The sequence below is a fragment of the Methanothermobacter sp. KEPCO-1 genome (assembly GCF_008033705.1).
Lineage (GTDB): Archaea > Methanobacteriota > Methanobacteria > Methanobacteriales > Methanothermobacteraceae > Methanothermobacter > Methanothermobacter marburgensis.
Genome location: NZ_CP042937.1, coordinates 830,088 through 886,906, shown reverse-complemented (window position 1 = coordinate 886,906; position 56,819 = coordinate 830,088). Strand labels below are relative to the sequence as shown.

Here is a 56,819-nt window from a genome sequence, read left to right as displayed (position 1 = left end):
ACCCTTGTTACAAGGCCCATCACAGTTGCGCTCTCCATCTCATGGAGGTCCCCTATCTTAACCACCTTCTCACTGTAATCGGGAACATCATATTCCCCTGGCACAATCCTTGTGAGGCTGGTGTGTGTGAGTGTTACACTGTCAGCCCTTCTCCTTGTCTGGGCCCCCAGTATTTTAACCGCGTCTCCCTCCTTAAGACCAAGCTCCTCCACAAGGCTGACGTCGTTGTTCCAGATTGTGTATGTGGTTGAACCTGTTTCATCCATTATGTCAAGGGAAATGAACCTTCCCTCACGGCCATCCCTCTCAAAGGTCCTTACCCGTGATATGCCTGTTATTCTTGCAATGACGTTGACCTCCTGGTCCTCGGAAAGGTCAGCGATGGGGGTTATATCCTCCCTGTATTCTGGAAAGTCCGGGAAATCCGCAGGGTCAAGGACCTCAACCCTTGACCTTGGCATGAGATGTGCCTCTTTTCTGCCCCCGAATCCGCCCCTTATTCTAACATCCCTTATCCTGATCACATCGCCCTCATTGAATTTCTTGAGGAGCTTCATGTTCTCTGTCCAGAAAACGGTTCGAAGTTCCCCTGTATTATCTGCGATGATAACATTGGCGAGTTTTCCCTCTCTTCCCTTCCTTGTTGTGAAGGTCCTGGGACTTGATATTTTCATGACCCTGCCTGCCACCGGGGCCTCTGCACCCTCCTCAAGTTTGGATATGGTGTCCATCCTGTGCTCCTCCTTCTCTGACAGCATAGTATTTTCATTTTCAAGGATCTCATCAACCACCGTAGTTGCAATTGCAAGGTCATCCAGAAATCCAACGTCCCCATATTCCTCTTTCCTTTTCTCTATTAGCTCCTGAAATTCCTCAAGGGACATTCTGTCCTTAATCCTTTCATATTCCCTCTTAAGTTCTTCCTTCATTTGGGTCCCTCACTTGATTAATAATATTATGCACCGTCTATAAAAGACTTGGTGAGGTCCTGGAAACTAATATTCCTGGAACTGTTACTACCTTGTATTACTGAATATTTAAATTTTATTATCAAAGTATTTATTAATGGTGGGTGAAAATATAACTGTAAAATTCAGCCGAGTTTTTCAGTATGAAGGTGAAATGCAGATATCCAGTGAACATATGGGGACATCTGAACTTTAAGGATGCTCTAATTTTCACAGCCAGCCCCATGGACCCATTGCTGGAAATTTTATGATACCTTCAGTATATTCTGCTAAAGGAGGATAGAAGATGTCTATGACTGTTTCTGAGAAAATACTTGCCAGGACTTCAGGTAAAGACCGTGTGGAGGCCGGTGAAATAGTTATGGCCAGTATAGATGTCGCCATGACCCATGACCTCACAGGACCCCTGTCGGTTGAATCCTTTGAGAGGATCGGAAGGGACAGAGTCTGGGACCCTGAAAAAATCGTTGTGATATTCGACCACCAGGTACCTGCAGATTCCCTTGATGCGGCCCAGAACCACATGATAATGAGGGACTTTGTGAGGGAACAGGGCATAAAGAACTTCTATGATGTCAGGGAGGGTGTATGCCACCAGGTGCTACCTGAAAAGGGACACGTGGTGCCTGGAGAGGTTATTGTGGGGACAGACTCCCACACCTGCACCCACGGCGCCCTGGGGGCCTTTGCCACCGGTATAGGGTCAACTGACATGGCAATGGTCTTTGCCACCGGAAAACTGTGGTTCAGGGTACCTGAAACGATACGCTTCGAAATAAGCGGCTCACTCAGGAAACATGTGTATGCAAAGGACGTCATACTGAACATTATAGGAAAGGTGGGAGCAGACGGTGCCACCTACATGGCCTGTGAATTTGCAGGCGAAACCGTCGCAGATATGAGTGTGTCAGACCGTATGGTGCTCTCCAACATGGCAATAGAGATGGGGGGTAAAACCGGAATAGTGGAACCCGATGAAAAAACCATAAGGTACGTGGAAAGGAGATCAGATAAACCCTACAGGGTCTTCAGGGCAGACCCCGATGCCCCCTCCCTCAATGTCATGGAGGTTGATGTCTCTGACCTTGAACCTCAGGTGGCATGTCCCCACAACGTTGACAATGTGAAGCCCGTCAGTGAGGTGGATGTTGAGATAGACCAGGTTTTCCTTGGTTCATGTACAAACGGCCGCCTCAGTGACCTCCGGGATGCCGCTGCAATACTGAAAAACAGGGATGTTGCAGACAGCGTCAGGATGCTGGTGATACCCGCCTCAAGGGAGGTCTACCGCAGGGCCCTCTCAGAGGGTCTCATGGAGATATTCGTGGACGCAGGCGCCCTGGTATGCAACCCCTGCTGCGGACCATGTCTCGGTGGTCATGTGGGACTTGTGGGCCCAGGAGAGGTCAGCCTTTCAACATCAAACAGAAACTTCAGGGGTCGGCAGGGAAGCCCGGAGGCAGAGGTATACCTATCATCCGCAGCGGTTGCAGCCGCATCCGCAGTTACAGGCAGAATCACCCATCCTGCTGAACTTGAATAGTGGAGGTGCTTAGATATGAAAGGAAGAGTCTGGAAATTCCCCGACGACGTGGACACCGACATAATCATACCCGGAAGGTACCTTGTGATGCGTGACCCTGAAAAACTCAGGGAACACGTCATGGAGGGTCTCGACCCTGAATTCCCCTCAAAGGTCAGGCCAGGGGATTTCATAGTTGCCGGGAAGAACTTTGGATGTGGATCATCAAGGGAACACGCCCCCCTTGCCCTCAAGGGTGCTGGAATAGCCGCTGTTATTGCAGAGTCCTTTGCCAGGATATTCTACAGAAACGCCATAAATGTGGGCATACCCCTCCTTGAGGCGCCAGGAATAACAGGTAAACTCAATGAGGGTGATGAGATAGAGGTGGACCTGGAAATGGGCGTTATAATACGGGGAGACGAGGAATTCCCCTTCAAGAGACTCCCTGATTTCATGGTGGAGATACTTGAAAGTGGTGGTCTCATACCCTACCTCAGGAAAAAGGGAGAATTTGAAGGGTGAATACCATGAAGATAGCCGTTATACCCGGGGATGGTATCGGTAAGGAGGTCATGGAGGCCGCCCTCCACGTTCTCAAAGGACTGGACCTCGACCCTGAATTTTTATATGCAGAGGCAGGGGATGAGTGCCTTGAGAGGACAGGGACAGCCCTTCCAGATGAAACAATTGAAATCATCGGTGAGGCGGACTCCACCCTCTTTGGTGCCGCGGGTGAAAGTGCAGCGGATGTTATAGTTAAATTAAGGCGTGAATTTGATCTTTTTGCGAATTTGAGGCCTGTGAAGTCCCTTCCGGGTGTCCCGTGCCTCTACCCGGACCTTGACTTTGTCATAGTGAGGGAGAACACTGAGGACCTCTATGTGGGTGATGAGGAGTTCACCGCTGATGGTGCGGTTGCAAGGAGGGTCATAACACGCTCTGCTTCCAGGAGGATAAGTCGATTTGCCTTTGATTATGCTAAGAGGGAGGGCTGGAGTCGTGTGACCGCGGTGCACAAGGCCAATGTCCTTAAAAAGACCGATGGAGTGTTCAGGGAGGAATTCTACCGGGTGGCATCAGACTACCCTGAGATGGAGGCAGAGGACTACTACGTGGACGCCACAGCCATGTACCTCATAACACAGCCCCAGGAATTCCAGGTCCTGGTCACAACCAACCTCTTCGGGGACATACTCTCAGACGAAGCAGCAGGACTCATAGGAGGACTCGGACTCGCGCCATCAGCAAATATAGGAGAAAAAAACGCAATATTCGAACCAGTCCACGGATCAGCACCCCAGATAGCCGGAAAAAACATAGCAAACCCCACAGCCATGATACTAACAACAACACTCATGCTAAAACACCTAAACAAAACACAGGAAGCACAGAAAATACAGAAAGCACTGGAAAAAACCCTTGAAGAGGGTCTGGTTACACCGGACCTGGGTGGAAGCCTCGGTACAATGGAAATGGCTGCTGAGATAGCAAAAAGAATTGAGGGGTGATGCTGTGCGTACAGAGGACGTGAGGGCCGACATACCACTCCTCAGGGAGAATGTGTACCTTGATGCCGCGAGCACAACCCCAACCCCCCTCCCCATTGTGAGGGCAATGACAGAGTACTTTGAAGGATACAACGCCAATACAGGACGAGGGGCGTATTCACTTGCAGTTGAAGCAACCATGAAACTTCAGGAAGCCCGGAGAAAGGTTGCAGGATTCATAAATGCCTCTGAGGACGAAATAGTATTCACAAAGAACACCTCCGAGGCCATAAACATTGTGGCGAGTGGCCTCAAATTCAGGAAGGGGGACTCGGTGGTTGTACCCAACATCGAGCACCACTCCAACTTCCTGCCCTGGCTCAGGCTCCGTGAAAGGGGTGTTGATGTAAGGATAGTGATGGCAGATGAAAATGGCGTTGTGGGCCCTGCAATGGTTGAAGAGGCGGTCGATGAGACCACACGGCTTGTAACCATAACCCACATCTCCAATGCCCTTGGTACGGTGCAGGATGTGAAGGAGATTGAAAGGATCGCCCATGAAAACGGTGCCCTCTACATGATTGACGGGGCCCAGTCCATTGGACATATGAAGGTCGATGTTAGGGAGCTGGGGGCAGATTTTGCAGCCTTCCCTGGTCACAAGGGGACCCTGGGTCCTGTGGGGACGGGTTTCCTCTACTGCAGGAGTGAGTGCCAGGATGAACTTGAACCATTCATGCTGGGTGGGGGTACCGTCATTGATGTCTCAGAGGATGACTACGTCCTGGAAGAGTTTCCCTCAAGGTTCGAGGCAGGGACCCTCAACATAGCAGGCTTCATAGGTCTGGGGGCATCCATAGATTACATCAACAGGATAGGAATCCATAAAATCAGAAAGCATGGCCTGAAAATGACAGAAAAACTCTGCAGTGAGGTTTCATCCATTGATAAAATTCGGTGCTATGGTGACCCCCAAAATATTTATGGTATTCTTTCCTTCAACATAGATAATATGGACCCCCATGATGTTGCAAAGCTGCTGGATGAAACCGCCGGTGTGTGTGTTAGAAGCGGCCACCACTGCGCGATACCAGCCATGAGGCACCTTGGAGTTCATGAATCCGGTGGCACCGTGAGGGCATCCATACACTACTACAATACAGATGAGGACATTGAGGTCCTTGCAGAAACCCTGAGGGAAATAGCAATGATGGGGTGATGGGATGAATAAGGCACAGATAATAGCACTGCTCATAGTAATCATAATGGTCTTAAGTACCATTGCAGGCGCACTTGTACTCTAAAGGAGGTATTAAATGGCAGATGTCAGAATAGGGGCTGTGGTAGCCGAATTCAACTATGACATAACACATATGATGCTTGAACTTGCAAAAGAACATGCCAAATTTCTTGAATCCGAAATAACAAGGGTTATAGCTGTTCCAGGGGTATTCGATATGCCGCTCGCGGTTAAGAAGCTTCTCCTGGATGATGAAATCGACGCTGTTATCACACTGGGGGCTGTTATTGAGGGGGCAACGGACCATGACCAGATAGTGGTCCAGCACGCTTCACGTAAGATAGCGGACCTTTCACTTGAATACGATAAGCCCGTGGCCCTTGGAATATCCGGCCCCGGTATGACAAGGTTGGAAGCCCACCAGCGTGTTGACTATGCAAAGAGGGCCGTTGAGGCAGCCGTTAAAATGTACAGAAGACTCAACGAAATTTGATATTTCTGGAGAACCTCCATGGAAATACTCAGACCATCAGACTTGAAGGAAAGGTTCAGGGACCCCTGGATATCACCCTACACCAAGGTCCTCACCATGGTGGACGGGGACCTCGTTGAGATCCTGGAATACCACCCCTGCATCTCAGGGTCAGAGTGGATGATATACCAGTACAGCAGGTCAAGCAAGCTGATAGAGAGGGCCCGGAGGGATGGTAACCGGCACACCTACCTTGCACATACCGGTAAGGTCCCAATAGAACTCAGGGCGAGTCTCAACGCCGCTGGAATAGAGGAGGTGGCTGTTGAGGGTGACGAGGTCCGCGTTGTGCATGCCGGCCTTGCAGGTGCCGGGGTCGGTGCTGCCATGTGCCGGGGCATGGCAGAGGGTGTGAAGAGAATCGAACTCTATGAGGTGGGAGGGGGCTCAAAGCCCGGGAGGGCAGCCGTGATAACACCCCGCCTCGAAAAGGTTGTCCTGGGTATAGATGACACAGACACCCCTGAAAGCGGCGCGACCTGGACCCTTGCCAACAATATGGGTATGGAGATTTCCAGGAGGGGATTTGAGTACATTGACCATGTGACGGTTCAGCTCTACCCGCACAACCCCCACAAAACACAGAACTGTGTTTCAGTTGCCCTTGCCTTCGCGGTGCAGCCCGGTAAGAGCACTGAACTTGTCGATCTTGCTGCAGATTTTCTTGAAGAGAACACCCTTTCCGATAAAACTTCAATTGCAGTTTTCAGGGGAATAAAGGTTCCAGAAGAGCTTAAAGAGTATTCAATGATGGCCAAAAAGAGTTTTATGGAAGTTGAGGATGCCGAAGAAGTTGCAGAGTCCCTTGGAATAGACCTCATCGAGGTAACAGGTTCACAGGGTAAGATAGGGGCCCTTGCAGCCATCGGCCTCTATGATGATCCAGAAGAAGCTGCAAGGGTATACTACTGACCTGAGAACCATATGTTAAGGAATTTCCCCTCAGATGCAGATGCAAACCTCATGTCAGATGAACCCCCTTCTCTGATATCAATTTTTATTATATGGCTTCCATGATAAATTCTGTAGCTGGAGTCCTCTCCCCTGAACCTTATATTTCTTATAACCTCTCCATTAACGGATACGGTGTATGAACCATTCTTCATGACCCCGCTGGCCTCTGCAACCAGCCGATTGTCAACGAAAACCATGACCTCCGACGCCTGGGACTCATCGTACTGAATTATGATACCGTTATATACCGTCATGTTTGAGCTGGATATGTTCCTAATTGCATAGACGTTGCTGAATATCTTTCGAAGATTTCCATCCTGGATCACGTCCCCCACGTTAACCCCGAGGGCCTCCCTTGCACTGGTTGGGATCCTCATTATGTTACCCTCACCGTCACGGGTCCTGTTGAGGGTATAGGCCTCACCATCCAGAAATACCATGTCACCATAACCAAGTCCAAGGGTATTTATCGCCTCCTCGGGAATTCTTATGGAGTTATTCTCATTTTCAAGTGCACTATCAACCCTGTATGGTCCCCTGACATCGAATGTTCTGTTTTCATTGCTCTTCTTCCATATTATCAGGTTACCCGATGTTGGTTCAATTGATATTTTACCATCGTCCACCTTGACGGCGCCCAGCAGTGTCGAGATCATGGCAAGAAGGATAAGACCAGAAACCAGGATGGGAAAGTGCATGTATATGAATGATCTGGCCGTCTGAAGCTTGCCCTGGGAGCGCCTGAAAACGTATATTGATCTTCTTATTAAGCTTATGAAGTAGTAGAGAGCAACTATGAATCCTGAAACCGCAATTATGATCCCGGCTGTTGCTGGTATTGTCCTTATAAAGAATATGCTGAATATGCCAAGGGTTGTGAGTGAGAGACCCAGTATGCACATTCTTATGGACTTTCCCATGGTGTCCATCATGGTTATTCTGCCGTACTCAAGTGCCCTGTCAACTATGGTCCTTACAACCTCGTTGGCCACCAGGTTAAGGTCCTTGAGGCTTGCCATGTCATGGTGTATTGTCCCTATATCCACCTCCTTAACCGTAAGGCCAAGGACATCCGCATCAAGTACAATGCCAACGTCGACCCCATAATCCTCCTCAAATTTCATCTTCTCAAGGGCAGATCTCCTTGCCGCAAACTGCCCGCTTAGTGGCTGCTCAAATTTTATCTCAGGGAAGAAGAAATTCAGGAGTGGCTTTGCAGTTAACTCAGTAACCCTTCCTGCCTTTCTCCTGAAGCGTGTTTTTGTGAGGTCCGCCCTCCCCCTGAGGATGGGCCTTATCATCCTCTCAATTTTCTCTGTTGTCATATTCTCAAGGTCAGCATCAATAAAAACCACTATGTCTCCACTGGAATGCTTGAATCCCGTCCTCAGTGCAGCGCCCTTGCCGCGGTTGCTGGCATGCCTTATGACCCTTGCACCTGCAGTCTCTGCCACCCCGGCAGTGTTGTCTGTGGACCCATCATCCACCACTATGACCTCACTAACTAGTTTAGAACCTTTAGCCGCCTCTACAACCAGTGCGACGGTCTTTTCCTCATTGAACGCTGGTATAACCACTGAAACTGTCTGGTCATCTTCCCTCACTGTCCTGAGGGCACATAAAAGGAAGACCAGAATCAGAATAAGCCATGACATCCCTACACCTTCTCCTACCTATGAAGTTCTATTGGTTGAAAACCCTTAAATATTAAGCTATTAAGACGCGTCGGGAGATTCTATTAAATATGAATTGGAATAAATATCTATCCATAAATGATATCTATCCATAAATGTAAAGGTGAATCTCTAAATGAAGCCCAGAGTGATGATACTCCTTGGAAGTGCATCAGACTTCAGGATAGCTGAAAAGGCCATGGAGATCCTTGAAGAACTCAGGATACCCTATGACCTCAGGGTTGCCTCGGCCCACAGGACCCATGAAAAGGTGAAGGCTATAGTTGCAGAGTCCATAAAGGAGGGTGTTGAGGTCTTCATAGGTATAGCAGGACTCTCTGCCCACCTTCCCGGGATGATATCGGCTAACACCCACCGCCCGGTGATAGGTGTCCCGGTTGATGTTAAACTAGGAGGACTTGACGCCCTTTTCGCATGCTCACAGATGCCCTTCCCTGCCCCGGTTGCAACGGTTGGTGTTGACAGGGGAGAAAACGCCGCAATACTGGCTGCCCAGATAATAGGTATAGGTGACCCGGAGGTGAGGGACCGGGTCTCTGAACTCAGAAGGGGTTTCTATGAGAAGGTCCGAAGGGATGAGTGCCAGGTGCTCAACAGCATAGAGGGGTCATACTACGCCCCCCTCGATGTTGAACTGGCAGAAATACAGGAAAAGGAAAAATCTGGTGAAGAAGACGCCCCAATGGTATCTGTGATCCCCGGCAGCTACTCGGACATGAAAATCGCCAAAAAGACAACAATGTTCCTTGAGCGGATGGGTATAAGCTATGACCTCAACGTCATATCACCCATAAGGTACCCCGACAGGTTCGAGAGGTACCTTGAGCGGATGGAGAATGTTAAGCTCTTCATAGCGATAAGCGGACTCTCTGCCCATGTTACAGGTGCCGTGGTCGCCCTCAGTGACAGGCCTGTGATCGGTGTTCCATGTCCACTCAAAATGAACGGCTGGGATTCCCTCCTTTCAATGGTTAACATGCCGCCAGGTGTCCCTGTTGGGACCGTTGGAATTGGTAACGGTGGTAACGCCGCAATACTGGCGGCTGAAATGCTTGGAATATATGACGGTAAAATCGAGTCCCGGATAAAGAGGATAAAAAGCCGTTCAGTCAAGTTCTGATGGTGATTCAATGAGAGAGTTCCTTGATAGGCTCGAAGAAGAACCCGTGATAATTGAGGATGAGGTTTCGACACGATTTGAGGCTGCAGGTATACTGAGGAGGCACCCAAGGGATGTTGTGATACTGAGGAATATACGGGAATCAGATATCCCTGTCATATCCGGGCTCTGCAATACCAGGGAAAAGATCGCCCTCTCCCTGAACTGCCAGGTCAATGAGATAACCCAGCGCATTGTCCATGCAATGGAAAACCCGACACCCATCAGAACTGTGAGGGACCTTGAGGGTTACAGTTCAGAGGATGCCGACCTCTCAAGGCTCCCGGTTCTAACCCACTACCAGAGGGATGGAGGCCCCTACATAACAGCAGGGGTCATATTTGCCAGAGACCCTGAAACCGGAATCAGGAACGCCTCCATCCACAGAATGATGGTCATATCTGGTAATAGAATGGCGGTCCGTATAGTTCCAAGGCACCTTTACACCTACCACCAGCGGGCCGAGGAGATGGGTGAGGACCTTGAGATAGCAGTGGCCATAGGTATGGACCCCGCCACCCTCCTTGCGACAACCACATCCATACCGATAGATGCCGATGAAATGGAGGTTGCAAACACCTTCCACGACGGAAAACTGGAACTTGTGAGGTGCAGTAAAGTTGACCTGGAGGTCCCCCCTGCGGAGATAATACTTGAGGGCAGGATACTCTGCGGTGAAAGGGAAAGTGAGGGCCCCTTTGTTGACCTCACAGACACCTATGACGTTGTAAGGGAGGAACCTGTCATAGCCCTTGATAAAATGCATGTAAAGGAAGACGCCATGTACCATGCAATTCTGCCAGCAGGATTTGAACACAGGCTGCTTCAGGGGCTGCCCCAGGAGCCAAGGATATACAGGGCAGTTAAGAATACGGTGCCCACCGTCAGGAATGTTGTTCTAACCGAGGGGGGGTGCTGCTGGCTCCATGCAGCCATCTCAATCAAAAAGCAGAGTCAGGGGGACGGCAAGAATGTGATAATGGCGGCCCTTGCAGCCCATCCATCCCTCAAACATGTGGTGGTTGTGGACGACGACATAGACGTTTTTGACCCTGAGGAAATCGAATATGCCGTGGCAACAAGGGTGAAGGGCGACGATGACATATTGATAGTCCCGGGGGCAAGGGGCTCATCCCTGGACCCTGCAGCACTTCCCGATGGTACAACAACCAAGGTTGGTGTTGATGCAACGGTGCCCCTCGCTGGCGCAGAAAAATTCCAGAGGGTCAGCCGGTCCGAGTGAAAGGGCACCATAAAAATTTATTTTGATAATGGTTCATTTCTCTGCTTTTAGGTCACAGAAATCTCAGAGCCCCAAAACACACTTACAGAAATAAAATAGAATCAACTTTCATTCCCCAAGAATCTCCAGACCCTGAGGCTCAGTTAACTAATCTATTACAATGTCAACATCGGCTCTGCAGGAGCTGCACTTACCATCCCTGATCCCCACTGTTCTTGTGAGGTAGCCATCCCTTTTTATAAGTAGCTCACCACAAACCGGACAGTAGGTGTTCTCAGCATCGGTCCCTGGAAGGTTCCCCACGTACACATACTTCATGCCCGCCTCAAGGGCAAGCTCCCTGGCCCTCATCAGTCTCTCAACCCCGGTTGGGGGCACATCCTGCATCCTGTAATGTGGAAAGAACCTCGTGAAGTGGAGTGGAACCTCAACCCCGACCTCAGATACCATGAAGTTCACAAGGGCCACTATATCATCATCAGAGTCATTGTAACCGGGTATGAGGAGGTTGGTGACCTCTATATGGATACCCATCTCATGCATCCTTATGATGTTCTCGAGTACGGGTTCTGGCTTTGCATCACATAGCTCACGATAGAATCGCCCAGACATTCCCTTGAGGTCAACATTTGCAGCGTCCAGTAGGGGTCCAAGCAGGTTGAGGGCCTCCTCACTCATGTAGCCATTTGTAACATAAACCGTTTTGAGGCCCTCTGCCCTTGCACGTTCTGCAGAGTCCAGGGTGTACTCAAGCCACATGGTGGGCTCATTGTAGGTCCAGGCTATGGAGGTGCAGTTACTTCTGAGGGCATTTTCAACCGCCTCCTCCGGTGAGATGTACTTTGTGGGAAAGCCATCTATGCGTGCCTGTGATATGCTCCAGTTCTGGCAGTACCTGCACCTGAAGTTACATCCAACACTGCCAAGGGAGTAGACAAGGCTGCCAGGATAAAAGTGGAAGAGGGGCTTCTTCTCTATCGGGTCAACCGCCTCTGAGGATACCTCCCCATAGGTGAGAGAATAGATTTTACCGTCGCTATTTTCACGCGTGAGACAGTACCCCCTTCCTCCTTCAGGTATAAGGCATTTCCTGCTGCACACCAGGCACCTCAACCTATCATCGGCCTTCTCATAGAGTATGGATTCCTTCCTCATGGTATCCCCCACTGCAGTCAGGGGCGCAGATGTTCATAGCCCCTCACATGAAGTTTATATGTATCTCCATGCTTATCAACCATTTCAATGGAGGGTGACTCTATGACCTCACCTATGATATGCACTTTCATTATTCTGGAGAGTTCCTCCATTGCATCAGGTGGTGCAGTGAAAACAAGTTCAAAATCCTCCCCATAGTACAGGGCAAGTTCCAGTGGATCCACTCCAAGGACGGATGCCGCCTCTGATACCTGGGGAGGTACAGGTAACTTCACCTCGTGGATCCTCATCCCCACACCGCTGGCATCCCTCAGCTCACCAAGTTCACTTATGAGGCCATCGGTTATGTCTGTGGCCGAAGACACAAGCCCAGACTTCGCCATTCTGGATGCCTCCTTAACCCTTGCAATGGGTTTCAGGGATTTTTCAACCGCGACCTCAAATCCGGCAGTATCTGTTCCCGATAGAAGAAGCTCTGTGCCCGCAGCTCCAAGTCCAAGGGGCCCAGTAACTGCAATGAGGTCCCCTGGCCTGGCACCGGACTTCATCATCACAAGGTCCTTCCTGATCCTCCCAATGGCTGTGCCTGCCATTATTATCTCATCCCCCTCATTGGTATCCCCCCCAATGAGGGGTGCGCCGTAGTAACTGCAGGCCTCCATGACGCCACTTATGAGGGAGTCAAAGGATTCCAGGTCAAGGTCAGGGAGGGCCATGGAGAGTATGAAACCCTCCGGTGCAGCCCCCATTGCAGCCAGGTCACTCATGTTCACTGTAACCGTTTTCCATCCCATATCGTGATGGCTCATTTTGGGGGGGAAGTGCCTGCTTTCAATTAGAAGGTCTGAGGTCAGTGCAAGGTACTCATTCCCCATGTCAAGAAGTGCAGCATCATCTCCAAGACCTAGAAGCTCTGAGGGTCTGAAAAATGAGGCTGATCTTGATATTATCCTTGAGATGAGTTTCTTCTCGCCAAGGGATGATATTCTATCAGGGGGCATTTCTATCAAAATAAATTGGGGGTTACCCTTAAATTGCTGATTTAACCCTGTCCCGGATTATCTCAGCAATTCGCGGATCTGCCCCTAGGGGCTCGGTGTAGACTATCTCACCGTCGAATTCAAATTCCTCATGCTCATGTTCATGGTGATGGTGATGTTCAGTGCCATTATCAAGACCCAGAATGTGTGGTATGTCGTGTTTGGTGTGGACTCCATGGGCCAGGAAGACCGGTGTAACAATGATCTTTTCAACGCCCATTGCTGCGAGTTCATTTATTGCCTCTGGTATTGATGGCCTGGATATGTTCATGAACCCCACTGCAACAGGATGGTCAACCTCCTTCCTGTAGATATCTGCTATGCCATTTATGACCTCCTCACCGTAGGGCAAGCGGCTTCCATGCCCCACAAGAAGAACACCTATCTTAGTTTTTTGGCCTGAATTTGAATCCATATGATATCACTCCATCTTCACCCTCTTCTCTCACCTTGCGGAATACCATTTCGACCTCGTCGCCTATCTCTATTGAATCAGGGTCGCAGTCAACAATCTGGCTTGTTATCTTAGCACCTTCCTCCAGTTCAACTATGGCCACCACGTAGGGAGCTATATCCTTGAACTCGTCGGTTGGGGTGTTTATCACGGAGTAACTGTGTATCTTTCCCCTCCCGCTGAACTTTAGGTCCTCAAGCTTACCTTTACGTCTGCATTCAGGGCATATTATTCTGCTTGGGAAGAAAACGTTCCCGCACTGGAGACATTTTGAACCTGTAAGATTGTAGCGCTGGGGTATATGGCGCCATGTCCTAACGGTTTCTGTCATGATGTGACCTCCATAAATGTAATCAGTTTTCATTATCTATCTTGATTCATTATAATTAAATCATATGGTCAGAGGATATTTAAATCCCTTGTGCTTCCAAGGGAGTAATAAAGATTCTTATTACCCCCTGAGTTGATCCATGGGATAATCTGGCCTTTTTTCTATTTCTAATGGTTTAGATCGCCATTGAAGCCCCAGAACGTTTAATATTAACTTAATATCATTTCAGTAATATTTTTATGTTGGTAATACTTAATTTTAATCGGGTGATACGATGGATGATGGAGGCTATGTGATGGCAGGTTTCAGTCTTCTTCTCATGGTGCCGGCCATGATACTCGCCCTGATGATACTCAGCATCGATGATTCATCAGTGGAAAGAAGTGCTGATAGGTCCCTATCTGAGAGTATGACAGGGGCCCTGTGGGATATCAGGGACAGCATCCCGGTGATAACAAGGGAAGTACTAAATGGAACTGCACAGGAGGCCATAAACGGTACACTTCCTCCAGACCTGGATGCCAGGGCCCGTGTAAGAGCAGGGGTACAGGGGCGTATTGACAGGTTATGCGCTGTCCACAGAAACATGAATCTAAGCTGCAGGGTGAATTCAGTTGAGGGGGCAACCGACGACCCCTTCTGTATTGAGGTTAACTCCACTGTTGATATTAGGGCAGGAAAAATCCACCACACTGAGAACATTTCGGTAAGGGTACCTGTTGAGGATCTGCCTGATCCCCTGCCCTTCAGGGTTCTGGGAAGGTTGCAGCACAATGAAACGTCAATAGAGTATGGCAGGAGCCTCATGGACCACCTTTCTTCAGGGAACAGGGAAGCCTATGATGGGGCTTCCGGTCCTTTCCTGATAAGAAGGTGTCCCTATGAACCCTACACCATCCATGGATCCAGCGGAGTCCTCTACACCTGCCTCCTAAATGGATACTACCATGAGAGTCACGATGGGTCCTGCTACCTCTGTAGACTGGAGGGAAAAACCTCCTGTCCGCACCTGGGTCTTGAAACCTTCATAATACCCTCAGGAAATTTTGAGGAGGCCCCGGTATCTGTTGACCATGTTCTATTCACGACAGCGTACGCCGGGGAGCTCCACAACGTATCAGGATTCATCATATACCTTGACGGGGCCCACAGAAAAAAGTACGGTGTTATACAGTGATATTCTCAACAGATTTTCTGCTCTCCCTCATAATCGTGGCCATTATCGTGGGCATATCTGCAGAACTGATGGAAATACAGGAGACCCGAATGAATGAAAGATTCAGAGAAACATACACAAGGGCTAAAGGTGCCACAGCAACGGATGTTCTCATAAATACACCTGGAGATCCTGTTAACTGGGAAAAGCTTCCTGTAGGCACCTGCAGGTATCCTGGACTTGCCGTCCCAGGAAAAAGAGGGGTCATATCCTATGAAAAAATCATGAAAATTCGCTCAAGACCAGAATTACTTGAAAGGGCATTCCCGGGCATTCATGTGAGAATTGTGCTGAGTCCCCTCAACGACAGAATAAGCCCCATAATCATTGGCGGTGAACTGAAGGGGAATGAAATACAGGTATTTAGAAAAACCGTCAACTGCAACTTCCTGTCTGATTATGTTATCAGGCGGGAGGAATGCCTGTGTCCCTCCGGTCATGGCGAAAACTGGACCTGCATGAATTTTCGCGTTAATGACTCACTGGATTACTACCTCATATCAGATGGCTGCAGCGGATCATTCATCCTTGACACGGACTGCAACAGAAGCCATGAAGAGATAAAAATCCGTTCAGGAAGTTTAAAACTGAATTTAACAGGGCAGGGCGTGGTATGGATCCATTTACATGGATGTGGAAGGGGGGTAATAATTGCCGGGCTTCCCCGCTCTGGAATGGATTGTCCGCTGAAACCTGATTACTTTGAGGTCCAGCCATGCTCCCTCCAGATCCTCATATCCCCCTACTGACCCAGAGCCCCCCACCAGCATTACATGGTTCTGAGGTCTTAATGATGATTCAGAGCCCTATAACTGCTATTATGGCTATTACAAGGCACGTGTTTGCCACCGGGTCGGTCATGCTGGTCGACAGTGGGATAACTATGTTGTCAGGGTCCAGTTCAAGTCTGTAGGATGCTGAGCTCAGATAAAAGCCCACCATAAGAAGGAATGGGGTCAGAAGGTACCCTGCAAGTGAACTTATAAGAACCATCCTCTCAAGTCCAAGGGACCCTATACCAAGGGAAACACTCACAACATGAGCCAGAAGCCCGATTGTTGGGTATATGATCAATGAAAGTACTGATATTATTCCAAAGTTTCTGAGGGCCTCTCCATGGGGTCTGAGGGTTGCAGGGACTATACCAGAGTGGAGCCCAGAGGAAAGCCTTGCTCCGAGTATGCTCACAAGGTCTCCACTTTCACCTGAAAACAGCGGTACCAGTGCAAGGATTGCAGGGTTGTCAAGTATAAACGATAGTTTGCTGTTTAGGACCATACCCGCAGTGGTTCCCAGGGCTGAGCAGAGGAGAAGTACGGGCACGCTCTGTCTTATGATCCTTCTAAGGTTATATCTGCCCTTAATTCCCATCGCAAGGCCCAGAACACCCATCAGAATAAACAGAAAAAAGAGCACCCATTCAAAAATGCCGTTCCTTACAGCCTCAAGGATGGCCAGTGCCGCGAATATTGATGGGAGCGTGAAAAGGTCGCCTGAAGCTGCTATGAGGGGTGTTGTGACGTTATCAGGGTCCCAGCCATTCTCATAGCTCTTGAGGGATATGAGGACGGTTGCCGGGAGAAGGACGGCACCTGATATTATTCCGCCGGCCACAGAGATAACAATGAAATCCATTATTCCCATGCTTCGAAATCCGAAGATATGGCAGAATATCCAGGCCATGAATCCAAGGAAAATTGACATAACCACGGTCAGTATTATGGTCGCCTCAATGTTCTCTGTAAGGACATCTGATTTTCGAAGTTCCGGTGAAAGGGTACCTATATGCAGACCTGAACCGAGGCGTGAACCCAGGGCCCCGAAGATATTACCCCTCATCCCTATGGCACCGGGTATCAGTACAAGTAGGCCTGGATATGACTCAAGGAGGGGAGACATCTTACCCAGAAATATACCTGCCACAAGGTCCCCCAGGGCACATATGAAGAGTGCGACGAAGCTTTCCCCTATAACCCTTTTAGAACCCCTGAAAAAGCTTCCAAAACTCTTGAATAGGTTAAAAGCCCTGACCCATCCCCTTGAGGCCGTTATGGATAAATTCACGGTAAATGTTAGCAGGGACTGTAGTATGAGCCGAGTCGTCCTCAGTAATCTTCCTGTTATCCTCATTGACCTCACCTGCTAACATTTACATCATCTCTGGGACTATTCTATGCTGCACCCTATATCCTCAAGGGTCATCTCACCCTTTGCAAGTGCAAATAAGAGTTCTGAACCTGCTTCGTTTCCCTTGGCGATAAGAGTATCGTTCTCTGCAAGTACCGTGTTTCTATCGGGTCCGTAAATCCAGGATTCTCCTCTTCTGATGGCTATGATCCTCATACCTGTTCTGGTTGCAAGTAAAAGGTCTCCCAGTGATTTCCCTGCCAGCTCTGATCCCTCATCAATTGTCACCCTGACTATTATCTCATCGGACTCCTCCATGACCATCTTGAAGACAGGGTGGGGTTTGATGCCCTTCAGCACCAGGTCAGCGATATCCTTGGCAGAGTTTGCTATGCTTTCAGCTGCCTCACCCACCTCTAGGAGGGCTGTCAGTTTTTCGGCGTCCTCAACAGATCTTGCAGCAAGAAGTGACTCCTTTTTTATCTCATAGTTAAGCCTGTTGACCTTGTTTTCAAGTTTTATGACTTCCTCTGCCGCGTCCCTGCTGTTAAACAGGAGGGCAGAGTATGCAAGATCCACCATCAACTCCGAGAGGTTCTTCATTTCGATGAGAATATCCTTAACACTTTTGGACAACTTTCATCCTCCTAGGCTGCTGAAATGATATTGGGTGATTTAAAATAAATATCTTGCTGCGGTGAAATCAGTTATTTACTGGAGTTTCCTCCTGAAGCCATGAGGCACTCCCTTCGAAGCTTGAGAAGTTCCTTCTTCCTCTCGGTTAAATCATCCGGTTCTGAAATCAGCCGCTTAAGACCCCTCCTGACGCACTCAACAGCCTCATCGGTGTGTATCCATCTGCAGTCCTGGCAGCTCCATACGCCCTTATCCCGTATCCAGTAGCCCCCTGTGGACCCTTCACCGCATGGATAGAATGGGCAGTAACAGAATGCGCAGTTCTGACCCTCAAAGTGGCAGGGGTAGAATTCACACTTCTCATCAGGGCCTGAATCTTTGCCGTAAGGATTCTCCTCATAGAACTTCCTTGCAAGTTCATGGAGTGGGGCCTCAACCGCGTATCCGCGGGGTGTGATCATGTATCCATCCCTTGTGTAGGTTGTAACGTTGCCGACTATGATGGTGGTGGACATGTCCACAAGGGATTCATTTAGGTCTCCAAGAGCCACAATACTCACCTGTGGACTTCCATTTTCGGTCCTCACCACACCCACGGGAGTTTCCGGTTCAAGTTCAGATCTTAGTATTTCAAGTGCCTCCCTGAAGGGTTTCTTCCTCCTCTTTCCCAGAGGGTTATAAAGGGCTATTACAAGTCCCGTCCCTGCAGCTGCCCTGATCTTTCTTCTTATCTCTGATAGGGGAGTGAGGATGTCGCTTAGACTTATAACCGCAAAGTCATGGAGAGGTGCCCCCAGGTGGGATGCTGCATAGTTGACCGCGGTCACGCCGGGTATAACCTCAAATTCAACCCCAGAATACTTATCAAATATCTGAAAGAATACATTGGCCATCCCATAGACACCCGGGTCTCCTGAACTAACCAGTGCGACGTTGAGACCTTCAAGGTGTTTCTCGATGGCCTTTTCCACTCTCTCAAGTTCAGACCCCATTCCGCTTTTTATTATCTCCTTGCCCTCCAGGAGGTCCTCTATCTGTTTTATGTACCTAACATATCCTATGACAACATCGGATTCTTCAAGAGCCCGGAGGGCCCTCACTGTTATATCATCCCTTGTGGGTCCAAGTCCTATTATCCTTATCATGAGAACACCTTCAGGTGAATCAGGAGCTTAGTGATGTGAAGCCACTGCAGCGGATTTCCATGTATGAATTTACCTCCCAATTGATGCTCAGTAAATCCTGGTTACTGAAATGATTCTAAGGGTCCTGACATCGACCCATACCCCTGATGACCTAGTTTCAGCCCTTGCAGCTGCAGTTACAGTGAACTGCTCGGTTGGCCTTATGACTATCTGACCGCTTCCTGTCTGGTTTTCACGGTACCCGGTCGCTGTTATGTTGATATTGATGTTCTCAAGTGATGTGTCCTCTGTTGTTGTCGCATTGAGGGAGCGGATGTTTATTCCATCAAGGCCAGTACGGGCTTTAAGGGCATCTGCAACATCTGCATTGTTTATTATCCGGATCTCCTCAGGCCCTCCAGTGATTGTGGAGGTTATATTCTTACCTGAATCCAGAAATGAAGATACGGTGTCTATCTGCATTTCAATAAGTTTTTCCACATCCGGTGGTTTTGACGTTACAAGTGTGTATGAACTTATGAGCCCGGCCTCAAAGAAGGCCAGGAATATTATGAGGAACAGGAATAATTTAATGATCCTTGGCAATGCATCACCTTTTTTCTGTGAATGGACCCAAAGGGTAAACTACTATTTCGATAAGAATATATGAACTCAATGAAATATTTAACCGTGAACCCATTTTAAAGATTTCTGAATTCCCCTAACCAGTTCATGCAGTATGATTGAAATGAATGAAATAATAGGAAAATTTGCAAGGGAAGGAATTTTAATAGAGGATAACGCATATTTCAGGCTGAAAGAAATGGATGATCCTGCAACAGCCTCCTCGGAGATTATAGTTAAGATAAAAAAGAATGGTGGGGGTAAATTCACTCTTCTGACCTCGGAGATGCTTGATGACCTCTTTGAGTTGACTGAGGAAATAGATAACCCCGCGGAAATAAAGGCGAGGGGTCCAATCAATGTTCCAAGGGAGAGGGAATTCGACTTCAGGGTCATCACAGATACCAGTAAGAGATCATACACCAGTGGGGAGATAGGTGACATGATCTCCTACTTCAACAGCAGATTCAGCTGCCTCAGGGATCTCCTCAAAAGACGCCCTGAACTTAAGAGCCATGTGCCCATTGCGGATCTTCGCGGCGGGGACGACGCTGTGAGCATCATAGGGATCATCAATGAGATACGAACCACCAAGAACAACCACAGAATGCTTGAACTGGAGGATGATACAGGGGAAATAACAGTGGTGGTTCACAATGAAAACCATAAACTGTTTGAAAAGTCCGAGAAGCTTGTTAGGGATGAGGTCATAGGTGTTCAGGGTGCGAAAAAGGGGAGGTTTGTGGTGGCCTCCGAGATCTTCCATCCTGGTGTACCACGAATACAGGAGAAGGAAATGGACTTTTCAGTTGCCTTCATATCTGATGTCCACATAGGAAGCCAGACCTTCCTTGAAGATGCATTCACCAAGTTCGTTAAATGGATAAACGGGGACTTTGGGACGGAGGACCAGATGAATATCGCGGCTGACATTAAGTACTTGGTGGTTGCAGGTGACATCGTTGATGGTATCGGGATATACCCTGGACAGGAAAAGGAACTCATCATAAGGGATATCAATGAGCAGTATGAGGAGGCTGCAAGGCTTTTTGGAGAGATAAGGGATGACATAAAGATTGTGATGATCCCTGGAAACCACGATGCATCGAGGATCGCTGAGCCCCAGCCCGCAATACCCGAGGAATATGCGAAGCCGCTTTACAGCCTAAAAAATGTTGAATTTTTGAGTAACCCGTCCATGGTGAGTCTTGACGGTATAAAAACCCTCATATATCATGGCAGAAGTTTTGACGATATGGCCATGAGCGTGAACGGGCTTTCCCATGAAAGGTCCGATCTCATAATGGAGGAACTCCTTGAGAAGAGACACCTTGCACCTATATACGGTGAAAGGACCCCCCTTGCATCTGAAATAGAGGACCACCTTGTGATTGATGATGTCCCCCATATCCTTCATACGGGACATGTCCATATAAACGCATACAAAAAATACAAGGGTATTCACCTTATAAATTCAGGTACATTCCAGTCGCAGACGGAGTTTCAGAAGATATACAACATTGTCCCAACATGTGGCCAGGTCCCGGTGCTCAACAGAGGGGTAATGAAGCTTCTGGAGTTCAATTAGTCCAGGCAGGTGATTACTTGAATCCATTGAGGGATGTTGTTGATGTTTCGGTCCACCTCTACAGGAGGGGTCTTGTATCTGGCATTGGAGGAAACGTGAGTGCAAGGGTGGATGATAGGGTTTTCATAACACCCACAATGGTCCCCCTTGACCAGGTGACACTTAAGAATGTTGCAATGGTTGACCTTGAAGGGAATATCCTCAGGGGCGGAAGACCATCCTCGGAACTGGAACTCCATCTTGAGGTCTACAGGAGGAGGCCTGATGTCAATGGTGTGGTGCACACCCACTCACCATATGCCAGGGCATTTTTAGTTGCCGGGATTGAGATTGAGAAAATGGAGGGCTTCAGGGGACTCGGACAGGGAAATCTTCCTGTAGTATCATATTATCCCCCTGGAAGCAGGGACCTTGCATCAGCCTGTGCAGAGACGATGGTGAATGAAAATGCGGCTGTCCTTGAAAACCACGGTGTGGTATGTGCAGGTGAAACTGTTAAGGAAGCCCTCCTGCTTGCAGAGTTCATTGAGGAGCTGGCAAAAACCCGGTTCATTGCTGAGGTCCTGAAATTCATGAAATAGTTAAATTAATTGTTTAAATAGTTATGGAAGAGATTTATTCCCTAGGAACCGTTTAAACCAGACAAAATAGGATATAAAAAACAGAGATTTATTCCCTTATGGATTCAAGTTCGCTGAGTATTTCCCATACCAGTGTCCTTGCATGTATCGGGATGTTGGGGTCGTTGCTTATCTCATCCAGAATTGATATGACCGTGCTCGCCCTCACTGTGCTGTCCTCATCAGGGTTGTTGAGGATCTCCTTTGATTCCTCGGCAGCCCTTCTGATGTTCCTTGGGACACTATTATCTTCCATAATATGCTTTAAAATTTCAGAAACGCGATCAAATGTTTCGTTACTCATGTTGGGTCCTCCCTGCTGAATTCCTGAAGAATGCAGAATAATGTTTATATTCAATTTGGTTTATATCATTTGGGTTAAAAAGTTTTTGGTGTCCCTGAAACCGCCACTGCAACCGCAACTCCTGATGACGTTGTTTTTCTTATAACAAGTCTTGATCCGGTTCCTGCACTTTTAAGAGCCGCGGCTTCGCATACACTTCCAACACCAAATTTTTCGTTGACAAAATCTGAAAATGAGTGTGTATCCTGTGCTTTGAGCTCCTGCAGAGGTATGATTTCCAGGGGGACCCCCAGATCCTCTGCTGCATCAATTATTCCCCTTTCATTTTTCTTCATGTAACCTGTTGCCAGTGCATCGATCCTCTCGGGGGGTAGCTTCAAGAGTCCAAGTGCTTCCACAATTGCACCGGTTACCCGGCTGGACTCAACTCCCCTCCTTGTCCCTATACCCACTGAAACCTTGAGGGGAGCCAGTCTCATGACCTCAGAGTTACACTGGGCCCTTACAATCTCATCTCCATCCATCATGTACCTGTAGGTTCTGGACAGTTCACCATCAATGAGGGGCCCCAGGTTCCTTGATGAGTGCAGTTCCACAGTGTGCCCCTCCACAATTGAGGAATTGAAGTGCTTCACGAGGTGCCTGTCAAGTATCACGTAGAAGTATCTTGCTGCAAAGCTGTCAATTCCCACAAGACCATTAACATCAGTTGCTGTTGTTATAACGGGGTTTGCGTTGAGTATGTCTGCAATTTTGACTGCAAAATCGTTTGCACCTCCTGCATGTCCCGAAAGGAGACTTATGACATTCCTTCCCATTTCGTCGATGACAATAACTCCTGGATCAGAGAATTTGTTTTCAAGAAGCGGGGCGATCTTTCTCACCATTATACCTGCTGCCATTATACCAATTATCATGTCGCTTCTGGAAAACACCTCCCTGAAATCTATATCCCTGTGCAGGGTTTCAACTGAGAGAATGGTGGGATCGTCCTTAAGACCTGTCTTCAGGCTCTCACCAAGTTTCCTGCCATTTTCTGTGAGTGTCAGTATACTCACTCTCATGGTATCACCAGCATTATTCCTGTTGCAGACACGATGAACAGGACAAGAGATATTGAACTCAGTTTCAGTGCATCTTTAAGCTTTTCAGTTGAAAGGAACTCTCTGGGATCCCCAAGAACATATACTCCTGGTTTTTCCAGCTGAACGGATAGTGCTCCAGCCGCTGCAGCCATTGTGAATCCTGAGTTTGGACTGGGGGTGCGTCTGGCGTCCCTGAGGAGTACTCTCAGCGAATTTTTCCAGTTCATGGACAGGAAAAACGCTGCAAGAACAATCATAAAACCTGTCACTCTGGATGGTATGTAGTTCAGTATGTCATCAAGTCTGGCAGGGAACCATCCCAGATCCCTGTTTTCGTCATCAAGGTATCCCACCATTGCATCAAGTGTATTAACGACCCTGTAAAGGAATGCTCCAGGAAGTCCAAGTAGGATGAAGTAAAAAAGAGGCGCTGTAACAGAGTCTGTAAGGTTTTCTGTGAGTGTTTCAATGGTTGCTGAGAGTATCTGCTCATCTGTGAGTGTGGTGGTATCTCTGCTTACAAGATAGGAAAGTTTCTCCCTTGCCTCATCAATGCTGTCATCCAGTGATCTTCCAACATCCAGGGCAGATGTAAAGAGCATCCTTATGGATATTACCGTTGACAGGAGCACTGCAGCTATCAGAGTGTATAGGGGTTCATTCAAGTACCCTATGAGTAGGGTTGGTGCTGTGAATACCGAGACAACCACTAGAGTCATTATTATTCCTGATAGACGCGTTTTACTGAGTATTCCTTTCATCCATGCAACGATTGACCCCATGTGTACAACAGGGTGAAGTATGGTTGGGGGTTCTCCGATTATAATATCAATTGAAACTGCAAGTAACAGGACAGGGATTTCATTCATGTTTTCCCTTTTTGTTGCGATTCATTATATACCAGTGACATGTAATAATTTCACCATGTTATATATTCATGGATGGATATAATTAGTTGTGTGATACCATGCCAGAGAAGAAGATAAAAAAATGGCTTGAGGAGGAGGGTTTTCTGAGGATGGAGGTCCCTGACGAAAACGCCTTGTTCCATTATGTGATAAACTATCCAGAGGATCATGTCATTGATATCATTCAGCCCGCTGGAAAGAACGACATGATTCTTATAGCCTGTGCAACCAGTGTTAGTCCCGAGCACCAGTCAGGGATACGTGCGCTCAGCATGGAGAAAAGGACTGAATTCATATGGAAGGTTCGTTTTACCCTGAACAGTTTTGGAGTTGATTTCCAGCTCGATCATCCAGAGAACGTTCTGAACAGTTATCTTGTAACCTCTGAAATATTTTCCGATGGCCTCTCAAAGGACAGATTGATTTCAAGTATAAAAAATGTTTTCAGGGCTAAACTTCATGTCATGTGGATGATACAGGAACGTTTCGGCGATGATAAACCTGAACACGACAGCATGTATGTGTGAGGTTCATTTCCAGTGAAAACATCTATGAAGTGCTTCTGAGCATCTGGGAGAGATGGATTTCAACTGTAAATTGTTTTTTGTGTCATGAATCTGGTTTGAGGGACGTCTATTTCAAGTGTAAATCTGTTCCAGTACATTATGGGGCATGGGTGAGAGGTGCATTTCAACTGTAATTTGTGTACAATACTGAGGGAGAGGTGAGGGAGAGGTATATTTCAAGTGAAATCTTTATTACAATATTAAACTTTGAAATTAAAATGCGACATTGATTTCAACTGTAAATGTATTAGATGTTTCCTGGTCAGATTCGCTTGGGAGATCCTATCTTCACATTTAATTACATTCGAAATGCATGTCCCCAACATAACAGCAGCCAAATCCTGGATTTACACTTGAAATGCATGTCTCCCTTACAATATCCAACATTTCAGGAATCATTACACTTGAAATGCATGTCTCCCATTCACGACTGAGTGGACAAATAAGTGTTACACTTGAAACGCATGTCCCTCCTTCACATCCAGCAGACTGCCGGGGAAAATTTACACTTGAAATGCATGTCTCACTGTCATTATTATGAAACGGATTGATATTAATAAAAACTTTTATCTAAGAGTTAGAATAAGAAAATTTACACTTGAAACTTATCACCCTGTTTATAGGGTGATCTAAAGGGGCACTGCCAGTATTAAAAGGGAAACCTCAAAAACCTGAAATGATTATCATTCCAGTTTTGAGGACTTCATAATAAATTCAAGCAGCAGTTTTCTCTAAAGCCTTATTTGAAGTGGTACTATGAACATTTTTGATGAGATAGGGGACAAAGAATCTGTTTTTAAGGATAAAAAATATCTTGACCACAGGTTTCTACCTGACAGGCTGCCTCACAGGGAGGAACAGATACGTTCAATAGCCAAGTACTGGGTTGAAGCACTGAATGGAGTCACACCACCGGACATCACAATATATGGAAAAACAGGGACAGGGAAAACTGCGGTTGCCAAATTCGCCATGAAACAGCTCAAGGAGGCATCAAGGGACTGTGATGTTAACATAAGGACGGAGTACATCCGCTGCACAGATTACACAACAGAGTACCAGGTCATAGCAAGGCTCTGCCAGCAGCTTGGTCGTGATGTCCCCTACCGTGGCTGGACAAAGGCCGAGATAGTCAACACATTCAGGAACATGTTCAAGAAAAATGCCTTTGGCCAGGACATGATACTCCTTGTTGTCCTTGACGAGATAGACATACTCCTGAGGAATGATGGTGACGGCCTGCTCTACACCCTCACAAGGACAGATAACGTCTCTATACTATCCATAAGTAACTATGTTGAATTTAAAAAGTTCATAAAACCACGCGTGAGGAGCAGTCTGAGGGACAGGGAGATAGTCTTTCCACCCTACGGCGCCCAGCAACTTGTTGATATACTTGAGGAAAGATCCAGACTGTCCTTTAAGGAGGGTGCACTTGATGACGATGTAATACCCCTCTGCGCAGCACTTGCAGCCAAGGAGGAGGGTGACGCAAGGTATGCCCTTGACCTTCTCAGGACAGCAGGTGAAATTGCAGATGAAAGGGATTCTGATATGGTTAAGGGGGACTTTGTGAGGGAAGCCAAGGACTACATAGAGCACAACAAAATCACAGACATCATACTGACACTGCCCAGCCAGCAGCAGAGGGTCCTTGAGGCAATACTCTACCTCACAAAGAGAAAGGAGGAGATAACCTCAGGAAGGCTCTATGAGGTCTACAAGGAGATATCAAAGGGCGATTCAGTTTCATACAGAAGAATATTTGACTTCATAAATGAACTCGAAATGCTTGGACTCATATCAACCAACACCGTCTCCAGGGGAAGGGGAAAGGGACGCACCAATATCATAGACCTCCAGTGCGAAACTTCACTCCTGGAGGACTCACTCTGGGGAGTCTGATCTTTCTCTTATCAGCATCTTAAGAAGAGCCATTCTCACAGGCACACCGTAGAACGCCTGCCTGAAATACATCGCCTGTGGAAGCGAATCAACCTCAGGGGATATATCATCTATCCTTGGAAGTGGGTGCATGACGATGAGATCCCTACCGGCGACCATGTCCCTGTCTATATGATAGGCCCCTCTGATCCTTGAATATTCCTCAGGGTCAGGAAAACGTTCCTTCTGTATTCTTGTAACATAGAGGACATCCACATCATCTATAACATCATCTAGCCTCTCGGTCTCTGTAACCTCGACACCACTACCTTCAAGGTCATGTATGACACTGTCGGGCATTCTGAGCTCGGGGGGCGATACAAAACTCATTTTCACACCGAAAACAGCAAGTGCATAGGCCAGTGAGTGCACTGTCCGGCCATACTTCAGGTCACCCACAAGTGCAACATTGAGGGATTCTATTTTACCAAAGAACCTCTTCATTGTGTAGAGGTCAAGGAGGGTCTGGGTGGGGTGCTGACCTGCCCCATCACCTGCGTTGATAACAGGGACATCCACAATGTCTGAGATGTAACGGGCAGCCCCCTCAAGGTTATGTCTTATAACAATTGCATCGGAGTAGCCTGCAAGCATCATTGCGGTGTCAGTTAGGCTTTCGCCCTTGGCAGCGGATGTCGCGCCTGTATCTGCAAATCCAACCACACTGCCACCCAGTCTCTTCATTGCAGTTTCAAATGAAAGTCGTGTCCTTGTTGATGGTTCATAGAACATCATCCCAAGTATCTTTCCTGTAAGAACGCTGGAGGGCCTTTCTCCAGAGGCAACTGGCTCCATATTTTCTGCTTCCCTCAGAATGAACTCTATATCATCCTTTCCAAAGTCCTTTATTGAGATAACATTTTCAAACATCAAATCCCTCTAGACCTTTCTCATGAATGTGAGGTATCCTGTGTGTCCAACCATTCTGGTCCTGGGGCGCGTACCCTGCCTCCTGACCTCAATTTCACGCTCAATTATTTCGGATGTCCTCATATCTGCAAATCCCAGCTTTGAGCCGACCCTGTGCAGAATTTTTACCTGTTCAATGTATGGGTTGTAGAAAACAGCCCACCCTCCTCTAATAAGGGATTCATGCAGATCCTCCATCAGCTCCCAGGGCTGGGGAAGATCAAGGAATACCAGGTCAAGGTCATCCTCATCTATACCCTCCTTTATGTCCCTGTTTTTTACCTCAATATTTTTAAATCCAAAGTCCCTGATGTTCCTTTCTGCAACCTCTGCAAAGTCCTGCCGTATCTCATAGGTTGTAACATGCCCTGATTCACCCACCACATTTGCCAGGTACATTGCAACTGTACCCGCACCGGTACCTGCATCAACAACCCTTGAGCCGTTCACTATTCCTGTGTATGCACAGATCATCCCTATGTCCTTGGGAAGGAGTATGGAGCACCTCCTCTCCATGAGTTCAAGGTAATCGGAGAGGCTGGGTTTAAGGACATAAACCTCCCTTCCAAGGTGGGTTCTGAGAACATCCCCTGGTCTGGCCTCCTCTATCATCCGGGACTGGATGATCCCCATGTCAGTCTGAAAGTCCTCCCCTGCCTTCAGGAGGTACTTTTTACCCCTTTCATCCATGATTATACGCAATTGATCACCCTCTCATTTTTTCTGAATCCCTGAATTCTGCTTCAATAACCTTTCTGATCTCGGATGCTATCCTTTTACCGATTCCCTCCACTTCCATGAGCTCCTTCTCTGATGCGTTCATAACAGCTTCAACAGAACCGAAACTTTCAAGGAGCCTTCTGGCATACTTGGATCCAATGTAAGGAAGTGATTCCACAATGAAGAGCTGCTTTTCCTGGAGGGTGAGGGGTTTCTTGTCTGTCCTGATACGCATGTCAGGTTTTCCCTCCCTCTGTTCCCTAAGGGCTATCCTCCTTATCATTGCAGCCGTATCTGCAGGGGACCTTGTGGGGATTATGGGTATTCCAAAGTCCACCGCAACTGATGCAAGGGCACCCCTCACAGCATCGGGGTTCATGAAGCCCGAGTAGAGGTCCTCACCCTCTATTATCATCACAGGGTGCTTGAAGTTTTCCACCATATTCCTGGCCTGCCGGTAAAGTCTCTTATCCATAATTGACCCCAGGAAATCCTGGGTGGTTTTTCTTTCAATCACAGTGTCATCGCTGACCTGATAATCACCCACAGAGAGTGTTCTGAGTTCAAAGTCCACCCCCATCTTCCTGAGCTCCCGGAGAACCCTTGAGTTAACCTCACGTGAATCCACGTAGATGAATGGTCTTTCACCGTCAGTTTCAGGAAACCCAAGGGGCGTCAGTTCAATTTTCATGGAACCCCCCCTGAGGCTTTCCTTCATGGTTTTTTCCTTCCTGATACTTGAGTAATAGTAGGCCTCGTCCCGTGTCTTTTCTGTCATGAGGACCACCATTCTTCCTGATCTTCTTCTTCCTGTCCTTCCCCTCCTCTGTATCATCCTTATCTCTGATGGGACAGGCTCGTACATGACCACAAGGTCAACTGAGGGTATATCTATTCCCTCCTCTGCCACACTGGTTGATATGAGAACATCGTGGTTTCCCATCCTGAATGACTTGATTATATCCCGTTGCTGTTTCTGGGTGAGGCCCTTTTCACCGCTTCTACTGTTCTGCCCATAAAATTTAACGGCGTTTATCCCCTCACGTACACAGCGCTGGTATATTTCCTCAAGGGTGTCACGGAACTGGGTGAAAACTATTATTCTTGAGTCTCCCCCTTCAAGTTCCTTTCTGAGTATTTCAATGAGCCTGTCAAGTTTTGGGTGTTCAACCCCTGAAACAGAGGCCTTTCGGGTGAGGTACATGGCCCTTGTGAAGTCAGGGTCCATAATGAGGCTTCTGGCAGCCTTTGTGTTCTTCTTTTTAAGTCGGGTGAAGTATTTGTGAAGTGGATGGATCCCCTGGGTTTCAAGGAGTTCAAGGGCGTGCTCAACATTTATTGAGGCTGCTATGAGTGATATGGCCCTGTAACATGATTTTGGCGGATTTGATGAGCGCGCGATCCTGTTCTGAACACGGCCCCTGGCCTTCAGGAGGTCCCTTTTACCCACACTCACAGTCTCTATAACTCCAAGGTTCTTGAGCATCTTCAGTCGCGTCTTTAAAACCTTCTTCAGGAGGTCCCTTATCTCCTCAAGTTCAGGCTTCATCTTAACCCTGACCCATTCTATCCTGATGGGCTTGAGGTAGGGCCTGACATCCGGGTCCTTTTCTGTCTTCACAACCACCTCGTTGAGGAAGAGGTTACTGCAGACGGTTTTTATTTTGTCCTCATCTGCACCGGGGGAGGCTGTCAATCCAAGTATAAGGGGATTTTTCGCGGTCTGCATGTAACTGGATGCAAGGAAGACATAGGAGTATGAACCAACGGCACGGTGGCACTCATCGAATACAAGGAGTGAAACGTCGCCTAGGTCGTACCTCCCGGTCAGGATGTCTGATTCTATTGTCTGGGGTGTTGCAGATATGACTCTGGACTCATCCCAGCGCCTCACCCTTTCCTCAGGGTTTATACTCCCTGTGAGTGAGGTGCATGGTGCGAGGAGGAAGTCCCTGAAGCTCTCCTCATGCTGTATGGCCAGCGGTTTGCTGGGTGATAAAATGAGCACCCTGGACCCCCTGTATTTCTGCAGTCTCTCTGCAGCCACCAGAACGGCAACAATGGTTTTTCCAAGGGCCGTGGGAGCCACTATCATTGAGTTGCCCTTCCTTAGGACGTCTGCTGCCAGTAACTGCTGGTAGGTCCTTGCCTCGACTGTCCCTGGTTTTATCAGTGGGTGCTCTATGTACCTTGCCATGGTCTTCTATCTGGTGATCAATTTATTTAATGATTTAATCATGGCATCCGCTGTTAATGCATATGCTGGAGCGAGATGTAAAAGTAGAATTAAATTTCCGGTACCCACATGGGGAAATAAAAAATAGAAATTAGGAGACTTAAAGTTATGCAAGGACCGATGCAGCTGCAAGCACCGCCGCTGTGGTCATGGTGCTGAGATGGCATGCGTATAGGGGAGCGGTCTGGAAGTTATCCCTGAGTACCGGGAAAAACTGGGTGTAGGCTGATATACCCGCCAGGATCTGGAGGGCCACAGCAAGATACATTAGATTCCCACCACCCATCACAAGGTTCAGTCCTGTTGCAATGAGCGCAAGGATGAGGACCCCAAAGTGGGGTGCCATCCTCATCCCCATTATACGGAATGTTATGAAACCTGAGGGGATCCCTGCAAGTAGCAGAGCAAACACAATAACCTGATACATCCTATCACCTCTAGAAGTTCACTACGGCGTACCTGGGGTCGCTCAGGAGTGTTATGAATGTGGCGGCCCCTGCGATTTTACATCCTTCTGTTATTTTATCTTCTGTGAGCCCCCTGAACTGGGCGCTCATCTCGCAGACATAGACTTTAGCACCCATTTCAATTACCTCCTCCATGAGTTCATTGAGGGCAGGGAAGGCCGGGTGTTTAACCTTTGCTGCCGCGCCCCTCCTGGCAAGGCTCACACCATCCATCAGAAGGAACACAGTGACGTCCTTACCCATGCTCAGGGCAGCCTTTGAGAATATGAATGTGGCGTAGGCCCTCTCCGCATTACCTGTTCCATTGCTCTGAACAACCAGGACCCTGTCCCTTCCTGTGAATTCCTTTTTCTCGGTCTTTTCTATTTTTTCAAGTATAAGGTGGGTTTTTGATTTTTCTATCACCCTGGCGTTCATTTCAGGGGCTGAAACCGCAAGGTCATCGATAACGTCCTGGCTTTCGGACTTTATTTTTATTCTCATCCCCTGTTTCATTGATGATAGTTTTTCGCCCACGATTATAAGGGGTCCAGGACAGGTTTCACCGGTGACGTCCACCTCTTCAATCTCTCCACGTGAAATATCAACCACCACTCCATCAGGTCCTTTTTTAGCAGAATAATTCATTCCGTAACTGGCTGCAACCTTTTGAATCTCTTCATAGTTCTCCCTGAGTATTAACTGGATGTTTTCCTGGCCATTCTTCAGGATGTTGTCTGTGATTATGGCTGCAGCGTACCTGTTTATTCCTCTGAGGTTGATCCTCATGGTTACCCCCATTTCTCCCTGAATTTTCTGAGGGCATACACTATTCCCTCAAGTTCCTCTGCAGGGACTCCAACTGCGAGTTCCTCTGGCTTTATTCCGGCATATTTTCTTGACCCGTTGCATCCCATTGTAATGTTTGGAAGGCCCCTCTGAATGACCGCAGCAACTGCATCTGCGCAGAGTGACTGTATACCTGAGTAGTCCCCTGTGATTCTGCCACCCCTTTCGTGGAGGTATGCCTGGCTCAGTCTCAGTGCCTGGGCAGGTTTGAGTATCAGCACAACCACGTCGGGTTCAAAGTCAGCATCCTCAAGCGGAGCGTACTCTGAGGCATAATATTCCTCATCTAGCATTGGCACAGCCTTCACGGTTTCATGGGCCGCTTCAGGGGTGCTGTAGTTCCCGAGTTTGTGGTACATGCTCCCATCTGCAACAGGCGCTGGAAGGCTGCAGAGGCCCATGGCGGCGGCTCCACCCTTACAGAGGTGTTCCTCTGCTGTTGCATGGCCCTTTAACCCATTTAATCTGGCCTCCTGTATGAATTCGCAGTGCCTCCTTTTTTCAAGTCTGGGACCTGATGTTTCTTCATCTGCCTTAACAAGTTTGACAGCCACGGGGCTGCCCTCCATCTGCAGGAGTTCTTTGAGTTCACCTGCGATCTCACGGTAATCCATACAACCACCTCAACATTATAGTATAACTATACAATAAAGTATAAAAAACTTATATTTAAATATTTCTATAAAATTATAATTCATGGTTATACCATAGGTAAATGGGGTGAGGTCGTGGAGAACCTTTCTGAAACCGAGAAGCTGATAATGTCCTACCTTGAGTCGAACCCGCCAGAGGAGTGCATGCTGGATAAGATAACCAGGGGCATAAATCGCAGCAGGGCCACCGTACTCAAATACCTCCACATCCTGGAGGCAAAGGGGCTTGTGACCTATAAAATGGTAGGCAGAAGTAAACTATGGATGCCATCAAAGGATGCAGATGTTAAGACAGTAGAATACAGGGATGAAACCTCAAGGGACTCAGAGATAATAAAGAATGCCTCGGAGATTCACCAGACGCTTATCAGGCTACTGGAACTGGAAAGAAAAATAGATGACCCTGATAAACTGGTTTTCACAGTGAACACACTCCTTGACATAGTTGTATCCAATGAATCATTCAGGAGAATGTTCCCTGGCGCCAGAAACCTTGAGGATATCATGGACAGGGAAAGCATAATACTTCTTGAAAGCAGAATGCATGCTCCTGGTAAAATACAGGCGGATCTCAAGGGGAGGGATGGTATAAGGAGAACCTACAGCCTCTTTATAAGCCCGGTGAATAACTTCTGGGTGATCATCGCAAGGGACATGGCAAGCTCATCATTTTCAAAGAATGAACTTGAAGTCCTACTCACAATCACAAGGCTAAGGACATCATCCGATAGTCTGGAGGACTTTCTTGAGTCTGCAAGGGAGGAACTGGCAGGAGTTCTGGATATCAAACAGATATCAGTGGTCCTGAGAGACGCATCAGGTTTAAACCGGGTCTATGACCACCCATCAGCAATTAAACTTGAAGAATTTGATTATTTCATATACAGAAGCATCGAAACACTTGAAACTGTCTCATGGAGCTCGAATAAGGGCCTCATGTTATCGGTTCCCCTCATAACAGATGAAAGGGCAAGGGGGGCCATGATACTTGAGGTACCCGATGACTCCATATCATCCAGGGCACTTGAAATCGTGGAAATGTTTGCCGATGAGGTCTCAGAGTACATTGAACTTGAGAGGCTCAGAAGGGAGAACGAGGAATTTATAAGAACACTCCTTGCAATGAACAGGGTTTCTGAGATTATAAACAGCGATGAGGAAGAGAACAGGATACTTGAGAAATCAATTGAAGCGGTTATAGATACCCTTGAATTTGAAATGGGATGCATCTACCTCATGGAAGAGGAAATGGAACTCAAACTCAGGGTCCAGAAGAACCTGCCCGAGACCCTCAGCCGTATGTGCATGGCCGGGGTATTCACGGACCTCTTCAGCAGATCAATTGAGGATGAGCGGGTAATATATATAACCGCTGAATCCCCCGAATACCGCATGATACACGATTCAATACGTAAAAATAATATAAGAACTATTTTAATGATTCCAATCAGGTTTTCAGGGGAAATAATCGGGATACTGAACCTTGCAAGTTACAGTGTGAAGCCCTATAACAGGATAAGCCTTGAAAATATCTCATCCATTGGGCTTCAGCTTGGAAGTGCCATCAGAAAAATAAAGGGTTAGAGTGCCGGGCAGTTATTCCAGGCAGTTTACAATTTAAGGAGATTCATCCAGTCATCATAGACCGCATCAAGGCCGCACATACCCGGGACATAGTTGGCTGCCTTTGCAGAGTCAACACCAAGGACCTCATAGCCCAGTTCCTCCACAGGAGCCACAACCATGCAAGTGTCGGATACTACCATCCCCCCGGCAGCCTCTATCACATCTGTGTAGCCCATACGGTCCGCAGCACTTTTTATGGCGGCAGATGTGCATACCCAGAGATCACAGTCAGCGCCCTTCTTACCCACAAAGGATGCTATCCTTCTTATCTCATCAAGGGAGCAGTGGGGGCATCCAAGGCAGATTAAATCAGGACTATCAGAGGTGGTGGAAAGTTCCTCACGGGCCTCTGATATGTCACCGGCATCCACCCTGATCCTTTCATCCACCTCCTCCAGGGAAGCATCCCTGTACTCAGGTGTTATGCCATCAACATGGTAGAGTGCAACAGCACCTGATGACGCCATGGCGGCTCCAAGGGCCTTCAGATCCTCGGGTGCTGGCAAACCCCTTAGTTTGAAGTAAGGGACACCCTCCCCCGCAATCCTCCCTGCAATGTAACCGAGGGCACCGTAGTCTGCACCTGAGAGGTCACACTCCACATCAACCAGAAGGGTGGCTTTTCTGTTTTCATCAAGGTGGTAACCGTATTCAGGTGTCCTTCCACATATTGCAGCTGCAAGGGCCCCCGGCCCGCCCTCCCTGTTTGTTCTGGCACCGAGAACCGAGTTTGCATAGGAGACCGCAGATGACTCTGACCATGCAATATGGGACCCCTTGAGGGGCACGTTCCCTATGAGGTAAGGGGTGCAGGTGCAGGTGTTCATAACATCCATTGATGAGTAGGCTTCCACTATTCTGAGCTGTCTCCTGGCAAATTCCTCTGAAAAACCCATCTCCCTCCATCTCTCCAGGTCCATGCCGGCAGGGTTTAGTGTACTCTGGACCCTGACCCTGGCACCACCCTCACTCAGGTCCTCCAGGTATTCAAGGCCTGCGTCTCCTATGGTCTTGTAGGACACACCTGAGATCTGGGCAGATGATATTTCAACCATCCTCTCAGCCCCGTAGATGTCACCCAGGGCCACCAGTACTTCCATACTCTTCTGGATGGTTTCACCGAATTCGCCGTCATACATCTTCTCTTCGATTCCATCAAGGTACATAATCAACACCAATGGCAGCACTCACGATTTAATCTGTGCACCTGTTATTTCATCCACCAGCTGGAGGAAACTCTCCATATCCCTGTAGGGTACCATGGCACCGGCCGCTATATCATGCCCGCCACCTGTACCACCAAAACTGGATGCTGCATCCCTGAGGGCGGCCCCGAGATTAACACCCCTCTCAACAGCCGGTCTCGTGGTCCTTGCAGATACCTTCACATGCTGGTCCATCCTTGAAAGACCAAGGAGTGGAATATCAGGGTTCAGCAGTTTCAGGGAGAGTGATATGCTTGCTATGGTCCCCATTATCCCCTTAAAGACCCTGTCCTCACTGTAAATGTACTGTATATTCTCCATTACAGTGGAGCCCTCTCTCCTGATCCATGCAAGGCCCCTTATGAGCTCTTCACGGTAGTTTTTCTGGAGTTCAAGGCCCACTTCAAGGGCACCTTCACCCTCACCAAGGCATAGGCCTATTCCAATACCGTATTTACGGTTCTTTCCACAGGCATCAAGAATCCCTGCAAAATCAGACAGGTCACCAACGGCTGGCTGAAACTCCCTTGAAATGAAAACCTCACCGAATATATCGGGGTTTATCCTTGATAGTTCATCCTTGAGGATGTCCCTCTCCTCGGGTGAGAGGTCAGCGTATTTTATTCCATAGGAGACTCCTATACGCTCAAGAAAACCCCTTGAAGCCTCAATGTCCCCTGTTAATCCGGGGAGAGGGGGATTGAATGTGTATGCAATGGAACGGTAAAGGGGCTCGGTGTATCTTGATGCCAGTTTGAGGTCGCTGTGAACCTGCAGGACCCCTGCTTCAATCGCCTCATCCATTATGAAACGGTTTGCACCTGTGAAACCATCACTGTACTGCATATCGCCCAGGGCTCCAACCAGGGCCAGCTGCCCCGTATTTCTGCTGATGTTCCTGGTTGCCAGGTAGGCTGCACCCGAGGCGCTGAGGTCCCTGCTCCCATCAAGGCCATGAAGGTGGGGGTTCACGTGTACAACGTTGGAATCGGCCTCAAATTCAGAGGGCTGGTGATGGTCGGCAACTATGATATCGGCCTTGAGCCTTGATATCTCCTCAAGGTAGGCGCTTCCCATGTCACAGAAAAAGAAGAGGGAGTACTTCTCCCTTCCAAGCTTTTTTATGAACTCCTTCCTGAGTCTTGAAAGGATGGAGATGTGGAACTGGCCGTTTCTTGATGAAATGGCCCGTGCAACAACTCCTGCGGCCGACAGGCCGTCGGCATCGTTGTGGGATATGACCCGTATTATGTTCCCCTTCTCCAGGTGCTCCTCAAGGAGTTTTGAGGCCTCTGACCCCCTCTTTAAGATTGAGTCGGGGAGTTTACTTAACGAGTAGGGCTGCTTTCTGTGGGTCATATCTCCATCCTTCAGGCAGGACACCTTCTCTCACATAGTACTTCACAAGGCGCCTTATCTTTGATTCAACAATCTGCAGACCCCTCCTTGTGTGGAGGTCCTTGGGGTGCTCCTTGAGGTGGTCTCTTATGTTGACAGCCTTTCTTATGAGGTTCATGAGATCCTCAGGGTATTCAGGATTCATACCATGTTTTTCGAGTATCTGGGTTATTTTGAGTCCGGTGACGGCCTTAACGCTTGGTATGCCGTGCTGGTCCCTCAGTATGATTCCTATCCTGCTTGTGGAGTTACCCTCCCTGTATAACTTTACTATGAGATCCTCGATTTCTTCGTTTGAGTATTCAACCCATTCAGGTTTTAGAGCCATTAAATCACCTCATAATTTTCAGTATACCACTGTGCAAATTTCTTAAGGGCCCTGCTCCTGTGTGAAAACCTGTTCTTTTCGATGGTACTGAGTTCTCCAAAGCTCCTATCCATACCTTCAGGATAAAACAGGGGGTCAAATGCGAATCCCCTGGTTCCACGTTCCTCAGTACCTATACGTCCTTTCACCACGCCTAGAAAAACCTCGGGTTCGGAGTTGGGGGCGCAGAACCCAACAGCCGACCTGAACTCAGCGTAGCGGTCTTCAACATTTTCCATGAGCTTTAAGATACCTCTGTTTCCAATGGTATCCTGTACATAGGCAGAATAGGGTCCTGGAAACCATTTAAGGGCCCTTATAAATAGTCCTGCATCCTCTACAATAACAGGACCGTCCATGATCCTGGCTGCATGCTCTGCACCGTACCGGGCCACCTCTTCAAGGGTTCCCTGAAGTTCAGGGTAGCCCAGATCAGCATGCTCAAGTTCTATTCCGGTATCATGGAAGATCTTTTCTGCCTCAGATAATTTGTGTTTATTGCCTGTTATAAATGTTACCTTCAATGGGAATCACCTTCGGGTTTTCTCTCATTTTCTAAGATTCACCCATCCCTGTCCCTGGTTGTGTATCTACCCCTTGCCTCTATTTCATCTATCTTTGATGAGATATCAGTGTCTGTGAACTTCCTGTAGCCCTCAAGCACGCTCCTGAAACAGTCTGATGCAAGCCGGTAGTTTGTGCTCTCCAGGGATTTTTTCAGCACAAGGAGATCCACCCCCATGTCCTCGATTTCATCCGAGAACATGCCCAGGCCAAAGTCTATGAGGACCACCTCATCCCCCCTGAGGATTATGTTGGACCCTGTGAGGTCTCCATGTATTATACCTGCACGGTGCAGTTTTCCAGTAGCCTCACCGATTCTTGAGCAGAGTTCCTTATTTTCAACAGCGTTCCTGAACCTTGTACCCTCAATTTCCTCCATGATGATGGTTCCCTTTTCGGTGTCCACGTCAAAGAGTATGGGTGTGCGTACACCGGCGCTCTTTGCCTGGTTGATGAGGCGGGCCTCCCTCTTTGTCCTGGATGATCTGAGTTTATGGTCGATTTCAGGGATCCTGTAACCCTTTGATATTCTTTCCTTAACAATACACGGTCTTCCCATCCACTCGCCGCTGTAGATATTGGCTTCGGCACCCCTGGCCCTGAGGTTTCCCTGAAGTCTGACCACATGTTCTGACTCCCGCATCCAGGGGACATCCACCTCATCTGTCCTGTAGCGCTGCACAACAGATGTTTCCTCTATCCTCTGGGGGCCCTGATGTTTGTGGACAAGATGTCCCAGCCAGGCTATCATGGCCCCGTTGTCCCCGCAGTATTCAGGGGGTGGCATATGGAAGTCCACACCGTGCTCTCTGCACATGGTCTTCATCATTTCACGGAGCCTTCTGTTAACGGCAACCCCTCCGCAGAGGAGGACCTCTCCCTTTTCTGTGTAGGCAAGAGCACGCTCACTGACCTCAACGAGCATGGAGAAGGCTGTCTCCTGCAGACTGTACGCCAGGTTCTCAAGTTTTTCACCGGTCTCCAGTTTCCTGATGGCCGCCGTTAAAAGACCTGAGAATGAGATGTCCATCCCCTTGACACTGTAGGGAAGCTCCACGTAATCTGATGCCTCGGCTGCAAGTCCCTCAATGACGGGACCCCCGGGGTGACCAAGGCCGGCCTCCCTTGCAAACTGGTCCAGCATGTTTCCCACCGCGATATCAAGGGTTTCACCGAACACCCTGTACCTGCCCTGGTTGAAGGCGATGACCTGGGTATTCCCACCACTCACATAGAGTGAAAGAGGGTCTGATGCACCTGTTGTTAGCCTACCTATCTCTATATGACCTATACAGTGATTCACACCCACTATTGGTATTTTAAGTGAAATTGCCAGGGTTCTTGCGGCTGTTGCAACTGTTCTGAGGGCTGGCCCCAGACCAGGCCCCCTGGAGAATGATATGAGTCCTATTTCATCCATATCCACCCCGGCATCCTCCAGCGCTTCCTCCACAAGCACCGGTATCCACCGGGCGTGGTGTTCAGCGGCCTCCCTGGGATGTATGCCTCCCCTTTCAGGTATGAGTGGCCTGCCCCTGAGCGAGAGCACCCTTCCACTGTCGTCAACGATACCAACACCTGTCTTCTCTGCGGTTCCCTCTATACCTAGACACAACATTTTATTGATCACCACCGGTTGAGGTGCTTGGTCCAAAACTGTAACTACTTTATTTATTCACGGTTATAACTATTGTATCGGTGAAAAGGTGAATGGAAATGTTTGATGGACTTAGGATTTATGGATCAGGTGATTACCTGGAGGGGGTTTTTGACAGGGAATCCCTCTTCATATGTGCAGTTGCAACAACCGAGACATCAAGGATTCCGGGGATAACAGGGGCCGGGGCCGGGCCAGACCTGACTGAGTACACACCTGCGGCTGATGTTGAACTAATAGTACATGACGCCCCCAGGTGTCTTCCTGAGATACCCCAGACGATTGTGGAGGGTGAATCTGCACCCACACCTGCGGTTATAACAAAGGCCTCCCTTGAACTGGCTGAGGTACCCTTCATGGTTGCGGATGCAGGGGCATCGGTGAAACCCGACGTGCCCTATATAAACATCAACTCAGGGCATGGGGGGGATATAAGAACAGGAAGAGCCGTGGATAATCCTGAGAGAATATATGAAAGGGGGTTCATGGTTGGCAGGACGCTCTCGAAACTTACAGAGCACCTTGTGGTTGGCGAAAGCACACCGGCCGGTACAACAACCGCCCTGGGGGTCCTGACGGCCCTTGGTTACGACGCTGATTTCAGGGTCAGCGCAAGTCTCCCTGAAAATCCCCACAATCTCAAGAGGGATGTTGTAATGGAGGGCCTCAGGAATGCAGGCCTTAAAAAGGGCGATTGCCGTGAAGATCCATTCAGGGCTGTTGCTGCAGTCGGTGACCCCATGATACCCGCCGTTGCAGGTATGTGCATGGGAAGCAGTGTCCCTGTAACACTTGCAGGGGGGACCCAGATGACCGCGGTATGCGCCCTCATGAAGGCAATTGATCCTGCATTCGACTTTTCAGGCACGGCAATTGCAACAACCATATTCGTTGCAGAGGATGAAACATCAGATATAAACAGGATCGCTGACCAGATAGGTGAAATCGATATCTACGCAGTTGACCCCGGCTTTGAGAGGGCATCCCACAGGGGTCTTCACGAGTACCTAAATGGTTCGGTCAAGGAGGGCGTGGGTGCAGGGGGCGCAATGCTCCTGGCACTTCTTCATGGAATATCTGTTGAGAGCATAAGGAACAGGGTTGAGGAGCTCTGCAACACAATACTCTGATTAAGGGGTGATATTCTGTTATCCATGGGCAGGGGGGGTCTGGATGGTATGATACCGGGCCCTGCAATCCTCATGGTAGCAGTGCTCCTTTATATTTCAGGTCTTTTTCTGGACGCTTCTGGCATGTCACCGCCATATGGGTTTCTCAACGGGAATATGGTGGTTCATTTTTCCTCCTTTCCTGGCTTCAGGGAGCAGTTCATTGACTATCTGGGCGCAACAGCTTTCTGGATATTCGTATCAAATATCACCCAGGCACTGGTTTTCATATTCACACTTGCAACCACCATTCAGGTTTTGAAGGTAATTGTTCTATCAGGGGCGCTCCTCCACAATCTCGTATCCACGTGGGGATTCAGGGGGTTTCTGATCTATGCAGGTACGGTGCACCTCCACCTTGAGGTTATGGGATGTATATTCTCACTGCAGGCCGCCAGGGTTTTTATTGGTTCGATACTGGAGTCCATATCAAGAGGATCCGCAGAACCATTGATAGGCGCCATAAAAGAAAGGCTTCTGTCCCTGATAGTACTGATCGCTATCATATTCGCAATGGCGGCCATTATTGAGGTTTTCTGGAGCACCTGGTGGGTCTATATATTCACAGAGAGACAGGTTTCATGGACCTACTTCCACAGCCATGTTGCCTCCGTGGAGCTGTGACTTTAAGTAGATCTGAGACTCTGGATCAGGAGTACAGCCGTGACTTTAATGTATAGAAACTGAGTTGGGGTGTCTGTGATTTTTCGGGGGAAAAAGAGGATAGGATGTCCTATAAATCAGAGAATTGACACCCCGAGGACCAGGAGACCCACTGCAAAGCAGTAGGAGGCGAAAACATAGAGATCTCTTTCCCTTATGAGCTTCAACAGGAACTTTATTGCAATGTAACCTGATACAGCGGATGCCACGAAACCCGCGATCATACTGGCACCCAGGAGGTCCATACCTGCACTGATATCCTTCACCTGGATGATTGCAGCCCCCAGTATGGCGGGTATTGAGAGAAGGAAGCTGTACCTTGCTGCAAGCTCCCTTTCAAATCCAAGGAAGAGACCTGCAGATATGGTTGCACCTGAACGGGATATACCTGGGGCTATTGCCAGTGCCTGGGCACCTCCTATTATGAGGGAATCCCTGACACCCAGTTTTTCAACAGGAAGTTTTTCCCTTATTCTTGCGCTGATCCTCTCCGAACCCCACAGGAGAAGACCTGTTACTATAAGGAAAAATCCAACGGCTGTTATGCTGCTGAACAGGGATTCGAAGAAGTCCTTGAATAATACGCCGGCAAGTCCAGCGGGGATGGTACCTATGATGACCATCCAGGCCAGCCTCTTATATGGGTCCTCATCTATCCCATTCCTGAAATTGCCTCCGGGAATATCTGTAAGACTTGAGATGAATGACCTTATCATGTGGACTATGTCACTCCAGAAGTAGGTGACAACAGCCACCAGGGTTCCCACATGGAGCAGGGTGTCAAATGCAAGGCTGGATTTAACACCCATTATTTCAGGTACGAGCACAAGGTGACCTGAGCTGCTTACTGGTAGGAACTCTGTGAGCCCCTGAACAATTCCGATTATTATTGCCTGAAGAACATCCATGGAAATCACTTATAACTTTTAACTTATAACTTCCAAGTTTTCACTTATAATGCTGAAATACTAGAGGTAGGTTAACCAGCCGAAGCTGTCCTCTGATTCGGCCCTGATTATCCTGAAGAACTCATTCTGCAGCATCTCTGTCACAGGCCCCCGTCGACCTGAACCTATCTCTATACCATCAACGGACCTCACAGGGGTTATCTCTGCGGCTGTACCTGTGAAGAAGATTTCATCTGCAAGGTAAAGCATCTCCCTTGTAATAGGTTCTTCACGGACAGGGACACCCTCAGCCCTGGCTATCTTCATCACAGAATCCCTTGTTATCCCCTTAAGGAGGGATGAGGATACAGGTGGGGTCTGAAGTTCACCGTCAGTTACGATGAATATGTTCTCGCCACTGCCCTCACTGACATAGCCATGGTAGTCCAGCATTATTGCCTCGTCATAGCCATGTCTAACAGCCTCCATCTTGGCCAGCTGGGAGTTCAGATAGTTTCCACCGGCCTTTGCAAGGTTTGGCATGGTGTTTGGGGCCATCCTCCGCCAGGTTGAAACACCCACATCAACACCCACCTCAAGGGCCTCTGCCCCCAGGTAGGCCCCCCACTCCCAGGCAGCTATGGCAACCTCAACAGGGCAGTTAACCGGGTTAACGCCCATCTCTCCGTACCCTCTGTAGACAACTGGCCTTATGTAGCACTCATCGAGTCCGTTCTCCCGGACGGTCTCAGTTATTGCATCGCATATCTGCTCCTCTGTGTAGGGGATCTCCATCCTGTATATCTTTGCAGAATCAAAGAGCCTCCTTACATGCTCCCGCAAACGGAAAATGGCGGATCCTTTCCTGTTCCTGTAACACCTTATTCCCTCAAATACTGAGGATCCATAGTGCACGACATGTGAAAGTACATGTATAGTGGCGTCTTCCCAATCAACCATTTCACCGTTGAACCATATCTTTCCACTGGCTTCGCATGACATGAGAATAACCTCAGAATGATATTCACTACCTTAGTTATACTCCAAGGTTTATATATTACCCCCATAACCGGAAAACTTTATATAGGGTAAGAATTTAAAGTCACACTGAGGGCCGGTGGTCTAGGGGTATGATACCTCGCTTACAACGAGGTGGTCACGAGTTCGAATCTCGTCCGGCCCATCTGATTATTGAAGGATCCTGGGGGGCCGGTGGTCTAGGGGTATGATACCTCGCTCACACCGAGGTGGTCACGAGTTCGAATCTCGTCCGGCCCACTGGATTTATTTCATGAATGCAGCAGCTAATTTTCCATGAGTTTCAATGTTTTATCATATTAAAACCCACACCTGAAATTTTTTTCAGAACATTTATCACCGGTGAAAAACATAAAACAAATAGAGTGTCGAATTTCTTTTCTTTGTCGATGCTGAACTGAGGGGGGGTGAGAATGCACAGATTTTTTGTCCTTGCTCTGCTATTCATGGCACTGGGGACTGTGAGTGCCCAGGAAACAGAGGACAATGTACAGATCGCATCGGATCTTGCAGTGGATGCAGAATACCTTGATCTTGATGAAAATATTATAAACAGCGCCTCTGTTGGAGATGAGGTCTTTGAGGGAGTGGCAGTCACAAACAATTTACCATCAACTGCAACCGGAGTGAAGGTCACCATCACAAGGAGCAGCAATTATCCCTTTGAATACCTTGAACATGAGGTATCCTGGGACAATGGGGGCACATGGATCTACAATGATCCATCATACAATCCTTCAACCAGTGAGTGGACTATAGGGAACCTGCCAGCTGGCGCAGTCTATAAACTCGTTGTACACCAGAGGGCCGTGGCAACTGGAACAGCGCAGTTCACTGCAACCATATCGGGTAATCTACCTGATATAAATGTCAGCAATAACCAGGATACGGCAACCATCGACGTTACGGAATCATCTGAAAGGCCTGAACAGGTAACAGGAGCAAAAATGGTTCCCATGCAGGAGACAGGTGCATCCGCAGGATTACTCGTGGCAGGGATATTCATCCTTGGCGCGGGGCTGGTTATCTCAAGAAGATAACCATTTATTTTTTTGGATCAGTCAGCTAATCTTATTATTCAGTTTTAAGTTGCAGAGGTCGCTTATTCAGATTACTAGATCAGTATCAGTATGACAAGGAGGAGGAGAGAACTGAAGAACACTATTGTCCCCTTTATCATTATAACAGCGCCATCATCCTCAACAAGGTAGGGTATACCATAGGAGAGGGCGGCGGCAATCATTATCTTCACGATACCCGTGATGCTTGTCCCCAGGCCCGCGGCAATCTGCAGTATGGTTGCAATCAGGAAGGAAACCGCCACAACGGTTATTATGAGTATGATGGTGTTCTGCAGAAGACCCCTTATGATGGGGGTAATGGGCTGGCGTCTTTCCCTCCTTGATAGAAGTCCCCGCTGGGACCCTGTGTGCCCTGTGTGAAATATGGTTGAGGGGGGACCGTATACCTCAACCTCCTCCTCGTAGTATTCATCCTCTTCCTCTTCTTCTTCAGGGACCTGAATTTTCTTTGAAAACTCCTCAGCAATTTTTATGAGGCCATTTCTGTCTATCAACTTCATGTTTCTCTTGATGGCATAGTTTCTGGCCTGGGATGAGAAATCAGATGTTGTAACAATCACGACTTTGGAGGCCTTCAGGGTCTTTGCAGCCATTTCCATTTCCTTTAAAACGTCCATACCAACCTTCCAGTTTTCATCATAGTTCTTACAGGCCACCACAACCCCTATATCCCCGAGGGTGGTGGGGAGAATACCATATATGTCCACTATGTGCTGGGAGGTTCTGAAATCCTTGTAAACCTTGAAACCAGAATCCTCCATGACTTTGGCGATGAAATCCACGAGTTTCTGCTTCTTCAATTCCTCCACCCTCCGGGGTTAGACTTAATAGAGCTATGTTATAAGATATACTTAAAATTTGATATAAATGCTATTAAAGGATAGAGATGGTTACCGATGAAGATTCTCATAACAAATGATGACGGAGTGAACTCATCCGGGATTCTGGCGGCCAGGAAGGCTGTTGAAAACCTTGGAGAGACCATTATAGTGGCTCCAGCCACCCAGCAGAGTGGCATAGGCCATGCCCTCACCCTCTTTGAACCCATAAGGGTTAGCGAGGTCACACTCAGGGACGGTTCAGAGGCCTACGCGGTTTCAGGGACACCAACAGACGCCGTGATAATAGGGATATTCGAACTGATGGATGAAAAACCTGACCTTGTAATATCCGGCATAAATATGGGGGAAAACCTCGGAAAATCTGAACTTACAACATCAGGGACAATAGGTGCCGCAATGGAGGCTGCGGTTCATGGTGTACCCTCCCTTGCAGTTTCACTCCAGGTGAGGAGGGGGGACATCAAGTTTCATGATGGCCATGTGGATGTGGACTTTTCACTGGCATCTGAGCTGACGGAAAGGGTTGCATCCAGGATACTCAGGAAGGGCTTACCTGATGGTGTTGATTTTCTCAATCTTAACATCCCATCACACCCCTCAGGAAATGATATACGTATCACAAGACTCGGGGACAGGATGTACAATGTCCACATCAAGAAGAGGCTGGATCCAAGGGGGAGGCCCTACTACTGGATTGATGGTGACCCTGCAGGGAGGGACGCCCCTGGAACAGATGTCCATACCTTGAAGGCTGAAAACACTGCAACCCTCACACCGGTATCCCTTGACTGCACCGCGCCCCTTGACTCAATGAGGGAATGGCTTGATTAGTGGCTGGGGATCCTCGATAACTCCCTTTGACCATACATCCACGCTTTTGATCTCTGAATATCTCCTGAGTTCTGGATCTAAGAATTTCTTTTTGTTTTTTTGTTGAGCTGGACGTAATTGGAAGGATTTCTTTTTACTTTGGTCTCCATGAATCTGGTGGAGATCTGGGTGTAAATTCGGAAAAATTTCTTTTAAGAGAAGGTCCAATTTTAAAATAAAAGATTGGAGGACCTTAAAATGGAATACACTATTTTTAACGTGACCCTTCCATTAATAGGGCTTTATATATTAACCTATACGCTTTACAGGAATGGTAGAATACGAAGAAGTTTTCATGTGAACCTCTGGAACCTGATCATACTCATTGCGTTTTTGATATCAGGAATTGGAGGTTTCGTCCTACTTTTTCTTCTGGAGAACGGTATAAGGTTTTCCCTGAACTCACAGCTTCTCTACTGGCATGTGGAGGCTGGCCTGGCACTGGTGGTTGTAACGGTTTTTCACTTCCACTGCTACACAGGCAGCTTAAACAGAATCCTGGGGGTTGGTAGATGAACCTGAGGAAAGGATTTAAGTTTCTGACTGGAATTTTACCCTTCGTAGCTGCAATATCCAATTCTGGCATTTCATGCGCCGCTTCATGTCCCTATGGTCTTGTGAACGACCCCTACCCCGGGCAGTGCCCACGGTTCACGGACCTCAACGGTGACGGCATATGTGACCTCTCACAGACATCAGTCTCAAACGATTACGCAGCATCTGAGGATCGGGAAGCTTCTTCATCTGACCAGAAGGATTCTTCATCCAGTGGTAGCGATGATTACAGTCCACCAGAAACTTCTGAAATCAACAGGACACAGAATCAGGCCCCTGAACATAACGTGAGCGGAGATGTTTCAGGCGGTACCAGTGGAGAGTTCAGCGGCCATGAAACAGATTACCATTTAATACCTGTGAGCCTCATTATGGTGGGGGCGTATCTCCTAACGCTTTACCTCATGCGCAGCGGCTACATAAGGGGTTCAGTGTACAGAAGGCTGTGGAACGTGCTACTGACCGCGGGATATGCCGGGACAGGACTTACAGGCATACTCCTCCTCATATTCATACGCCTTGGTATAAAAACTGCCCTGAATCCATCTGTGACCTACTGGCATGCTGAACTGGCAATTCTGATGGTTATAGGTACCCTGATACATGCCCAAATCTACTGGAAGCCGTTAAAGGGCATGTTCAGACAGCTGGTGAGGGGCGCATCCTGATGGTGAAGCAAATCACCACTGCAGGATCCTGACGGACTTCAGAATTCCCACCCCCACCATTAAAATTTAGGCATCATGTGTGGACTCTCATGTATTCAAAGGTAAATCACTGGATGGATCAGTGCCAAAAAATTATCCATGGTTATCCCCATAGGTATAAGCGTGGTTCCATGAAGAGGCTCCTGTGGTGGCTTATTGCAGCGACACGTGGGGGGGTGAACCGTGCAAGGATAATCCGAATGCTGCATGAGAGGCCATACAACACCAACCAGCTGGCAGAGGCCCTTGAACTGGATTATAAGACTGTTCAGCATCACTTAAGTGTTCTTGAGAAGAATAAAATCATAGTATCGTCAGGTGAGAGGTACGGAAAGATGTACTTTCTTTCAGATGCAATGGAGGAGAATTACGACTTATTTGAGGATATACTGGATAGGATGCAGGGGGTTGATGTATGAGAGAAGTTCATGACCGTAATTTCATGGCAGATCCCGGGCTCACATTCCTGGCGGTTGTGGTTGGGATTCTGAATGTGTTCGTCCTCCTCATCCTTCTTGGGGTCTATGTTTCAAGCTACAGGAAGATCCGGTCCAGTTTCACACTGGGACTTATCGGGTTTTCGCTGCTCCTGCTCCTGCAGAACATCATATTCATAATTTTCATGCTGACACGGGAGGGCTTCAGGGGACATGGACTGGGATTTCCTGTTCTCAGTGTTAACCTCTGCCAGCTTGGCGCGCTTCTGGTTCTCCTCAGGATAACCTGGGAGTAGCCCTGCACTTTAACTGAAGGATGAGGATATGTGAAGTATATATAGGCGAATCATTATAGCATTACTAAATCTTTAAGGGGATTCTGATGAAAGGCGATGATAAGGAGTTCAGGGTTAACAAGCAGTTCCTGAAGTTTAAAAACAGGAATGTTCTTCTAACACTTAAAAACAATGAAGAGGCAAGGGGAAAACTCATATCAATAGATAATTACCTCAACACAGTTCTTCAGACTGAGGATGGCATCAGGTTCATTAAGGGAACCAAGATAGCGTTCATTGCAATGGAATAATTAAATATCAACCTCTATCCCAAGAATATCTCTTTTACCCCCGTGTATATCACGCGCTATCTGGGCACTTCCCATGGAACCGGAGGTTGCATCCAGCCTCTTCACAGGGGCCAGTTCATTCACCATAGCTGCAAGTTTTCCGTGGAAATCGTAGGGTTCCCTCATGGCACCCATGGATCCGGTGAGAACGATTCCATCAAGACGCTCTGAGATGCCTGCAAGCCCCCATATCTCCATGGCTATAGTCATTATCATGGTCTCAAGTGCAAGGGCCGCTTCCCTCCTTCCCTCAAGGTACATATCAAGGAGTTCATCCCTTGCACGGGATACCCTCGTATCTATGCCGGCTATCTTAACAGCCCCGGCATGTGAAAAACACTCGTTGGCTGTTTTTTCACTATCATCTATTTTCCTGAGCATTTCAAGGTCAAGGGGCCCATGTATAACCCCCATGGCACCTATACAGGCATCCATAGCACCTCTTATCTTCCCGTCCTGTATGAGCATGGTTACCGTATTGGAACTTATATCGGAGACTATCATGTTCTCCCAGCCGGTCTCCAGGTATGCATTGTAGCATATGCTCACCTTCTCGGGACTTGCGTGGTGGGAGTAGGCTGCCCGGAACCTCTCATCAAGACAGGGGGTGTTGCGGTGAAGGCCAGGTATCAGTACGGTGGGTATTCCCGAGGACTCTATTTCACTGTAAACGGCTGTCCCGCCACCTGTGACCTTACCGGCCCCTCCAATGGAGATGATACCCCTGTTCTTCACCCGATCAATGGGCTTTATCCTGTTTATACCATCACCCATTGCATAGGTTATTGCCATGAGTTCTATCTCTTCAGGGGATACCCTTCCTTCAAGCTCCTCAAGGGCGGAAACCCTGCCCGCCGAGAGCTCCTCCCTCCCTATCTTGAAGTGCTCGACCTCATCCCCAAGGATTGTGAAGGACACTCCTGTTGTCCCATGGTCCATACCCACAAATACCAAGCCAATCACCTTTTAAAAGAAAAAATATGGGATTTATCGGCGGAGTTTATTTTTCAAGGCCACAGAGTTTTCTGAGCTTTGAGCCCACCTTCTCTATCTCCAGCTCGCCCTCAAGGGCCCTCATCCTTTTAAGCATCGGGGCACCGGCCCTGTTTTCAAGGGCCCATTCCTTGGCGAATTTACCGTTCTGGATCTCCTCCAGTATCTTCTGCATTTCCTTCTCTGTTTCCTCTGTTATAACCCTCTTCCTCCTTGTAAGGCCCCCGAACTCGGCGGTGTTACTCACATTGTGCCACATTCCCTGGAATCCCCGCTCATAGATGAGGTCCACTATCAGTTTGAGTTCATGGCATGTCTCAAAGTAGGCGATCTCCGGCTGATACCCGGCCTTCACAAGGGTCCTGAATGCGGTGTTTATGAGTTCTGTTACGCCACCACAGAGCACGGCCTGTTCACCAAAGAGGTCGGTCTCTGTTTCCTCCTTAAAGGTGGTCTCAAGGACACCTGCACGTGCAAGTCCGCATGCCTTTGCCATTGCAAGGGCCTGTTCAAGGGCGTCTCCTGTTGCATCCACCTCAACAGCCACAAGACCAGGTATGCCGAAACCCTCAAGGTAGGTTCTCCTCACCATTGCACCGGGACCCTTAGGGGCCACCATGGTGACGTTTACCCCTTCAGGGGCCCTTATGTAGCCGTAGTGTATGTTGTAGCCATGTGAGAAGGATATTGTGTTGCCCTCCCTGAGATAGGGTTTTATGGACTGCTCGAATACTGTTTCCTGTATCTCGTCGGGTATGAGTATGTGTACGATGTCGGCCTCCCTTGAGGCGTCTTCAACTGTCATTACGTTCATACCATCATCATGGGCCTTCTTCCAGGATGCTCCGCCCCTTCTGAGCCCAACTATAACATCAAGTCCGCTGTCGGCCATGTTCCTGGCCTGGGCTTCTCCCTGACTGCCGTAACCTATGACGGCTATCTTCTTATCTGCCAGTATCTCCATGTCAATGTCATTTTCATAGTAGATCTTCATGAAAAACCTCCTCATCTCTAATTAACAGGATCATTAAAAATAAAATTTGTGTTCATCTGGATTCAGATGGTTCTGCCACCACGGGACATTGCAGTCGGCCCGGTCCTTGCAAGTTCCTTGATTCCAAAGACCCTCAGGAGCTCAAGGAAGGCGTCTATCTTCTCTGAGTCCCCGGTGACCTCAACTGTAAGCGCCTCACTGCTCACGTCCACTATCCTCCCCCTGAAGATGTTGGTGTACTGTATTATCTCTGACCTCTCCTTCTCTGATGGGGCGTGTACCTTAACCATGCATAGCTCCCTCTTAACGGTGGATGATGGTTCAAGGTCACGGACCTTTATAACGTCTATCAGCTTATTGAGCTGCTTGGTTATCTGTTCAAGCACACGGTCGTCGCCCCTGGCTATTATGGTCATCCTGGCGATTCCAGGGGTTTCGGATTCCCCTACAGTGATGCTTTCGATGTTGAATCCACGCCTTGTGAACAGTCCTGCAACCCTCTGAAGGACACCGGGTCTGTGCTCAACAAGGGCACTGATGATGTGTGTATCTGCTTTCATCTTAATCACCGTCCGCCTTCACTCCAGAGTATCTTATTTCCTGGGGATCCTCCCTTTCAACCCTGTACTCCCCCACTATTTCGGTGAGACCGCAACCTGGTGGGACCATTGGGAGTATCTCCTCTGGGTCTATAACTATATCCAGCAGGGCAGGTTCACCTGATCTTATGGCCCTTGAAAGGGCTTCAGATGTTTCACCCGGTTTTTCGACCCTTTCAGCATCGATTCCGAATGATTCAGCCAGTTTAACAAAATCCGGGACCTCACCGAGGTGTGTATGGGACATCCTCTCATCATAGAAGAGGCGCTGCCACTGGGCAACCATACCAAGGTGGCGGTTGTCCATGACACATATCACAACGGGTATGTCATATTCCCTTATGGTTGCAAGGTCCTGGCAGACCATCAGGAATCCGCCGTCGCCACAGACAGCCACAACATCATTCTCTGGAAGAGCAACCTTTGCCCCTATGGCTGCAGGAAAACCGAAACCCATGGTCCCAAGGCCACCTGATGATATGAATTTTCTGGGGGCCCTTGATGTGTAGAAGTGGGCCATCCACATCTGGTTCTGTCCAACGTCTGTTGTAACAACTGTCTCATCATCCAGGACCTGGCTTATCTCCTTTATAACCTGCTGGGGTTTCAGAGGCACATCATCATAACTCATTCTTGGCATGCAGTCCGTCCTGAACTTCTGAACTCCCCTCAGCCACTCATCATCCCTTTCACCGTGTTTTTTGAGTTTTTCTATAAGCTCCCTAAGGACATTCCTGGCGTCACCCACGATGGGGACATCAACGGCCACGTTTTTACCTATCTCGGCCGGGTCGATGTCCACGTGTATTATTCTGGCATTGGGGGCGAATTCTGCAACATTACCTGTTGTACGGTCTGAGAATCTGCATCCAACCGCTATGAGGCAGTCACACTCATCCACTGTTAGGTTTGCAACCTTGCGGCCGTGCATACCCAGCATACCCATGGCTGAAGGATGGTCCTCAGGGAAAGAACCCTTACCGAGGAGTGTGGTGGTCACAGGAGCCTTTATGAGTTCTGATAACTCCATGATCTCCTTTGAGGCACCTGATATTATCACCCCACCACCAGCAAGTATAACGGGCTTTTCTGATCTCCTTATAAGCTCTGCAGCCCTCTTTATCTGGAGCGGGTGGCCCCGGAGGGTTGGCCTGTAGCCCTGAAGGTCCAGCTCATCAAGGGGGTCCTGGACCTCCTGTTCCTGTATGTCCTTTGGAAGGTCTATGACAACGGGGCCAGGGCGTCCTGTCTTTGCTATGTGAAAACTTGCCCTTAACATTGCAGGGATTTCACTTGCATCCGCTGGCTGGAAGCTGTGCTTTGTGATGGGCATGGTTATGCCTATCATGTCCACCTCCTGGAAGGCATCATTCCCGATGAGGTGGGTGGGGACCTGACCTGCAATTGCAACTATGGGTGAGGAGTCCATGTAGGCTGTTGCGATACCTGTTACAAGGTTTGTGGCCCCTGGACCTGAGGTTGCTATGCAGACCCCCACCCTGCCTGAGGCCCTTGCATATCCATCTGCGGCGTGGGCTGCGCACTGCTCATGTCTTACAAGGATGTGTTTGAGTTCGGAATCATAGAGCATGTCATAGAGTGGCAGTAACTGTCCACCGGGGTATCCGAATACGGTGTCTGCTCCCTGATCCAGAAGTGATCTGATTATTGCCTGGCCACCTTTCATTGGAAACACCTTGAAAATCTATCATTATTATTAATGACATATTTCTTATAAATACATAATAAAGGTAAGTGGTAAGGTTATATAAAACAATAGGGAGATTTAAGTTTATCAATTTCAGGGAGGATTATCCGATGAAAATACTTGTTGTGGGAACAGGAGCAAGGGAACATGCCATATGCAGTGCACTGGCAGATGAGGCAACGATATACTCTGTGATGGGTAACAGGAACCCCGGCATATCAAGGCTTGCCAGTGAATTCATGGTTGCTCCTGAGGTTGACACAGAAAGGGTGGTCAATTTCGCATCCAGTAAGGGCGTTGATATGGCATTCATAGGTCCTGAGGCACCCCTTGAGGCAGGGCTGGTCAATGCCCTTGAGGAAGCAGGCATACCATCGGTGGGGCCCACCAGGGAGGCTGCCAGAATTGAGACAGACAAGTCATTCATGCGCAGACTCTTTGAAAGTTACAGTATCCCCGGCTCAATAACCTACCGTGTCTTCGATGACAGAGATGAACTCAGGGAATTCATGGATGACTTTGAGGGCGAGGCTGTGGTAAAGCCGGTGGGACTCACAGGCGGAAAGGGTGTTAAGATAGTCGGTGAACACCTCCAGGACAACTCAGAGGCAATCGAATACGCATGCGAGGTAATAGATAATCGTATAGGTGGCCATGCAAGCGTTGTTATAGAGGAAAGGGTTGTTGGGGAGGAATTCACTGTCCAGGCCTTTTCTGACGGCGATCGTATCGTACCAATGCCCGCAGTACAGGACCACCCCCACGCATATGAGGGTGACCAGGGCCCAATAACAGGAGGGATGGGTTCCTACTCAGACTCAGATGGTCTTTTACCGTTCCTGACACAGAAGGACTATGATGAAGCAGTTGAGATAATGCAGAAGACAATCGATGCAATTAAAAGTGAGACAGGGCCCTATAAGGGAGTTCTTTATGGACAGTTCATGCTTACAGCCGGCGGACCGAAACTCATAGAGTACAATGCACGTTTCGGGGACCCTGAGGCAATGAATGTACTCCCACTACTTGAGTCCAGCATGCTTGAGATCTGTGAGGGAATCGTGGACGGAAACCTCAGCGGGGCAAGGTTCAGGAACCTTGCAACGGTATGCAAGTACCTTGTACCTGAGGGCTACCCTGATAAGGGGGTTGCAGGCTCTGAAATAAGGGTTGAAGAGGATAAGATAGAGGACATGGGGGTTATAACGTACTATGCAGCGGTTAACCAGGAGAACAGCACCATATACACCTCTTCATCCAGGGCACTTGCACTGGTGGCCCTTGCAGAGGACATATACTCTGCAGAGGAGCTCTGTGAGAACGCCACAGGATACGTGAAGGGAAAACTCTACCACCGGAGAGATATAGGTACCAGGGAGCTTGTCGAGAAGAGGGTGAAGCACATGGAGGACCTCCGGTCCTGAGGAGTTGGGCAGATGAGGCATCTTCTATCTGTATGTGACATGGACGACGTGGTGGCACTCCTTGACCTTGCAGATGACTACAAGGGAGGGGAAATCACAGGGAAGGTCCTTGAGGGTAAGACCCTTGCAATGATCTTTGAGAAATCATCAACAAGGACCAGGGTCTCCTTTGAGGTTGGAGCATCCCAGCTGGGTGCACAGCCCCTCTATCTATCAGCATCGGACCTGCAGCTTGGAAGGGGGGAGCCAATAGCAGACACTGCAAGGACCCTCAGCAGATACGTTGATGGGATCATGATAAGGGCCATAAGGCACTCAGACGTGGTTGAACTTGCATCAGAGTCTTCTGTCCCTGTTATAAATGGCCTTACGGATCTTGAACACCCATGCCAGGCGCTGGCTGACATGCAGACTGTAAGGGAGAAACTGGGGGACTTCAGTGGTAGACTGGTATTTGTGGGTGATGGTAACAACGTCTGCAACTCACTGCTCCTCATAACAGCAATGCTGGGGATGGACATGGACGTTGCCTGCCCAGGAGGCTATGAACCCGACCCAGAAATCACTGGAATGGCAGAGAAAATCGCCAGAAAAAGTGGTTCGGAGATAAGGGTGCTCCATGATCCAAGGGAAGCTGTTGATGGCGCGGATGTTGTCTACACCGATGTCTGGGTCAGTATGGGCTATGAGGAAGAGGCGGATGAACGCCTCAGGGTATTCAGGCCTTACCAGGTGAACTCAGAGCTCATGAAACTCGCATCCCCTGATGCCATATTCATGCACTGTCTTCCTGCTGTGAGGGGGCAGGAGACAACCTCTGAGGTCATCGACGGGCCGCAGTCAGTTGTCTGGGATCAGGCAGAGAACAGGCTACATGCACAGAAGGCGATAATGCACTGGCTCATGGGATGATTGAGGGTGTTGCCTGTGATGGACTGCTCAGGCAGTTATGAACTGGAGTCCAAGGAGGGCCTCTCTGTTCATAGCATCCTTCTTTTATCCAACGCCGACTGAATGCCAGACTTCAATACATTGTGGGGCACCCAGCAATTTTTCTGAATACCAGTTAACCAAAAATTAAATTTACATGGTCTCCGGGGCATGTATACCCAGAAGACCCAGGGCATTCCTGATTACGATTCTAACAGAATCAACGAGCCTCAGCCTTGCACCCTCAAATTCAGACCCTATGACAGGTGTGGATCTGTAGAAACTGTTGAAGGCATTTGCAAGGTCCTGCACGTACTGCGCCACAGGGTGAACCCTCCTTGCCATGGCGGCCTCCTCAACAACCACAGGGAAACGGGCAAGGAGACGCACAAGTTCCCTTTCGTCTTCTTCAGGTTTCCAGGCGTCTTCGATGTCCTCATCACCATTGAAGGATGCCTTCTTGAGGAGCTTGCACGCCCTTGCATGGGCGTACTGTATTGATGCACAGCCACGTTCAAAGCTGAGGGCCTCATCCCACCTGAACACAATGTGCTTCTCGGGGGAAAGGCGTCCTATATAGTACCTTATGGCCCCGTTGCCGATGGCCTCGGCGATTTCATCTGCAACGTCATCTGGAAGTTCTCTCCTTTTTTTAACCTCCTCAAGGGCCCTTTTATGGGCCTCATCCATCAGTTCATCCACCGATATGAAGACACCCCTCCTGGTGGACATTGAGCCCTCGGGGAGTGTTATGAACTCATAGAATATGACCTCTGGTTTCTTACCACCCAGGAGATCCACGGCGATTCCCACCTGCTCTGCTGCAAGTTTATGGTCTGATCCAAGGACGTCGATGAGAATATCCCCTTCACGGGATTTCTGGAGATGGTAGGCTATGTCCCTTGTTGAGTAGAGGGAGGTTCCATCTGAACGGGTTAGCACAAGTTCCTTTTCAATGCCGAAATCCTCAAGGTCAAGGTAGAGGACCTCATTTTCCCTGGTGAGTCCAGTTTTTCTGAGGGATTCTATAACCTCACCAACCGTCCCATCCCTCACCAGTTCCCCCTCCCACACGAACCTGTCGTGGTGGACATGGAGCCTCTGCATGGTCTCCTTCATCCCATCCAGGCAGTACTTCACAACCTCCCTGAAGGTGTCCTCGTTCTCACCGGCCTCGTATTTCCTCAGGAGTTCATCCACCTCGTCCTTTATACCAGGATCCTCCCTGAGTTTCTGGTTAACCTCAAGGTAGAGCCTTCCAACCCGGTGATCCCTCTTATCCCCGGGGTAGTCATCCAGGTTTTTCTGTAGGTTCAGGAGGCCCCAGACTATCATGGCTATCTGGCGCCCCATGTCATTGACATAGTACTGGGTTTCAACCTGGTATCCTGCCTTTCTGAGTATCCTTGCAAGCGAATCCCCTATGATGGCATTCCTTATATGCCCTATGTGCAGCGGACCGTTGGGGTTTGCAGAGGTGTGCTCAAGGATTATCATCTCACCCCTCTCTGGATGGGACCCGTAGTCGTCATCCATGATTTCAAGGAGTTTCCCTGAGAGCTTCCCATAGTCAACAAAGAAGTTTATGTAGGGCCCCTTTGATTCAACGGCCTCAAAGATCTCAGGAGTTTCAATCACTGACATTATATCTGAGGTTATCTCCATTGGCGGCCTTTTGAGTTCACCTGCAAGTTCAAAGGCCACAGTGGATGCAAGATCACCCAGCTGGGGGTTTGGTGGTTCCTCCAGTTTTATCTCTGATGGTACCGGTAGCTGTAGCTTCTCAAGCGCTTCAATTATTGAATCCCTTGCTCTGTTTTCAATGTATCTGAACAACTTCCTCACCTGCCTTCAGAGTCCCTTAAGCCAGAGTGTTATGTAGCCCACCTTGGGTATCATTAGTGGATTTGAACCCACAGTTATGACCCTCGCCTCAACCTGTGATGGGTACACAGGTGCAGGGTCAGGTGATGGGTTGTTGTCACCCTTTGTGATGTAGTATTTTTCACCTGATTTATCCTTTTCAACGGCTATAACCCTGTGTATGACCGGTTCAGGGAACCATGTGGCGTCATAGATTATTATGTCACCCTTCTGTACGTTTTCAGGGTTCAGTTCCTTTATTCCGAAAAAGTTGCTCTT

At 48.5% G+C, this 56,819-nt stretch carries 59 protein-coding genes and 2 tRNA genes (2 of these 61 cut by a window edge); 28 read left to right on the top strand and 33 right to left on the bottom strand.

Features of this window, described 5'->3' with window-relative positions:
* Window positions 1-929, bottom strand: the beginning of a protein-coding gene (locus tag FVF72_RS04660) for an OB-fold nucleic acid binding domain-containing protein (RefSeq protein WP_147671338.1). It extends 1,450 nt beyond the left edge of the window; the window shows 929 of its 2,379 coding nt (coding positions 1-929); the start codon lies at window positions 927-929; its stop codon lies beyond the left edge, outside the window.
* Window positions 930-1,254: 325 nt separating this feature from the next.
* On the opposite strand from FVF72_RS04660, the gene hacA reads away from it, so the two are divergent.
* The 6 genes from hacA (at window position 1,255) to mmp11 (ending at window position 6,664) form a co-directional block, all read left to right on the top strand.
* On the top strand, window positions 1,255-2,511 hold the full coding sequence (gene hacA, locus FVF72_RS04655; protein ID WP_147671337.1) for a homoaconitase large subunit: 1,257 nt from the start codon (window positions 1,255-1,257) through the stop codon (window positions 2,509-2,511).
* Between the two features lie 15 nt (window positions 2,512-2,526).
* Window positions 2,527-3,015 (top strand): 3-isopropylmalate dehydratase small subunit, encoded by a 489-nt coding sequence (locus tag FVF72_RS04650; RefSeq protein ID WP_013296551.1) that lies wholly within the window; start codon window positions 2,527-2,529, stop codon window positions 3,013-3,015.
* Between the two features lie 5 nt (window positions 3,016-3,020).
* A complete protein-coding gene (locus FVF72_RS04645; RefSeq protein ID WP_147671336.1) occupies window positions 3,021-4,001 on the top strand; it encodes a 3-isopropylmalate dehydrogenase in 981 nt (326 codons plus the stop codon).
* 4 nt (window positions 4,002-4,005) lie between these two features.
* The gene (locus FVF72_RS04640; RefSeq protein WP_147671335.1) at window positions 4,006-5,199 is read left to right on the top strand and encodes a cysteine desulfurase; all 1,194 of its coding nucleotides are present in this window, start codon (window positions 4,006-4,008) and stop codon (window positions 5,197-5,199) included.
* A 97-nt stretch (window positions 5,200-5,296) separates the two neighbouring features.
* A complete protein-coding gene (gene ribH / locus FVF72_RS04635) occupies window positions 5,297-5,713 on the top strand; it encodes a 6,7-dimethyl-8-ribityllumazine synthase (RefSeq protein WP_013296554.1) in 417 nt (138 codons plus the stop codon).
* 18 nt (window positions 5,714-5,731) lie between these two features.
* Window positions 5,732-6,664, top strand: a complete 933-nt coding sequence (gene mmp11 / locus FVF72_RS04630; RefSeq protein ID WP_013296555.1) for a methanogenesis marker protein 11 — start codon at window positions 5,732-5,734, stop codon at window positions 6,662-6,664.
* Here the strand turns inward: mmp11 and FVF72_RS04625 are convergent.
* Complete coding sequence (locus FVF72_RS04625; RefSeq protein ID WP_147671334.1) at window positions 6,658-8,361, bottom strand: glycosyltransferase; 1,704 nt, start codon at window positions 8,359-8,361, stop codon at window positions 6,658-6,660. The two genes, mmp11 and FVF72_RS04625, sit on opposite strands and share 7 nt — an antisense overlap.
* Window positions 8,362-8,515: 154 nt before the next feature.
* Between FVF72_RS04625 and purE the strand changes: the two genes are divergently transcribed.
* Together purE and FVF72_RS04615 are read left to right on the top strand one after the other, a co-directional pair.
* Window positions 8,516-9,520 carry a 5-(carboxyamino)imidazole ribonucleotide mutase gene (gene purE, locus FVF72_RS04620; RefSeq protein WP_147671333.1) on the top strand — a complete coding sequence of 335 codons (1,005 nt, stop codon included), beginning with the start codon at window positions 8,516-8,518 and terminating at the stop codon, window positions 9,518-9,520.
* A 10-nt stretch (window positions 9,521-9,530) separates the two neighbouring features.
* On the top strand, window positions 9,531-10,802 hold the full coding sequence (locus FVF72_RS04615; protein WP_147671332.1) for a UbiD family decarboxylase: 1,272 nt from the start codon (window positions 9,531-9,533) through the stop codon (window positions 10,800-10,802).
* 147 nt (window positions 10,803-10,949) lie between these two features.
* Here the strand turns inward: FVF72_RS04615 and amrS are convergent, their stop codons facing one another.
* From amrS to FVF72_RS04595, 4 genes are read right to left on the bottom strand one after another with little or no spacing between them, the layout of a single operon-like run.
* The gene (gene amrS, locus FVF72_RS04610) at window positions 10,950-11,957 is read right to left on the bottom strand and encodes an AmmeMemoRadiSam system radical SAM enzyme (protein WP_147671331.1); all 1,008 of its coding nucleotides are present in this window, start codon (window positions 11,955-11,957) and stop codon (window positions 10,950-10,952) included.
* Between the two features lie 17 nt (window positions 11,958-11,974).
* On the bottom strand, window positions 11,975-12,958 hold the full coding sequence (gene thiL, locus FVF72_RS04605) for a thiamine-phosphate kinase (RefSeq protein WP_147671330.1): 984 nt from the start codon (window positions 12,956-12,958) through the stop codon (window positions 11,975-11,977).
* 28 nt (window positions 12,959-12,986) lie between these two features.
* Window positions 12,987-13,412: a sirohydrochlorin nickelochelatase gene (gene cfbA / locus FVF72_RS04600; protein ID WP_013296561.1), complete on the bottom strand. Its 426-nt coding sequence runs from the start codon at window positions 13,410-13,412 to the stop codon at window positions 12,987-12,989.
* On the bottom strand, window positions 13,384-13,782 hold the full coding sequence (locus FVF72_RS04595) for a Zn-ribbon domain-containing OB-fold protein (protein ID WP_013296562.1): 399 nt from the start codon (window positions 13,780-13,782) through the stop codon (window positions 13,384-13,386). The genes cfbA and FVF72_RS04595 overlap by 29 nt, the downstream gene beginning before the upstream one ends.
* A 274-nt stretch (window positions 13,783-14,056) precedes the next feature.
* Here FVF72_RS04595 and FVF72_RS04590 point away from each other — a divergent pair, with 274 nt between their 5' ends.
* Together FVF72_RS04590 and FVF72_RS04585 are read left to right on the top strand one after the other, a co-directional pair.
* Window positions 14,057-14,959 carry a hypothetical protein gene (locus FVF72_RS04590; protein ID WP_013296563.1) on the top strand — a complete coding sequence of 301 codons (903 nt, stop codon included), beginning with the start codon at window positions 14,057-14,059 and terminating at the stop codon, window positions 14,957-14,959.
* Window positions 14,956-15,747 carry a hypothetical protein gene (locus FVF72_RS04585; RefSeq protein WP_147671329.1) on the top strand — a complete coding sequence of 264 codons (792 nt, stop codon included), beginning with the start codon at window positions 14,956-14,958 and terminating at the stop codon, window positions 15,745-15,747. Before FVF72_RS04590 ends, FVF72_RS04585 begins: the two co-directional genes overlap by 4 nt.
* Window positions 15,748-15,796: 49 nt before the next feature.
* On the opposite strand, the gene FVF72_RS04580 is transcribed toward FVF72_RS04585, so the two are convergent.
* From FVF72_RS04580 to FVF72_RS04565, 4 genes are all read right to left on the bottom strand, one after another.
* A complete protein-coding gene (locus tag FVF72_RS04580; RefSeq protein ID WP_013296566.1) occupies window positions 15,797-17,128 on the bottom strand; it encodes a magnesium transporter in 1,332 nt (443 codons plus the stop codon).
* 36 nt (window positions 17,129-17,164) lie between these two features.
* Complete coding sequence (locus tag FVF72_RS04575; protein ID WP_171770417.1) at window positions 17,165-17,728, bottom strand: potassium channel family protein; 564 nt, start codon at window positions 17,726-17,728, stop codon at window positions 17,165-17,167.
* 104 nt (window positions 17,729-17,832) lie between these two features.
* Window positions 17,833-18,906 (bottom strand): precorrin-3B C(17)-methyltransferase, encoded by a 1,074-nt coding sequence (gene cobJ / locus FVF72_RS04570; RefSeq protein WP_013296568.1) that lies wholly within the window; start codon window positions 18,904-18,906, stop codon window positions 17,833-17,835.
* Window positions 18,907-18,993: 87 nt separating this feature from the next.
* Entirely contained in the window at window positions 18,994-19,491 is a 498-nt protein-coding gene (locus tag FVF72_RS04565; RefSeq protein WP_013296569.1) for a hypothetical protein, read from the bottom strand.
* 142 nt (window positions 19,492-19,633) lie between these two features.
* On the opposite strand from FVF72_RS04565, the gene FVF72_RS04560 reads away from it, so the two are divergent.
* Together FVF72_RS04560 and FVF72_RS04555 are read left to right on the top strand one after the other, a co-directional pair.
* A complete protein-coding gene (locus FVF72_RS04560; protein ID WP_013296570.1) occupies window positions 19,634-21,097 on the top strand; it encodes a DNA-directed DNA polymerase II small subunit in 1,464 nt (487 codons plus the stop codon).
* 17 nt (window positions 21,098-21,114) lie between these two features.
* Window positions 21,115-21,678, top strand: coding sequence for a class II aldolase/adducin family protein (locus tag FVF72_RS04555; protein WP_013296571.1), 564 nt, complete (start codon window positions 21,115-21,117; stop codon window positions 21,676-21,678).
* Window positions 21,679-21,766: 88 nt separating this feature from the next.
* On the opposite strand, the gene FVF72_RS04550 is transcribed toward FVF72_RS04555, so the two are convergent.
* From FVF72_RS04550 to FVF72_RS04540, 3 genes are all read right to left on the bottom strand, one after another.
* Window positions 21,767-22,021 (bottom strand): UPF0147 family protein, encoded by a 255-nt coding sequence (locus FVF72_RS04550; protein ID WP_013296572.1) that lies wholly within the window; start codon window positions 22,019-22,021, stop codon window positions 21,767-21,769.
* Between the two features lie 74 nt (window positions 22,022-22,095).
* A complete protein-coding gene (locus FVF72_RS04545; RefSeq protein WP_013296573.1) occupies window positions 22,096-23,085 on the bottom strand; it encodes a cobalt-precorrin 5A hydrolase in 990 nt (329 codons plus the stop codon).
* On the bottom strand, window positions 23,082-23,975 hold the full coding sequence (locus FVF72_RS04540) for a cobalamin biosynthesis protein (protein ID WP_013296574.1): 894 nt from the start codon (window positions 23,973-23,975) through the stop codon (window positions 23,082-23,084). Before FVF72_RS04540 ends, FVF72_RS04545 begins: the two co-directional genes overlap by 4 nt.
* Window positions 23,976-24,073: 98 nt before the next feature.
* On the opposite strand from FVF72_RS04540, the gene FVF72_RS04535 reads away from it, so the two are divergent.
* Together FVF72_RS04535 and cdc6-1 are read left to right on the top strand one after the other, a co-directional pair.
* Window positions 24,074-24,541: a DUF2299 domain-containing protein gene (locus tag FVF72_RS04535; protein WP_013296575.1), complete on the top strand. Its 468-nt coding sequence runs from the start codon at window positions 24,074-24,076 to the stop codon at window positions 24,539-24,541.
* Between the two features lie 795 nt (window positions 24,542-25,336).
* The gene (cdc6-1, locus tag FVF72_RS04530; RefSeq protein WP_147671328.1) at window positions 25,337-26,485 is read left to right on the top strand and encodes an ORC1-type DNA replication protein Cdc6-1; all 1,149 of its coding nucleotides are present in this window, start codon (window positions 25,337-25,339) and stop codon (window positions 26,483-26,485) included.
* Here cdc6-1 and pyrB read toward each other — a convergent pair.
* The 6 genes from pyrB to FVF72_RS04500 all read right to left on the bottom strand — a co-directional run bounded on the left by pyrB (window position 26,468) and on the right by FVF72_RS04500 (window position 32,298).
* Window positions 26,468-27,394, bottom strand: coding sequence for an aspartate carbamoyltransferase (gene pyrB / locus FVF72_RS04525; RefSeq protein WP_147671327.1), 927 nt, complete (start codon window positions 27,392-27,394; stop codon window positions 26,468-26,470). The genes cdc6-1 and pyrB overlap by 18 nt on opposite strands.
* A gap of 9 nt (window positions 27,395-27,403) precedes the next feature.
* Window positions 27,404-28,135 carry a tRNA (adenine-N1)-methyltransferase gene (locus tag FVF72_RS04520; protein WP_013294844.1) on the bottom strand — a complete coding sequence of 244 codons (732 nt, stop codon included), beginning with the start codon at window positions 28,133-28,135 and terminating at the stop codon, window positions 27,404-27,406.
* Window positions 28,136-28,139: 4 nt separating this feature from the next.
* Window positions 28,140-30,350 carry a DEAD/DEAH box helicase gene (locus FVF72_RS04515; protein ID WP_013294845.1) on the bottom strand — a complete coding sequence of 737 codons (2,211 nt, stop codon included), beginning with the start codon at window positions 30,348-30,350 and terminating at the stop codon, window positions 28,140-28,142.
* 145 nt (window positions 30,351-30,495) lie between these two features.
* Complete coding sequence (locus tag FVF72_RS04510; protein WP_013294846.1) at window positions 30,496-30,816, bottom strand: DUF5400 domain-containing protein; 321 nt, start codon at window positions 30,814-30,816, stop codon at window positions 30,496-30,498.
* A gap of 10 nt (window positions 30,817-30,826) precedes the next feature.
* The gene (locus FVF72_RS04505) at window positions 30,827-31,624 is read right to left on the bottom strand and encodes a DsrE family protein (RefSeq protein ID WP_147671326.1); all 798 of its coding nucleotides are present in this window, start codon (window positions 31,622-31,624) and stop codon (window positions 30,827-30,829) included.
* 2 nt (window positions 31,625-31,626) lie between these two features.
* Window positions 31,627-32,298, bottom strand: a complete 672-nt coding sequence (locus FVF72_RS04500) for a DUF169 domain-containing protein (protein ID WP_147671325.1) — start codon at window positions 32,296-32,298, stop codon at window positions 31,627-31,629.
* Between the two features lie 114 nt (window positions 32,299-32,412).
* Here FVF72_RS04500 and FVF72_RS04495 point away from each other — a divergent pair, with 114 nt between their 5' ends.
* Entirely contained in the window at window positions 32,413-33,921 is a 1,509-nt protein-coding gene (locus FVF72_RS04495) for a GAF domain-containing protein (protein ID WP_147671324.1), read from the top strand.
* Between the two features lie 26 nt (window positions 33,922-33,947).
* On the opposite strand, the gene FVF72_RS04490 is transcribed toward FVF72_RS04495, so the two are convergent.
* From FVF72_RS04490 to FVF72_RS04470, 5 genes are read right to left on the bottom strand one after another with little or no spacing between them, the layout of a single operon-like run.
* Entirely contained in the window at window positions 33,948-35,129 is a 1,182-nt protein-coding gene (locus FVF72_RS04490) for an aconitase X catalytic domain-containing protein (RefSeq protein WP_013294850.1), read from the bottom strand.
* Between the two features lie 21 nt (window positions 35,130-35,150).
* On the bottom strand, window positions 35,151-36,527 hold the full coding sequence (locus FVF72_RS04485) for a DHH family phosphoesterase (protein ID WP_147671323.1): 1,377 nt from the start codon (window positions 36,525-36,527) through the stop codon (window positions 35,151-35,153).
* A complete protein-coding gene (locus FVF72_RS04480; protein ID WP_013294852.1) occupies window positions 36,493-36,894 on the bottom strand; it encodes a 30S ribosomal protein S15 in 402 nt (133 codons plus the stop codon). Before FVF72_RS04480 ends, FVF72_RS04485 begins: the two co-directional genes overlap by 35 nt.
* The gene (locus FVF72_RS04475) at window positions 36,894-37,457 is read right to left on the bottom strand and encodes an XTP/dITP diphosphatase (RefSeq protein WP_147671322.1); all 564 of its coding nucleotides are present in this window, start codon (window positions 37,455-37,457) and stop codon (window positions 36,894-36,896) included. Before FVF72_RS04475 ends, FVF72_RS04480 begins: the two co-directional genes overlap by 1 nt.
* Before the next feature lie 38 nt (window positions 37,458-37,495).
* Window positions 37,496-39,115, bottom strand: a complete 1,620-nt coding sequence (locus tag FVF72_RS04470; protein ID WP_147671321.1) for a bifunctional N(6)-L-threonylcarbamoyladenine synthase/serine/threonine protein kinase — start codon at window positions 39,113-39,115, stop codon at window positions 37,496-37,498.
* 98 nt (window positions 39,116-39,213) lie between these two features.
* On the opposite strand from FVF72_RS04470, the gene cobT reads away from it, so the two are divergent.
* Together cobT and FVF72_RS04460 are read left to right on the top strand one after the other, a co-directional pair.
* Window positions 39,214-40,284 carry a nicotinate mononucleotide-dependent phosphoribosyltransferase CobT gene (gene cobT / locus FVF72_RS04465; protein WP_147671320.1) on the top strand — a complete coding sequence of 357 codons (1,071 nt, stop codon included), beginning with the start codon at window positions 39,214-39,216 and terminating at the stop codon, window positions 40,282-40,284.
* Window positions 40,285-40,308: 24 nt separating this feature from the next.
* Window positions 40,309-40,947 (top strand): hypothetical protein, encoded by a 639-nt coding sequence (locus tag FVF72_RS04460; RefSeq protein WP_255503808.1) that lies wholly within the window; start codon window positions 40,309-40,311, stop codon window positions 40,945-40,947.
* Window positions 40,948-41,063: 116 nt separating this feature from the next.
* Here FVF72_RS04460 and uppP read toward each other — a convergent pair whose 3' ends face one another.
* Window positions 41,064-41,894 (bottom strand): undecaprenyl-diphosphatase UppP, encoded by an 831-nt coding sequence (gene uppP / locus FVF72_RS04455; RefSeq protein ID WP_147671319.1) that lies wholly within the window; start codon window positions 41,892-41,894, stop codon window positions 41,064-41,066.
* A gap of 60 nt (window positions 41,895-41,954) precedes the next feature.
* Entirely contained in the window at window positions 41,955-42,875 is a 921-nt protein-coding gene (gene ilvE / locus FVF72_RS04450) for a branched-chain-amino-acid transaminase (RefSeq protein ID WP_013294858.1), read from the bottom strand.
* A gap of 109 nt (window positions 42,876-42,984) precedes the next feature.
* Between ilvE and FVF72_RS04445 the strand changes: the two genes are divergently transcribed.
* The 3 genes from FVF72_RS04445 to FVF72_RS04435 all read left to right on the top strand — a co-directional run bounded on the left by FVF72_RS04445 (window position 42,985) and on the right by FVF72_RS04435 (window position 43,951).
* Window positions 42,985-43,056 (top strand) — tRNA-Val (locus FVF72_RS04445).
* Between the two features lie 23 nt (window positions 43,057-43,079).
* Window positions 43,080-43,151: transfer RNA gene (locus FVF72_RS04440), tRNA-Val, on the top strand.
* Between the two features lie 173 nt (window positions 43,152-43,324).
* Complete coding sequence (locus FVF72_RS04435) at window positions 43,325-43,951, top strand: DUF11 domain-containing protein (protein WP_013294859.1); 627 nt, start codon at window positions 43,325-43,327, stop codon at window positions 43,949-43,951.
* 74 nt (window positions 43,952-44,025) lie between these two features.
* Here FVF72_RS04435 and FVF72_RS04430 read toward each other — a convergent pair whose 3' ends face one another.
* The gene (locus tag FVF72_RS04430; RefSeq protein ID WP_147671318.1) at window positions 44,026-44,802 is read right to left on the bottom strand and encodes a restriction endonuclease; all 777 of its coding nucleotides are present in this window, start codon (window positions 44,800-44,802) and stop codon (window positions 44,026-44,028) included.
* Between the two features lie 87 nt (window positions 44,803-44,889).
* Here FVF72_RS04430 and surE point away from each other — a divergent pair, with 87 nt between their 5' ends.
* The 6 genes from surE (at window position 44,890) to FVF72_RS04400 (ending at window position 47,990) form a co-directional block, all read left to right on the top strand.
* The gene (gene surE / locus FVF72_RS04425) at window positions 44,890-45,666 is read left to right on the top strand and encodes a 5'/3'-nucleotidase SurE (RefSeq protein WP_013294861.1); all 777 of its coding nucleotides are present in this window, start codon (window positions 44,890-44,892) and stop codon (window positions 45,664-45,666) included.
* A gap of 237 nt (window positions 45,667-45,903) precedes the next feature.
* Entirely contained in the window at window positions 45,904-46,221 is a 318-nt protein-coding gene (locus FVF72_RS04420; RefSeq protein ID WP_013294862.1) for a hypothetical protein, read from the top strand.
* Entirely contained in the window at window positions 46,218-46,928 is a 711-nt protein-coding gene (locus FVF72_RS04415; protein WP_147671317.1) for a hypothetical protein, read from the top strand. The genes FVF72_RS04420 and FVF72_RS04415 overlap by 4 nt, the downstream gene beginning before the upstream one ends.
* Before the next feature lie 170 nt (window positions 46,929-47,098).
* Entirely contained in the window at window positions 47,099-47,386 is a 288-nt protein-coding gene (locus tag FVF72_RS04410) for a winged helix-turn-helix domain-containing protein (RefSeq protein ID WP_048901153.1), read from the top strand.
* On the top strand, window positions 47,383-47,700 hold the full coding sequence (locus FVF72_RS04405) for a hypothetical protein (protein WP_013294865.1): 318 nt from the start codon (window positions 47,383-47,385) through the stop codon (window positions 47,698-47,700). The genes FVF72_RS04410 and FVF72_RS04405 overlap by 4 nt, the downstream gene beginning before the upstream one ends.
* An 86-nt stretch (window positions 47,701-47,786) precedes the next feature.
* Window positions 47,787-47,990, top strand: a complete 204-nt coding sequence (locus FVF72_RS04400) for an LSM domain-containing protein (protein WP_147671315.1) — start codon at window positions 47,787-47,789, stop codon at window positions 47,988-47,990.
* Here FVF72_RS04400 and FVF72_RS04395 read toward each other — a convergent pair whose 3' ends face one another.
* The 4 genes from FVF72_RS04395 to FVF72_RS04380 form a co-directional block, all read right to left on the bottom strand.
* Window positions 47,991-48,983, bottom strand: coding sequence for a methanogenesis marker 12 protein (locus FVF72_RS04395; protein ID WP_147671314.1), 993 nt, complete (start codon window positions 48,981-48,983; stop codon window positions 47,991-47,993).
* Between the two features lie 46 nt (window positions 48,984-49,029).
* Window positions 49,030-50,016: a ketol-acid reductoisomerase gene (gene ilvC / locus FVF72_RS04390; RefSeq protein ID WP_147671313.1), complete on the bottom strand. Its 987-nt coding sequence runs from the start codon at window positions 50,014-50,016 to the stop codon at window positions 49,030-49,032.
* Window positions 50,017-50,078: 62 nt separating this feature from the next.
* Window positions 50,079-50,576: an acetolactate synthase small subunit gene (gene ilvN / locus FVF72_RS04385; RefSeq protein WP_147671312.1), complete on the bottom strand. Its 498-nt coding sequence runs from the start codon at window positions 50,574-50,576 to the stop codon at window positions 50,079-50,081.
* Window position 50,577: 1 nt separating this feature from the next.
* Complete coding sequence (locus FVF72_RS04380) at window positions 50,578-52,302, bottom strand: acetolactate synthase large subunit (RefSeq protein ID WP_147671311.1); 1,725 nt, start codon at window positions 52,300-52,302, stop codon at window positions 50,578-50,580.
* A gap of 131 nt (window positions 52,303-52,433) precedes the next feature.
* Here FVF72_RS04380 and purD point away from each other — a divergent pair, with 131 nt between their 5' ends.
* The gene (gene purD, locus FVF72_RS04375; protein ID WP_147671310.1) at window positions 52,434-53,747 is read left to right on the top strand and encodes a phosphoribosylamine--glycine ligase; all 1,314 of its coding nucleotides are present in this window, start codon (window positions 52,434-52,436) and stop codon (window positions 53,745-53,747) included.
* 12 nt (window positions 53,748-53,759) lie between these two features.
* Window positions 53,760-54,659, top strand: a complete 900-nt coding sequence (gene argF / locus FVF72_RS04370) for an ornithine carbamoyltransferase (protein ID WP_147671309.1) — start codon at window positions 53,760-53,762, stop codon at window positions 54,657-54,659.
* A gap of 171 nt (window positions 54,660-54,830) precedes the next feature.
* On the opposite strand, the gene argS is transcribed toward argF, so the two are convergent.
* Together argS and FVF72_RS04360 are read right to left on the bottom strand one after the other, a co-directional pair.
* Window positions 54,831-56,513 carry an arginine--tRNA ligase gene (gene argS, locus FVF72_RS04365; protein WP_147671308.1) on the bottom strand — a complete coding sequence of 561 codons (1,683 nt, stop codon included), beginning with the start codon at window positions 56,511-56,513 and terminating at the stop codon, window positions 54,831-54,833.
* A gap of 15 nt (window positions 56,514-56,528) precedes the next feature.
* Window positions 56,529-56,819, bottom strand: partial view of a signal peptidase I gene (locus tag FVF72_RS04360; protein ID WP_147671307.1) — the 3' portion only. The gene runs 147 nt beyond the window's last position; the window shows 291 of its 438 coding nt (coding positions 148-438); the start codon falls outside the window, past its right edge; the stop codon is at window positions 56,529-56,531.

What these genes read in the sequence shown, in the direction of transcription:
- purD (WP_147671310.1), top strand. Translation starts at nt 52,434, where the DNA reads ATGAAAATACTTGTTGTGGGAACAGGAGCAAGGGAACATGCCATATGC.
- hacA (WP_147671337.1), top strand. Translation starts at nt 1,255, where the DNA reads ATGTCTATGACTGTTTCTGAGAAAATACTTGCCAGGACTTCAGGTAAA.
- FVF72_RS04510 (WP_013294846.1), bottom strand. Translation starts at nt 30,816, where the DNA reads ATGTATCAGGTTATTGTGTTTGCTCTGCTACTTGCAGGGATCCCCTCA.
- FVF72_RS04560 (WP_013296570.1), top strand. Translation starts at nt 19,634, where the DNA reads ATGAATGAAATAATAGGAAAATTTGCAAGGGAAGGAATTTTAATAGAG.
- FVF72_RS04485 (WP_147671323.1), bottom strand. Translation starts at nt 36,527, where the DNA reads ATGACCCACAGAAAGCAGCCCTACTCGTTAAGTAAACTCCCCGACTCA.
- FVF72_RS04550 (WP_013296572.1), bottom strand. Translation starts at nt 22,021, where the DNA reads ATGAGTAACGAAACATTTGATCGCGTTTCTGAAATTTTAAAGCATATT.
- ilvC (WP_147671313.1), bottom strand. Translation starts at nt 50,016, where the DNA reads ATGAAGATCTACTATGAAAATGACATTGACATGGAGATACTGGCAGAT.
- FVF72_RS04500 (WP_147671325.1), bottom strand. Translation starts at nt 32,298, where the DNA reads ATGGATTACCGTGAGATCGCAGGTGAACTCAAAGAACTCCTGCAGATG.
- purE (WP_147671333.1), top strand. Translation starts at nt 8,516, where the DNA reads ATGAAGCCCAGAGTGATGATACTCCTTGGAAGTGCATCAGACTTCAGG.
- FVF72_RS04480 (WP_013294852.1), bottom strand. Translation starts at nt 36,894, where the DNA reads ATGGCTCTAAAACCTGAATGGGTTGAATACTCAAACGAAGAAATCGAG.
- FVF72_RS04505 (WP_147671326.1), bottom strand. Translation starts at nt 31,624, where the DNA reads ATGAGGATCAACCTCAGAGGAATAAACAGGTACGCTGCAGCCATAATC.
- FVF72_RS04410 (WP_048901153.1), top strand. Translation starts at nt 47,099, where the DNA reads ATGAAGAGGCTCCTGTGGTGGCTTATTGCAGCGACACGTGGGGGGGTG.
- FVF72_RS04545 (WP_013296573.1), bottom strand. Translation starts at nt 23,085, where the DNA reads ATGAGAGTGAGTATACTGACACTCACAGAAAATGGCAGGAAACTTGGT.
- FVF72_RS04590 (WP_013296563.1), top strand. Translation starts at nt 14,057, where the DNA reads ATGGATGATGGAGGCTATGTGATGGCAGGTTTCAGTCTTCTTCTCATG.
- FVF72_RS04420 (WP_013294862.1), top strand. Translation starts at nt 45,904, where the DNA reads ATGGAATACACTATTTTTAACGTGACCCTTCCATTAATAGGGCTTTAT.
- FVF72_RS04460 (WP_255503808.1), top strand. Translation starts at nt 40,309, where the DNA reads ATGGGCAGGGGGGGTCTGGATGGTATGATACCGGGCCCTGCAATCCTC.
- FVF72_RS04515 (WP_013294845.1), bottom strand. Translation starts at nt 30,350, where the DNA reads ATGGCAAGGTACATAGAGCACCCACTGATAAAACCAGGGACAGTCGAG.
- amrS (WP_147671331.1), bottom strand. Translation starts at nt 11,957, where the DNA reads ATGAGGAAGGAATCCATACTCTATGAGAAGGCCGATGATAGGTTGAGG.
- argF (WP_147671309.1), top strand. Translation starts at nt 53,760, where the DNA reads ATGAGGCATCTTCTATCTGTATGTGACATGGACGACGTGGTGGCACTC.
- FVF72_RS04575 (WP_171770417.1), bottom strand. Translation starts at nt 17,728, where the DNA reads ATGAAGAACCTCTCGGAGTTGATGGTGGATCTTGCATACTCTGCCCTC.
- pyrB (WP_147671327.1), bottom strand. Translation starts at nt 27,394, where the DNA reads ATGTTTGAAAATGTTATCTCAATAAAGGACTTTGGAAAGGATGATATA.
- uppP (WP_147671319.1), bottom strand. Translation starts at nt 41,894, where the DNA reads ATGGATGTTCTTCAGGCAATAATAATCGGAATTGTTCAGGGGCTCACA.
- mmp11 (WP_013296555.1), top strand. Translation starts at nt 5,732, where the DNA reads ATGGAAATACTCAGACCATCAGACTTGAAGGAAAGGTTCAGGGACCCC.
- FVF72_RS04595 (WP_013296562.1), bottom strand. Translation starts at nt 13,782, where the DNA reads ATGACAGAAACCGTTAGGACATGGCGCCATATACCCCAGCGCTACAAT.
- ilvN (WP_147671312.1), bottom strand. Translation starts at nt 50,576, where the DNA reads ATGAAAGCAGATACACACATCATCAGTGCCCTTGTTGAGCACAGACCC.
- FVF72_RS04435 (WP_013294859.1), top strand. Translation starts at nt 43,325, where the DNA reads ATGCACAGATTTTTTGTCCTTGCTCTGCTATTCATGGCACTGGGGACT.
- FVF72_RS04645 (WP_147671336.1), top strand. Translation starts at nt 3,021, where the DNA reads ATGAAGATAGCCGTTATACCCGGGGATGGTATCGGTAAGGAGGTCATG.
- FVF72_RS04650 (WP_013296551.1), top strand. Translation starts at nt 2,527, where the DNA reads ATGAAAGGAAGAGTCTGGAAATTCCCCGACGACGTGGACACCGACATA.
- FVF72_RS04625 (WP_147671334.1), bottom strand. Translation starts at nt 8,361, where the DNA reads ATGTCATGGCTTATTCTGATTCTGGTCTTCCTTTTATGTGCCCTCAGG.
- ilvE (WP_013294858.1), bottom strand. Translation starts at nt 42,875, where the DNA reads ATGTCATGCGAAGCCAGTGGAAAGATATGGTTCAACGGTGAAATGGTT.
- FVF72_RS04470 (WP_147671321.1), bottom strand. Translation starts at nt 39,115, where the DNA reads ATGTTGTGTCTAGGTATAGAGGGAACCGCAGAGAAGACAGGTGTTGGT.
- FVF72_RS04400 (WP_147671315.1), top strand. Translation starts at nt 47,787, where the DNA reads ATGAAAGGCGATGATAAGGAGTTCAGGGTTAACAAGCAGTTCCTGAAG.
- FVF72_RS04580 (WP_013296566.1), bottom strand. Translation starts at nt 17,128, where the DNA reads ATGAGGATAACAGGAAGATTACTGAGGACGACTCGGCTCATACTACAG.
- thiL (WP_147671330.1), bottom strand. Translation starts at nt 12,958, where the DNA reads ATGCCCCCTGATAGAATATCATCCCTTGGCGAGAAGAAACTCATCTCA.
- FVF72_RS04540 (WP_013296574.1), bottom strand. Translation starts at nt 23,975, where the DNA reads ATGAATGAAATCCCTGTCCTGTTACTTGCAGTTTCAATTGATATTATA.
- FVF72_RS04405 (WP_013294865.1), top strand. Translation starts at nt 47,383, where the DNA reads ATGAGAGAAGTTCATGACCGTAATTTCATGGCAGATCCCGGGCTCACA.
- ribH (WP_013296554.1), top strand. Translation starts at nt 5,297, where the DNA reads ATGGCAGATGTCAGAATAGGGGCTGTGGTAGCCGAATTCAACTATGAC.
- cfbA (WP_013296561.1), bottom strand. Translation starts at nt 13,412, where the DNA reads ATGGATTCAAATTCAGGCCAAAAAACTAAGATAGGTGTTCTTCTTGTG.
- cdc6-1 (WP_147671328.1), top strand. Translation starts at nt 25,337, where the DNA reads ATGAACATTTTTGATGAGATAGGGGACAAAGAATCTGTTTTTAAGGAT.
- cobJ (WP_013296568.1), bottom strand. Translation starts at nt 18,906, where the DNA reads ATGATAAGGATAATAGGACTTGGACCCACAAGGGATGATATAACAGTG.
- FVF72_RS04415 (WP_147671317.1), top strand. Translation starts at nt 46,218, where the DNA reads ATGAACCTGAGGAAAGGATTTAAGTTTCTGACTGGAATTTTACCCTTC.
- FVF72_RS04535 (WP_013296575.1), top strand. Translation starts at nt 24,074, where the DNA reads ATGCCAGAGAAGAAGATAAAAAAATGGCTTGAGGAGGAGGGTTTTCTG.
- FVF72_RS04380 (WP_147671311.1), bottom strand. Translation starts at nt 52,302, where the DNA reads ATGAAAGGTGGCCAGGCAATAATCAGATCACTTCTGGATCAGGGAGCA.
- surE (WP_013294861.1), top strand. Translation starts at nt 44,890, where the DNA reads ATGAAGATTCTCATAACAAATGATGACGGAGTGAACTCATCCGGGATT.
- cobT (WP_147671320.1), top strand. Translation starts at nt 39,214, where the DNA reads ATGTTTGATGGACTTAGGATTTATGGATCAGGTGATTACCTGGAGGGG.
- FVF72_RS04490 (WP_013294850.1), bottom strand. Translation starts at nt 35,129, where the DNA reads ATGTACCTTGATGGAATCGAAGAGAAGATGTATGACGGCGAATTCGGT.
- FVF72_RS04615 (WP_147671332.1), top strand. Translation starts at nt 9,531, where the DNA reads ATGAGAGAGTTCCTTGATAGGCTCGAAGAAGAACCCGTGATAATTGAG.